This window comes from Mesorhizobium sp. M7A.F.Ca.MR.176.00.0.0 (assembly GCF_004023165.1).
GTDB lineage: Bacteria > Pseudomonadota > Alphaproteobacteria > Rhizobiales > Rhizobiaceae > Mesorhizobium.
Genome location: NZ_RZTC01000026.1, coordinates 1 through 54649, shown reverse-complemented (window position 1 = coordinate 54649; position 54649 = coordinate 1). Strand labels below are relative to the sequence as shown.

62 protein-coding genes and 1 tRNA gene (1 of these 63 cut by a window edge) are annotated in these 54649 nt (G+C 62.6%); 25 read left to right on the top strand and 38 right to left on the bottom strand.

The features are described from left to right. On the bottom strand, positions 1–1575 hold the 5' portion of the coding sequence (locus EOB59_RS11575; RefSeq protein WP_127810693.1) for an exopolysaccharide transport family protein. Its footprint begins 696 nt before the window's first position; 1575 of the gene's 2271 nt are visible here — the first part of the coding sequence; it begins with the start codon at positions 1573–1575; its stop codon lies off the left edge, out of view. Positions 1576–1835: 260 nt separating this feature from the next. On the opposite strand from EOB59_RS11575, the gene EOB59_RS11570 reads away from it, so the two are divergent. The 5 genes from EOB59_RS11570 (at position 1836) to EOB59_RS11550 (ending at position 6568) form a co-directional block, all read left to right on the top strand. Next, positions 1836–2399, top strand: coding sequence for a polysaccharide biosynthesis/export family protein (locus EOB59_RS11570; protein WP_128288401.1), 564 nt, complete (start codon positions 1836–1838; stop codon positions 2397–2399). Between the two features lie 10 nt (positions 2400–2409). After that, positions 2410–3540: a glycosyltransferase family 4 protein gene (locus tag EOB59_RS11565; protein ID WP_127810694.1), complete on the top strand. Its 1131-nt coding sequence runs from the start codon at positions 2410–2412 to the stop codon at positions 3538–3540. Positions 3541–3634: 94 nt separating this feature from the next. Further along, a complete protein-coding gene (locus EOB59_RS11560; RefSeq protein WP_127267065.1) occupies positions 3635–5170 on the top strand; it encodes an undecaprenyl-phosphate glucose phosphotransferase in 1536 nt (511 codons plus the stop codon). After that, positions 5167–6435, top strand: coding sequence for an O-antigen ligase family protein (locus tag EOB59_RS11555; RefSeq protein ID WP_127397444.1), 1269 nt, complete (start codon positions 5167–5169; stop codon positions 6433–6435). Before EOB59_RS11560 ends, EOB59_RS11555 begins: the two co-directional genes overlap by 4 nt. 56 nt (positions 6436–6491) lie before the next feature. Further along, positions 6492–6568, top strand: a tRNA-Pro gene (locus EOB59_RS11550). 116 nt (positions 6569–6684) lie between these two features. Here EOB59_RS11550 and EOB59_RS11545 read toward each other — a convergent pair. Both EOB59_RS11545 and EOB59_RS11540 read right to left on the bottom strand, forming a co-directional pair. After that, on the bottom strand, positions 6685–7146 hold the full coding sequence (locus tag EOB59_RS11545; RefSeq protein WP_127810695.1) for a YbaK/EbsC family protein: 462 nt from the start codon (positions 7144–7146) through the stop codon (positions 6685–6687). 187 nt (positions 7147–7333) lie between these two features. Then, a complete protein-coding gene (locus EOB59_RS11540; protein ID WP_128288400.1) occupies positions 7334–7618 on the bottom strand; it encodes a helix-turn-helix transcriptional regulator in 285 nt (94 codons plus the stop codon). A 284-nt stretch (positions 7619–7902) separates the two neighbouring features. Between EOB59_RS11540 and EOB59_RS11535 the strand changes: the two genes are divergently transcribed. After that, on the top strand, positions 7903–8517 hold the full coding sequence (locus EOB59_RS11535) for a hypothetical protein (protein WP_128288399.1): 615 nt from the start codon (positions 7903–7905) through the stop codon (positions 8515–8517). A gap of 200 nt (positions 8518–8717) precedes the next feature. Further along, positions 8718–8909, top strand: coding sequence for a hypothetical protein (locus EOB59_RS35265; protein WP_164781747.1), 192 nt, complete (start codon positions 8718–8720; stop codon positions 8907–8909). Between the two features lie 334 nt (positions 8910–9243). On the opposite strand, the gene EOB59_RS11525 is transcribed toward EOB59_RS35265, so the two are convergent. The 7 genes from EOB59_RS11525 to EOB59_RS11495 form a co-directional block, all read right to left on the bottom strand. Then, positions 9244–9546 (bottom strand): hypothetical protein, encoded by a 303-nt coding sequence (locus EOB59_RS11525; protein ID WP_127270978.1) that lies wholly within the window; start codon positions 9544–9546, stop codon positions 9244–9246. A gap of 93 nt (positions 9547–9639) precedes the next feature. Continuing rightward, on the bottom strand, positions 9640–10179 hold the full coding sequence (locus tag EOB59_RS11520; protein ID WP_128288398.1) for a MerR family transcriptional regulator: 540 nt from the start codon (positions 10177–10179) through the stop codon (positions 9640–9642). A 125-nt stretch (positions 10180–10304) separates the two neighbouring features. Then, entirely contained in the window at positions 10305–10628 is a 324-nt protein-coding gene (locus tag EOB59_RS11515) for an integration host factor subunit alpha (protein WP_013532231.1), read from the bottom strand. A gap of 103 nt (positions 10629–10731) precedes the next feature. Further along, the gene (locus tag EOB59_RS11510) at positions 10732–11703 is read right to left on the bottom strand and encodes a beta-ketoacyl-ACP synthase III (RefSeq protein WP_127320649.1); all 972 of its coding nucleotides are present in this window, start codon (positions 11701–11703) and stop codon (positions 10732–10734) included. Positions 11704–11712: 9 nt separating this feature from the next. Continuing rightward, positions 11713–12783, bottom strand: a complete 1071-nt coding sequence (plsX, locus tag EOB59_RS11505; protein WP_128288397.1) for a phosphate acyltransferase PlsX — start codon at positions 12781–12783, stop codon at positions 11713–11715. A 113-nt stretch (positions 12784–12896) separates the two neighbouring features. After that, on the bottom strand, positions 12897–13445 hold the full coding sequence (locus tag EOB59_RS11500; RefSeq protein WP_128288396.1) for a DUF177 domain-containing protein: 549 nt from the start codon (positions 13443–13445) through the stop codon (positions 12897–12899). Beyond that, positions 13442–13990 (bottom strand): ubiquinol-cytochrome C chaperone family protein, encoded by a 549-nt coding sequence (locus tag EOB59_RS11495; RefSeq protein WP_128288395.1) that lies wholly within the window; start codon positions 13988–13990, stop codon positions 13442–13444. Before EOB59_RS11495 ends, EOB59_RS11500 begins: the two co-directional genes overlap by 4 nt. A 114-nt stretch (positions 13991–14104) precedes the next feature. Here EOB59_RS11495 and EOB59_RS11490 point away from each other — a divergent pair, with 114 nt between their 5' ends. Next, positions 14105–14617, top strand: a complete 513-nt coding sequence (locus EOB59_RS11490) for an outer membrane protein assembly factor BamE (protein ID WP_127267855.1) — start codon at positions 14105–14107, stop codon at positions 14615–14617. Between the two features lie 279 nt (positions 14618–14896). On the opposite strand, the gene EOB59_RS11485 is transcribed toward EOB59_RS11490, so the two are convergent. Next, positions 14897–17038 (bottom strand): sodium-translocating pyrophosphatase, encoded by a 2142-nt coding sequence (locus tag EOB59_RS11485; RefSeq protein WP_127381998.1) that lies wholly within the window; start codon positions 17036–17038, stop codon positions 14897–14899. Between the two features lie 357 nt (positions 17039–17395). On the opposite strand from EOB59_RS11485, the gene EOB59_RS11480 reads away from it, so the two are divergent. Next, positions 17396–17596: a type II toxin-antitoxin system HicB family antitoxin gene (locus tag EOB59_RS11480; protein ID WP_127329711.1), complete on the top strand. Its 201-nt coding sequence runs from the start codon at positions 17396–17398 to the stop codon at positions 17594–17596. Continuing rightward, the gene (locus EOB59_RS36180) at positions 17593–17787 is read left to right on the top strand and encodes a hypothetical protein (RefSeq protein WP_245486599.1); all 195 of its coding nucleotides are present in this window, start codon (positions 17593–17595) and stop codon (positions 17785–17787) included. Before EOB59_RS11480 ends, EOB59_RS36180 begins: the two co-directional genes overlap by 4 nt. Before the next feature lie 43 nt (positions 17788–17830). On the opposite strand, the gene EOB59_RS11470 is transcribed toward EOB59_RS36180, so the two are convergent. From EOB59_RS11470 to EOB59_RS11380, 18 genes are all read right to left on the bottom strand, one after another. Beyond that, entirely contained in the window at positions 17831–18580 is a 750-nt protein-coding gene (locus EOB59_RS11470) for an ABC transporter permease (RefSeq protein WP_128288394.1), read from the bottom strand. Beyond that, positions 18577–19515 (bottom strand): ABC transporter ATP-binding protein, encoded by a 939-nt coding sequence (locus EOB59_RS11465; protein WP_127267858.1) that lies wholly within the window; start codon positions 19513–19515, stop codon positions 18577–18579. The genes EOB59_RS11470 and EOB59_RS11465 overlap by 4 nt, the downstream gene beginning before the upstream one ends. Continuing rightward, the gene (locus EOB59_RS11460; RefSeq protein WP_128288393.1) at positions 19512–20675 is read right to left on the bottom strand and encodes an ABC transporter permease; all 1164 of its coding nucleotides are present in this window, start codon (positions 20673–20675) and stop codon (positions 19512–19514) included. The genes EOB59_RS11465 and EOB59_RS11460 overlap by 4 nt, the downstream gene beginning before the upstream one ends. Before the next feature lie 55 nt (positions 20676–20730). Next, positions 20731–21642 (bottom strand): ABC transporter substrate-binding protein, encoded by a 912-nt coding sequence (locus EOB59_RS11455; RefSeq protein WP_127397086.1) that lies wholly within the window; start codon positions 21640–21642, stop codon positions 20731–20733. Between the two features lie 177 nt (positions 21643–21819). Continuing rightward, positions 21820–23037, bottom strand: a complete 1218-nt coding sequence (locus EOB59_RS11450; protein ID WP_127397085.1) for an MFS transporter — start codon at positions 23035–23037, stop codon at positions 21820–21822. Continuing rightward, positions 23034–23534 (bottom strand): transcription antitermination factor NusB, encoded by a 501-nt coding sequence (gene nusB, locus EOB59_RS11445; RefSeq protein WP_127322245.1) that lies wholly within the window; start codon positions 23532–23534, stop codon positions 23034–23036. The genes EOB59_RS11450 and nusB overlap by 4 nt, the downstream gene beginning before the upstream one ends. Continuing rightward, the gene (gene ribH / locus EOB59_RS11440) at positions 23531–24025 is read right to left on the bottom strand and encodes a 6,7-dimethyl-8-ribityllumazine synthase (RefSeq protein WP_127810701.1); all 495 of its coding nucleotides are present in this window, start codon (positions 24023–24025) and stop codon (positions 23531–23533) included. Before ribH ends, nusB begins: the two co-directional genes overlap by 4 nt. A 256-nt stretch (positions 24026–24281) precedes the next feature. After that, entirely contained in the window at positions 24282–24899 is a 618-nt protein-coding gene (locus EOB59_RS11430) for a riboflavin synthase (RefSeq protein WP_127810702.1), read from the bottom strand. Positions 24900–24911: 12 nt separating this feature from the next. Beyond that, complete coding sequence (ribD, locus tag EOB59_RS11425) at positions 24912–26027, bottom strand: bifunctional diaminohydroxyphosphoribosylaminopyrimidine deaminase/5-amino-6-(5-phosphoribosylamino)uracil reductase RibD (protein WP_127810703.1); 1116 nt, start codon at positions 26025–26027, stop codon at positions 24912–24914. A gap of 2 nt (positions 26028–26029) precedes the next feature. Beyond that, positions 26030–26509, bottom strand: a complete 480-nt coding sequence (gene nrdR, locus EOB59_RS11420) for a transcriptional regulator NrdR (RefSeq protein ID WP_023810227.1) — start codon at positions 26507–26509, stop codon at positions 26030–26032. Between the two features lie 157 nt (positions 26510–26666). Next, positions 26667–27317: a hypothetical protein gene (locus EOB59_RS11415; protein ID WP_127810704.1), complete on the bottom strand. Its 651-nt coding sequence runs from the start codon at positions 27315–27317 to the stop codon at positions 26667–26669. 76 nt (positions 27318–27393) lie between these two features. Continuing rightward, entirely contained in the window at positions 27394–28707 is a 1314-nt protein-coding gene (glyA, locus tag EOB59_RS11410) for a serine hydroxymethyltransferase (protein ID WP_013532252.1), read from the bottom strand. Positions 28708–28886: 179 nt separating this feature from the next. Next, on the bottom strand, positions 28887–30533 hold the full coding sequence (locus tag EOB59_RS11405; protein WP_128288392.1) for a Na+/H+ antiporter: 1647 nt from the start codon (positions 30531–30533) through the stop codon (positions 28887–28889). A 141-nt stretch (positions 30534–30674) separates the two neighbouring features. Next, the gene (locus EOB59_RS11400) at positions 30675–31928 is read right to left on the bottom strand and encodes a L,D-transpeptidase family protein (protein WP_127329923.1); all 1254 of its coding nucleotides are present in this window, start codon (positions 31926–31928) and stop codon (positions 30675–30677) included. Positions 31929–32296: 368 nt separating this feature from the next. Further along, complete coding sequence (locus tag EOB59_RS11395) at positions 32297–32707, bottom strand: hypothetical protein (protein WP_245486598.1); 411 nt, start codon at positions 32705–32707, stop codon at positions 32297–32299. Positions 32708–32880: 173 nt separating this feature from the next. Continuing rightward, positions 32881–33396, bottom strand: coding sequence for a winged helix DNA-binding protein (locus tag EOB59_RS11390; protein WP_008875359.1), 516 nt, complete (start codon positions 33394–33396; stop codon positions 32881–32883). Positions 33397–33634: 238 nt separating this feature from the next. Further along, positions 33635–34057 (bottom strand): DUF6163 family protein, encoded by a 423-nt coding sequence (locus tag EOB59_RS11385; RefSeq protein ID WP_127272646.1) that lies wholly within the window; start codon positions 34055–34057, stop codon positions 33635–33637. Continuing rightward, positions 34054–35097 carry an enoyl-CoA hydratase/isomerase family protein gene (locus EOB59_RS11380; RefSeq protein WP_128288391.1) on the bottom strand — a complete coding sequence of 348 codons (1044 nt, stop codon included), beginning with the start codon at positions 35095–35097 and terminating at the stop codon, positions 34054–34056. Before EOB59_RS11380 ends, EOB59_RS11385 begins: the two co-directional genes overlap by 4 nt. A gap of 196 nt (positions 35098–35293) precedes the next feature. Here EOB59_RS11380 and EOB59_RS11375 point away from each other — a divergent pair, with 196 nt between their 5' ends. The 5 genes from EOB59_RS11375 (at position 35294) to EOB59_RS11355 (ending at position 38817) form a co-directional block, all read left to right on the top strand. Next, positions 35294–36121, top strand: a complete 828-nt coding sequence (locus EOB59_RS11375; protein WP_128288390.1) for a DUF2066 domain-containing protein — start codon at positions 35294–35296, stop codon at positions 36119–36121. A gap of 88 nt (positions 36122–36209) precedes the next feature. Continuing rightward, on the top strand, positions 36210–37247 hold the full coding sequence (hemB, locus tag EOB59_RS11370; RefSeq protein WP_127272719.1) for a porphobilinogen synthase: 1038 nt from the start codon (positions 36210–36212) through the stop codon (positions 37245–37247). A gap of 40 nt (positions 37248–37287) precedes the next feature. Then, entirely contained in the window at positions 37288–37584 is a 297-nt protein-coding gene (locus tag EOB59_RS11365) for a nucleotidyltransferase domain-containing protein (protein ID WP_127270472.1), read from the top strand. After that, complete coding sequence (locus EOB59_RS11360; RefSeq protein ID WP_348639509.1) at positions 37565–37933, top strand: HepT-like ribonuclease domain-containing protein; 369 nt, start codon at positions 37565–37567, stop codon at positions 37931–37933. The genes EOB59_RS11365 and EOB59_RS11360 overlap by 20 nt, the downstream gene beginning before the upstream one ends. 236 nt (positions 37934–38169) lie before the next feature. Further along, entirely contained in the window at positions 38170–38817 is a 648-nt protein-coding gene (locus EOB59_RS11355; protein ID WP_127270469.1) for a dihydrofolate reductase family protein, read from the top strand. 48 nt (positions 38818–38865) lie between these two features. On the opposite strand, the gene ppk2 is transcribed toward EOB59_RS11355, so the two are convergent. After that, a complete protein-coding gene (gene ppk2 / locus EOB59_RS11350; protein WP_127270468.1) occupies positions 38866–39786 on the bottom strand; it encodes a polyphosphate kinase 2 in 921 nt (306 codons plus the stop codon). A 275-nt stretch (positions 39787–40061) separates the two neighbouring features. On the opposite strand from ppk2, the gene EOB59_RS11345 reads away from it, so the two are divergent. Together EOB59_RS11345 and EOB59_RS11340 are read left to right on the top strand one after the other, a co-directional pair. Beyond that, positions 40062–41105 (top strand): aldo/keto reductase, encoded by a 1044-nt coding sequence (locus EOB59_RS11345; RefSeq protein ID WP_128288389.1) that lies wholly within the window; start codon positions 40062–40064, stop codon positions 41103–41105. Positions 41106–41281: 176 nt separating this feature from the next. Then, the gene (locus EOB59_RS11340) at positions 41282–41434 is read left to right on the top strand and encodes a hypothetical protein (RefSeq protein ID WP_013532262.1); all 153 of its coding nucleotides are present in this window, start codon (positions 41282–41284) and stop codon (positions 41432–41434) included. Positions 41435–41500: 66 nt separating this feature from the next. Here the strand turns inward: EOB59_RS11340 and EOB59_RS11335 are convergent, their stop codons facing one another. Both EOB59_RS11335 and EOB59_RS11330 read right to left on the bottom strand, forming a co-directional pair. Next, complete coding sequence (locus EOB59_RS11335) at positions 41501–41734, bottom strand: DUF982 domain-containing protein (RefSeq protein WP_244506945.1); 234 nt, start codon at positions 41732–41734, stop codon at positions 41501–41503. A 112-nt stretch (positions 41735–41846) separates the two neighbouring features. Further along, complete coding sequence (locus EOB59_RS11330; RefSeq protein ID WP_127383002.1) at positions 41847–42512, bottom strand: GntR family transcriptional regulator; 666 nt, start codon at positions 42510–42512, stop codon at positions 41847–41849. A 180-nt stretch (positions 42513–42692) separates the two neighbouring features. On the opposite strand from EOB59_RS11330, the gene EOB59_RS11325 reads away from it, so the two are divergent. Together EOB59_RS11325 and EOB59_RS11320 are read left to right on the top strand one after the other, a co-directional pair. After that, on the top strand, positions 42693–43955 hold the full coding sequence (locus EOB59_RS11325) for a multidrug efflux MFS transporter (RefSeq protein WP_128288388.1): 1263 nt from the start codon (positions 42693–42695) through the stop codon (positions 43953–43955). 41 nt (positions 43956–43996) lie between these two features. Then, positions 43997–44371: a DUF423 domain-containing protein gene (locus tag EOB59_RS11320; protein WP_128288387.1), complete on the top strand. Its 375-nt coding sequence runs from the start codon at positions 43997–43999 to the stop codon at positions 44369–44371. Between the two features lie 40 nt (positions 44372–44411). Here EOB59_RS11320 and EOB59_RS11315 read toward each other — a convergent pair whose 3' ends face one another. Together EOB59_RS11315 and EOB59_RS11310 are read right to left on the bottom strand one after the other, a co-directional pair. Next, positions 44412–44582, bottom strand: coding sequence for a hypothetical protein (locus tag EOB59_RS11315; protein ID WP_128288386.1), 171 nt, complete (start codon positions 44580–44582; stop codon positions 44412–44414). A gap of 62 nt (positions 44583–44644) precedes the next feature. After that, positions 44645–44797 (bottom strand): hypothetical protein, encoded by a 153-nt coding sequence (locus EOB59_RS11310; RefSeq protein WP_164895629.1) that lies wholly within the window; start codon positions 44795–44797, stop codon positions 44645–44647. A gap of 146 nt (positions 44798–44943) precedes the next feature. On the opposite strand from EOB59_RS11310, the gene EOB59_RS11305 reads away from it, so the two are divergent. Then, positions 44944–46023 carry a substrate-binding domain-containing protein gene (locus EOB59_RS11305; RefSeq protein ID WP_128288385.1) on the top strand — a complete coding sequence of 360 codons (1080 nt, stop codon included), beginning with the start codon at positions 44944–44946 and terminating at the stop codon, positions 46021–46023. Between the two features lie 2 nt (positions 46024–46025). On the opposite strand, the gene EOB59_RS11300 is transcribed toward EOB59_RS11305, so the two are convergent. Further along, positions 46026–47282, bottom strand: a complete 1257-nt coding sequence (locus tag EOB59_RS11300) for an OpgC family protein (protein WP_128288384.1) — start codon at positions 47280–47282, stop codon at positions 46026–46028. Between EOB59_RS11300 and EOB59_RS35260 the strand changes: the two genes are divergently transcribed. Both EOB59_RS35260 and EOB59_RS11295 read left to right on the top strand, forming a co-directional pair. Continuing rightward, positions 47275–47439, top strand: coding sequence for a hypothetical protein (locus EOB59_RS35260; RefSeq protein ID WP_164895630.1), 165 nt, complete (start codon positions 47275–47277; stop codon positions 47437–47439). The genes EOB59_RS11300 and EOB59_RS35260 overlap by 8 nt on opposite strands. A 45-nt stretch (positions 47440–47484) precedes the next feature. After that, on the top strand, positions 47485–48153 hold the full coding sequence (locus EOB59_RS11295; protein ID WP_128288383.1) for an alpha/beta hydrolase: 669 nt from the start codon (positions 47485–47487) through the stop codon (positions 48151–48153). A 26-nt stretch (positions 48154–48179) separates the two neighbouring features. Here EOB59_RS11295 and sthA read toward each other — a convergent pair whose 3' ends face one another. Beyond that, positions 48180–49568, bottom strand: coding sequence for a Si-specific NAD(P)(+) transhydrogenase (gene sthA, locus EOB59_RS11290; RefSeq protein ID WP_128288382.1), 1389 nt, complete (start codon positions 49566–49568; stop codon positions 48180–48182). 208 nt (positions 49569–49776) lie between these two features. Between sthA and EOB59_RS11285 the strand changes: the two genes are divergently transcribed. The 3 genes from EOB59_RS11285 to EOB59_RS11275 all read left to right on the top strand — a co-directional run bounded on the left by EOB59_RS11285 (position 49777) and on the right by EOB59_RS11275 (position 52177). Continuing rightward, positions 49777–50247: an RDD family protein gene (locus EOB59_RS11285; protein ID WP_127322646.1), complete on the top strand. Its 471-nt coding sequence runs from the start codon at positions 49777–49779 to the stop codon at positions 50245–50247. Between the two features lie 140 nt (positions 50248–50387). Beyond that, entirely contained in the window at positions 50388–51152 is a 765-nt protein-coding gene (locus tag EOB59_RS11280) for an arginyltransferase (protein WP_023810205.1), read from the top strand. 128 nt (positions 51153–51280) lie between these two features. Next, positions 51281–52177: a DMT family transporter gene (locus tag EOB59_RS11275; RefSeq protein WP_128288381.1), complete on the top strand. Its 897-nt coding sequence runs from the start codon at positions 51281–51283 to the stop codon at positions 52175–52177. Between the two features lie 88 nt (positions 52178–52265). Here EOB59_RS11275 and EOB59_RS11270 read toward each other — a convergent pair whose 3' ends face one another. Then, positions 52266–53039 (bottom strand): aminoglycoside adenylyltransferase domain-containing protein, encoded by a 774-nt coding sequence (locus tag EOB59_RS11270; protein ID WP_128288380.1) that lies wholly within the window; start codon positions 53037–53039, stop codon positions 52266–52268. A gap of 165 nt (positions 53040–53204) precedes the next feature. Further along, positions 53205–54419 (bottom strand): AI-2E family transporter, encoded by a 1215-nt coding sequence (locus EOB59_RS11265; protein WP_128288379.1) that lies wholly within the window; start codon positions 54417–54419, stop codon positions 53205–53207. Positions 54420–54649: the final 230 nt, after the last annotated feature.

The window sequence follows — 54649 nt, the reverse complement described above, 5'->3', positions numbered from 1 at the left end:
CATTCCGGCGGCATAGGGCTCCGCATCTGTTTCATCCGCACGTTCAGGCAGCTCCTGGCCAACCAAGGGGTCCTGCAGGACGGCAGGCTCGTGGCGGACAAATGGCTTGGCGACCGGCGCCTGCGCCACCTGGGGCATCGCGACCTCATCGATCCGTTCGAAACGGGAACCGCTCGCCGGCCGCATCGCGCGGCCTGAAAACAACTCCCGCAGAAGCGTCACGATCGCCATGATCAGCAGCGATGCGGCGAAAGCCGCGCCGACGATCGGCCCGACCTTCGGGAAATAGGCCTCGGAGGGAACCGAAGCCTTCGAGGCGATCCGCGCGTCGACCGGCAGATAGTTGCGATCCTGGCGCGAAGCGGCTTCGCGGTAGTTGGTCAGGTACAGCTCGAGTTGCTGTCGCTTGGCGGTCGCGTCGCGCTGCAGTGCGTCGAGATCGACCTGTTGTTCGCCGGCCTGCGCCGAAGCGGCTTTCAATGTGTTGACGTCTGCGACAAGCTGGTTCTCGCGGGCCTTTGCCGTCTCGGCCTGCATCAACAGGCCTTTCATGATCTTCTGGGCCTCGCTGCGGATCTGTGCGTCGAGATCGGACAGTTGCGATTTCAGCGCGCGAATGCGCGGATGGTTGCCTAGCAGTGTCGTCGACAGATCGGCGATGTTGGAGCGCAATTCGACCTGTCGCTCACGCAAGCGCTGGATCAGGTCCGACGACAGAACCTCCGGCACAGCATCCAGCGAACCGCCATTCTGCAGCGCCCTGCGCACGCCGTCGGCGGTCGCTTCGGCCGCGGCGCGGTTGGCGCGCACTTTCGACAGTTCGCTCGACAGTTCCGAAAGCTGCTGGGTGGCCAGCACCGAATTGTTGCCACCCATCAAAAGATCGGACTGGGCGCGATAGGCGGCGACCTTCGCCTCGGCATCCTTGACCTGCCGCTGCAGGTCGGCGATCTCGGGCGCCAGGAAGTCTGCCGCGGCGCTGTTCGATTCGAGCTTGGCCGCCCCTTGCCCCGCTATATAGGCGGCGGCGATGGCGTCCGGTACGGCGGCCGCGAGCTTGGGATCTTCCGATGAGAATTCGATGGCAATGATGCGGGTCTTCTCGACGCCATAGACGTTGAGCTTCTCGTGCATTTTCTTGAGCACGCGCTCTTCCGTCGGAATTTCCATCGGGTCGCTTTTCAGGCCGACCAGGACCAGAGCGCGGCTCAGCGCCGACATGTCGAGCGCTTCATTGAACTCGGGCAGTTTTTCCAGACCAAGCTTTTGCGAGACCTGCTTGAGGATTTCGTTGGAGGAAATGATCTGGACCTGGGTGGCGACGCCCTGTTCGTCGAGGATAGGCTTGTCGGTGTCGTTGTTGTTGCTGGCCGGCCGCGTGTAGATGGATTCGCGCGGCGCGATCTCCACCTGCGTCTCGGCCTTGTAGTGCCGGGTTGCCAGCGAGGCGAAAGCAAAGGCCAGCCCGGTTGCCAACAGGACGACGAGGACTATACGCAGCCAGTTCCTCGCCAGGCTGGCGAAGAGCTGCCTGAGATCGACATCGACATCTGCGGCCGCGGACTGAACGGACATGCATCCCTACTCCGATACTGGGTCAGCACGCACCGTAAACAACTATGGTAACTCAGCCGTTAAGATCGTGGTAAGTTTCCGTTAGGGTTTACTGGCGGGCGGCAAACAAAACCGCCAAGAATCACAAAAACTCTTGCCGATGCGCCACGCGTCGGCCGCTCCCTTTACCGGCCATTAACCCTAACAGGATGATAACGGGCCTCGATCCCTGATGTTTGCTGCGACGCCGCAGCGGCCCAGTCGAAGGTACTTGTCCGGTCATGAAAAGCACTGCTTCCCTGTTTCGCGCGCTGCTTGCCGTATCGATGCTGGCTGGCTGTTCCAGCTACCGGCCGACGCCGGCCGCCTTCCATGAGGTGCTCGATCAGCCCTACCGTCTTGGCGCCGGCGACCGCGTCCGCGTGACCGTGTTCGAGCAGGACGGGCTGACCAACACCTACAGTGTCGATCAATCCGGCTATCTCTCCTTCCCGCTTGTCGGCGCCATACCGGCGCGCGGCCACACCGCGCAGCAGATGGAAAAGGAGATCGCCGACAAATTGCGGCAAGGCTATCTGCGCGATCCCGACGTTTCGGTCGAGATCGACCGCTACCGGCCGATCTTCGTGATGGGCGAAGTGGGTGCCGCCGGCCAATATTCCTATGTTCCCGGCCTGACGGTGCAGAAGGCAATCGCCATTGCCGGCGGCTTCACGGCGCGCGCCAACCAGGAAAGCGTCGACATCACCCGCGACATCAACGGCAAGGTGATGACCGGCCGCGTGGTCACCTCCGACCCGCTGCTGCCGGGCGATACGGTCTACGTCCGCGAACGTCTGTTCTGACAGATACCAAGTGGCGGACAGGCTCAGGATCGTCCATTGCTTTCGCTCACCCGTCGGAGGAATTTTCCGGCATGTGCGCGACCTGGCCGAGGCGCAGGTCGCCGCCGGGCATTCGGTCGGCATCGTCTGCGATTCGACGACGGGCGGCGCGTTCGAGGAACATTTGTTCGAGCAGATGAAGGGCATGCTGGCGCTCGGCATTCATCGCACGCCGATGCAGCGCCATGTCGGTCCCGGCGACCTTGCCTCGGCTTGGCGCACATACAGGATCATCAAGGAATTGCGGCCGGACGTACTGCATGGGCACGGCGCCAAGGGTGGCGCCTATGCCCGTCTGTTCGGCTCATTGTTGCGGGTATCAAGGTCTCGCGTAGCCCGCCTTTATTCGCCGCATGGCGGCTCGCTCCACTATGACGAGAGCACGGTCATCGGAAAGCTGTTCTTCGCGCTCGAGCGATTCATGGCTCGCTTCACCGACTATCTGCTGTTTGTCTCGGACTATGAGCGGCGGACCTATCGCCACAAGGTTGGCGAGCCTCCCATTCCCAACACCCTCGTCTATAACGGCCTGCGCGCCACTGAATTCGAGCCGGTGATCACCGAGCCCGACGCAGCCGACCTGCTTTATATCGGCATGATGCGCGACCTGAAGGGACCGGATATCTTCATCGACGCATTGGCCCTTGCCGGCCCACGGTTCGGCCGCGCGCTGACCGCGGTGATGGTCGGCGACGGCGACGACCTTCTGCGTTACCACGGGCAAGTGAAACGCCTCGGGCTCGAGCGCCATGTCCGCTTTCTGCCGCCGATGCCGGCCAGGGAGGCCTTTGCCCTTGCCGCGCTTATCATCGTTCCCTCGCGCGCCGAAGCCATGCCCTATATCGTCCTGGAAACGCTTGCCGCGGGAAAGCCGATGATCGCAACCGCGGTCGGCGGCATCCCGGAGATATTCGACACCGGTTCCCCTGCCCTGATCCGACCTGACCCGATCGAGCTCGCCGACAGGATGAGCCAGGCGCTGGCCGACCCGGTCGCCTATCGCGACCTGATGCCCGATAGCGCCAACCTCAAGGCACGCTTCGGCGCCGATGTGATGGCCGCCGACATCGAGAAGGCCTATTTCGCAGCGCTCGACAGGTAGGCACAGGGCCAAGCCGTTCCAAAGCCATACGTTGTTTCAAGGGTTTCTTAGCTCTCTTTTGCTATGACCGTGGGGAAGTTTGCGGAAAGCCCTCATGAACGAGATCGACCCCGCGCGCCGCTTTTCAGCAGAGGCGGTGCGTAAATTCGACGGCCCGGCCGATGGCGACACGCCAAGCGGCATGAACGATGTCGCCCGCCAGGTCGCCTCGCAGTACCGGCGCGATACGATGTCACCGATCATGGTCAGCGGTGTCCTGCGCATGGTCGAATTCGGCTTGCTGTTCCTGTCCGGGCTCGCCGTCTATTTCCACTATGTCGGTTTCTTCAATTATCTCGCCTGGCAATATCCGGTGACGATCGCAGCCGGCTCGTTCCTCGCCGTGGTGCTGCTCGACGTCACCGACTGCTACCAGATCGTCGCCCTGATGCGGCCCATCGCCAATTTCGGCCGCGTGCTGCTGGTCTGGGCCGGCACATTCGCCCTGATGGCGCTGACGGCATTCGTCATGAAGATGTCGCAGGACTATTCGCGCCTATTGTTCGGCAGTTGGTTCGTCATCGGCTTCGTTCTCATCTTCGGCCTCAGGCTGGTGATGTCGAAGCTGATCCGGGCCTGGGCGCGCGATGGCCGCATGGAGCGGCGCGCCGTCATCGTCGGCGGCGGCAAGGCGGCGGAAATCCTGATCCGCTCGGTCGAAAAGCAGCCCTACAACGATATCCGCATCTGCGGCATCTTCGACGATCGCGGCGACAAGCGCTCGCCGCCCATCGTCGCCGGCTACCCCAAGCTCGGCACCATTTCGGAACTGATCGAGTTCGCCCGCATCGCCCGCATCGACATGCTGATCGTATCGCTGCCGCTGACCGCCGAATCGCGCGTTCTGCAGCTGCTGAAGAAGCTGTGGGTGCTGCCGGTCGACATCCGGCTATCGGCACATTCCAACGCGCTGCAATTTCGCCCGCGCGCCTATTCCTACATCGGCGCGGTGCCGATGCTCGACATCTTCGACAAGCCGATCAACGACTGGGATTCGGTCGCCAAACGCGCCTTCGACATCGTCTTCAGCCTGATCGGCATCGTCGTGTTCTCGCCGGTCATGCTGGCGACCGCCATCGCCATCAAGCTCGACAGCAAGGGTCCGGTGCTGTTCCATCAGAAGCGGCACGGCTTCAACAACGAGATCATCGAGGTCTACAAGTTCCGCTCGATGTATACGGACAAGGCCGACCCGACCGCCAAGCAGACGGTGACCAAGAACGATCCTCGCGTCACCCGCGTCGGCCGCTTCATCCGCAAGACCTCGATAGACGAGCTGCCGCAGTTCTTCAACTCGCTGCTCGGTTCGCTGTCGCTGGTCGGCCCGCGTCCGCATGCCATCGCCGCGCAGTCGCACAACCTGCTCTACAACGAGGTGGTCGACGGCTATTTCGCCCGCCACAAGGTCAAGCCCGGCGTCACCGGCTGGGCGCAGATCAATGGCTGGCGCGGCGAGATGGACACCAACGAGAAGATCCGCATGCGGACCGAGTATGATCTCTACTACATCGAGAACTGGTCGCTGCTGTTCGATTTGCGGATCCTGTTCCTGACGCCGCTCCGGCTGCTCAATACGGAAAACGCCTATTGAGTGCAATCAGCCATGATCTGCCGCGCGCGGCGGTCAACGCCAAGCTGGTCGCGCTGATTTCGTCGGGCGCGGTCTTCCTCGGCATTCTGCTGTCGGGCTTCGTCATCAGCGAGCCGGCGCCCTATGAGCTCTACATGGCCGGCCTGATCGCCATCTGGGCGCTTTTCGGCCTGAGGATTTCCCGCGCGGCCACGCCGCTGCTGGTGCTACTGGTGATGATGAACATCGGCGGCATGATCTCCATGACGCAGATGGCGGACCTCGCCAACACGCCGCTCTATCTCGCCGTGTCGCTGTTTCTCGCCTTCAGCGCGGTGTTCTTCGCATCGATCACCGCCGTACAACCGAGCCTATACCGGCTGATCTTCATTGCCTATGTGGTCTCGGCCGTGGCCACCTCGCTGCTTGGCATTGCAGGCTATTTCCATGCCTTTCCGGGCGCGGAGATGTTCACCAAATACGATCGCGCCGCCGGCGCCTTCCAGGACCCGAACGTGTTCGGCCCGTTCCTGGTGCTGCCCGGCATCTATCTACTCTATCTGCTTTTGACCGGACCGGCGACACGCATGCCGCTGCTGGCGGTGCCGCTGCTGATCATCACCGCCGGCATCTTCTTCTCCTTCTCGCGCGGCGCCTGGGGCATGTTCACCGTCTCGGCCGTCCTGCTCACCGGCTGCCTGTTCCTGCAGAGCGCCAGCGGCAAGTTCCGGCTGCGTGTGGTGGTGATGACGATTGCAGCACTGGCGCTGCTGGTCATCGCCATCATCGTCATCCTGCAGCTGCCCGGCGTGTCGGAGATGTTCTCCAACCGTGCCCAGCTCGAACAGAGCTACGACACCGCCCGCCTCGGCCGCTTCGCCCGCTACGGGATCGGCTTCCAGATGGCGATGGAGCATCCGTTCGGCATCGGCCCGCTGGTCTTCGGCACGATCTTCGGCGAAGACACCCACGACATCTGGCTGAAGATGCTGATGGATTATGGCTGGCTCGGCTTCGTGTCGTTCCTGGCGCTCGTCTTATGGACGATAGCAGCCGGCTTCCGCATCCTGCTGCGCGACCGGCCGTGGCAGCCCTATCTCCTGTGTGCCTATGTCGCCTTCATCGGCAATATCGGGCTCGGCACCTTCATCGACATCGACCACTGGCGCCATGTCTACCTGCTGCTCGGCCTGATCTGGGGCGCCATCGCGCTGGAATACAGGCACCAACGGCTGTTGCGGCCTGCCTTGCAGGGCTCGCCGGCACCGGCAATCGCAGCGGTATAAAAGTCGCGGAATTCGGTTGACCCGCACGGGGTTATCACGATACATCGCGACCGGTCCGGAGTGTAGCGCAGCCCGGTAGCGCACTTGACTGGGGGTCAAGGGGTCGTCGGTTCGAATCCGGCCACTCCGACCAATTCAAAGCAGGACTTTCCCCCGAAGTCCGCCCCTCCAGATGCCCCGGTCAGCCCGGCCAAATCTCGGATCGGGGCACCATGTCCTGTGCGCTTGAGCTCCGGCTTGGTGCTAATGCTACCTCTGGCACACATCCACCCACTCAGCGCCGGTAATCTCAACCATGCGCTGCGGCGCAATCCGCACCGCGGCGTTGGTGGCGCCTGCCGCAGGCACCACCTCTTCAAACTCGCGCAGCGATACGTCGAAATAGACCGGCAGCGGCGCCGGCAGGCCGAACGGGCAGACGCCGCCGACCGGATGGCTGGTCGCTTCGACAACTTCGGCGGCGTCGAGCATGCGCGGCTTGCCGCCGAACTGGTCCTTGAACTTACGGTTGTCCAGCCTGGCGATGCCGCTGGTCACCACCAGCATGGCGCGGTCGCCGACGCGCAGGCAGATCGTCTTGGCGATCTGGGCCGGCAGCACGCCATGCGCCTCGGCCGCCAACATCACCGTCGCCGAGCTCGCCTGCGTGACGATGACGTCGATGTCGGGCGCGTGGGCGGCGAAGAAGGCACGAACGGATTCCAGGCTCATATCGAAAACCCATGGCTCAAAAAGCTTGATGGACGGCAGATTGCGGTTCGGCAGCCGGGGGCCGCCGCGCGTATAAGCACGTGCGATAGACGGATCGGCAAGCCCCAGGCTGAAGCAGACGCTGCGGCAGGTACAAAGAAACCCGCCAAGGAGCCTTGGCGGGTTCTCTGGAATGCGTGGTGCGGATCTACGCCAGCGATCGGCCTTGCGCCGCCGGCGTCGGCGCAGCCGGGGTGATCAGAGCCTCCTGGGGAAGGTGAAGCGCGGACACAATACGACGCAGCTTCGACGGGTCGGTCACTCTGCCGCTTTCGATATCCTCAATCTCGTCCACCGCCAGGCCGCATGTCAGGGAGAGCTCTTCCACGCTGTAACCGCGGGTCTCCCGCATCGCTCTGAGGGTATTGTAATCTGGCCCGCTTCCGTTGGTTGCCGGTTCGGAGTGGGCTTCGCTTTTCGCATTATGGGGCATTGGCAACTCCATGACTGAAAGAGTTTGATCAAATGAGGAGTGTTGCCTGAGACGGTCGGGAAGATGCCCTCTCGCCGGCGATTTGCCAAGAGCCAAAAGGGCCGTCACGGGATCGTGAACCAGGTGCCTGGCGCGGCCCTCTCGCGCACACGTCGCGATCAAGTTGTTTTGAAGGTCCGATCAGCCTTTTGCCGGCAGTTTCGCCGCGCTCGTTCGTTATCTCCGGGTCGCTGGCGTGAAACCATCCGGTTCCAGCCGGCTCGTTCCCGGAAGGATTTTTTGCAATGAACCTGAAGACAGTCATGGTCGTGCTCGGCACGATTTCCAGCCTTTCCGTCGCCGGCGCGGGCGCCGCCCAGGCCGCAGACGCGCTGCGTGTGCGCGGCACGGTGGTCAGTTTCGAGCCCACGCTGCTCACCGTGAAAACGCGCCAGGGCGATACCGATGCGATCGAGCTCAAGGCTGGCTGGAAGATCTCGGGCGTCGCCAACGCCTCGGCAAAGGATATCAAGCAGGGCGATTTCCTCGGCATTGCCTCTGTTTCGAAAGCGGATGGCGGCAGCGGCGCCCTGGAGGTGGTGGTCTTTCCGGCCGCGCTGAAAGGCACTGGCGAGGGCGACCGTCCCTGGGACCTGCAGCCAAACAGCCGGATGACCAACGGCACCGTCGCCGACGTTACCGATATAAGCGGGCGATCCGTCACCCTGACCTATGACAATGGCAAGACCAAGAAGATCTCGATCCCCGACACCACGCCCGTCGTGACCTTCGCGCCGGCGACGCCTACCAACCTCAAGCCGGGTGCGACGGTCTTCGTCACCGCTAAGCGGGGCAGCGACGGCGCGCTGAGCGCCAGCCGCGTCGTGGTCGGAACCAACGGCGTCGTGCCACCGATGTAGTCGAACAGGCGGCCCAATGGCCGTCTCTCTCGATCTTGCCGTGCATGGTGGCGGGAGGCTGGATTGGGCAGAAACAGTCCAGAAACAAAATTCTACAATCGGGAAATACTGACGAAAAAATTCAGGCGCGTAATTCCATTCGCGGCGGCCGGGCTATCGCCTCGATCCATATGCGCCCGCGAAACAAAAGGAAACCATCCATGAAGAAGTCCCTCCTCTCGGCCCTCGGGCTTGCAGTTGCATTGGCTTTCACGGTGCCCGTCATCGGCGCGACGAGCGCGGATGCGGCCCCGATGGCCAAGCATCATCGTCACCACCATCATCACCGCCACCATGTCCGCCACCACCATCATCACCGCCACCACCACCATGTGATCGGAAACAAGGCCTAAGCACCGCAGACTGCCACCGAGAAGACCGGCCTTGGCTTCCTGTCCAAGGCCGGCTACTCCGCCCCGCGAGGCTCGATCTCGGACTGGATCAACAATTCACGCAAATCCACGCCGCGACGTCGTCGTCTATCCCGGCGCTGGTATGGCACCACGACCAATCCGGCATTCGCCAGCGAAATCGAGCGGCTCTGGCGGCTCGACCAATCGCATTGCGCCGGCGGCACAGAGGTGCGAGGCGCCTCCAGCGACAACAGACATAGCCGACCGCAAGGAAAACGACGGGGGCGAGCCGTCACTTCTCCTGCTCGTATCCCCGGGATTTGGGTTCTAGAATTCAGCGCCGGCTGAACAGCAGACTGGCGACAAGACCGAGCACCACAAGGCCCACCGCCGCGGCAGCCGCCGGATGGTCGCGGGCCGACCTCTCGATCACCCTGCCCTGTTTACGGATTGCCGGCATGGCGTCGCGCAGGCGCCCGGCGAGATCGGAATAGGTGTCCAGCGCGGCATCGCGACCGTCCTCGTAATACGCGCCGCCTCGCCTTGCCACGGCCCTCTTCAAGCTGGCCAGTTCCTTGGTAAGAGCCGCGACCTGCCTGTCGAGATCGATGTCGGAGAGGGTCGAAAATGATGCCATTGGTATGTTTCCTTCACTTGCAGAAGGAAGCGTAACGCCTCACCGGAAGACGGGTTCCGGCTTTCGAACTATCGATGTCGCGTCGGGCCGCGGTCAGCGCACCTGGTCAAGCAGGCGCTTGCATTCCAGGAGGTCGAACAGCGCCTCCTGCAGCAAGGCCCTGTTGTCGCGCGAGAGTCTCGATGCATCCGGCTGCACCGGACCGTCCTCGTCGCTCTTGCCCAGGCCGAAAAAGCGGCGGCTGGGCTTCACCCGCGGCTGGCCAACCAGTTCGTCGTCCATGCCGCGCGGCTGAGCCGCCGGCGTCAGCGGCACTTGGTCAGCCTGCTTTCGCTGCGAGATCGCCTCTACGGCGGCCATGTCGCCATTGCCGATGGCAACCAGGAAATGGTTGCCGTTCTCGCGCAACAGCTTCTGCACGCCCTTGATTGTGTAGCCCTGGTCGTAGAGCATGTGGCGGATGCCCTTGATCAGCTCGACATCCTGCGGCCGGTAGTAACGACGGCCGCCGCCGCGCTTCATCGGCTTGATCTGGTTGAAACGCGTTTCCCAGAAGCGCAGCACATGCTGCGGCAGATCGAGATCTTCGGCGACCTCGCTGATGGTACGAAAGGCGTCGGGGCTCTTGTCCATGGGCGAATCCTCACGCTGGACGATGATCCGGCCTACCTGCCGAATCGGGGCTTATTTCAGCGGTTTATGAAGCAATATTCAAGCCCGGCGTCATGGCGGCGACGGTTTTCAACCGCGCAGTAGGACTACTTGCCGCTTTTGGCCTTGCCGCTCTGATGGGAGCGCAAGATACGGCTCTTCAGCACATTCGACGACTTGAAGGTCATCACCCGACGCGGCAGGATCGGCACTTCCTCGCCGGTCTTGGGATTGCGGCCGATGCGTTCGTTCTTGGAGCGGACGTGGAATGTCGCGAAGGACGACAGCTTCACCGTTTCGCCGCGCACGATGGCTTCGCAGATTTCATCCAGCACCGCTTCGACGAGTTCGGCCGATTCAGTGCGCGACAGGCCGACCTTCCGGTAAACTGCCTCGGCAAGGTCGGCGCGCGTAAGTGTCTTTCCCCCCATGCGACCGTCCCATCAGCTCAAAACATAAAATTCGGCACAACAACGGCAGAGCCTAAGTAATTGATCCGTCAAGGTCAAGGACCGAAACTGGACCGTTCAGCACTTACCAGCGAACCAGGACAGCGCCCCAGGTGAAGCCGCCACCCATCGCTTCCAGGAGGACGAGATCGCCCTTCTTGATGCGGCCGTCGGCGACGGCCACCGACAGCGCCAACGGCACGGAAGCAGCCGAGGTGTTACCGTGCAAATCGACCGTAACCACCACCTTTTGCTCAGCTATCCCGAGCTTCTTGGCGGAAGCGTCAATAATTCGTTTATTGGCCTGGTGGGGCACGAACCAGTCGAGATCATCGGCCGAGATACCGGCTTGCGCGAACGTCGCCTCGATGACATCGGTGATCATGCCGACCGCGTGCTTGAAGACTTCGCGGCCCTCCATCCGGAGGTGGCCGACCGTACCCGTGGTCGACGGCCCGCCGTCGACGAAAAGCTTGTCCTTGTGCGTGCCGTCGGAGCGCAGGCTGGCCGCCAGAACGCCATGGTCGGCGATCGCGCCCGTCCCCTCGCCTGCTTCCAGGATCATGGCACCGGCGCCGTCGCCGAACAGCACACAGGTCGAGCGGTCGCTCCAGTCGAGGATGCGCGAGAATGTTTCCGAACCGATCACCAGGACACGCTTGGCCAGGCCGCCGCGGATGTAGAGATCGGCGGTGGTCACGGCATAGACGAAGCCCGAACAGACCGCCTGCAGGTCGAAGGCAAAGCCGTGATGCATGCCGAGCCGGTTCTGGATCTCGACGGCAGTGGCCGGGAACGTGTTGTTGGGCGTCGAGGTCGCCAGCACGATCAGATCGATGTCGGCGGGCGTGAGGCCCGCATTGGCAAGTGCGGCACGTGCCGCTGCTTCCCCCAGCGAAGCCGTGGTCTCGTCGTCACCAGCGATATGGCGCTGGCGAATACCGGTACGCTGGGCGATCCACTCGTCGGAGGTCTCGACCATGCCTTCGAAATCGGCATTCTTCATGATTCGGCGGGGCAGCGCGGCGCCCGTGCCGCGCACGACTGATCTGATCAAAGTTCTTTCCTATTCCTTTGCGTCGGTGACGACGTCGGATTTCCTAGATGACAGGGCACGCGGGTTGCGCGCATGAAACAGGTCCAGATCGGCCTCGATGCGGTCGAGGAGGTTGTTGCGGACCATGTCATAGCCGAGTTCGATCGCGGCGGCGAACCCGTCAGAATCAGCACCGCCATGGCTTTTGACGACGATGCCGCTCAACCCCAGGAAAACGCCGCCGTTGGAGCGGCCGACATCCATCTTTTCGCGCAGGCGATCGAAGGCGCCCTTGGCGAAGATGTAGCCGATCCTGGCCATCAGAGTCCGGCTCATCGCCGCGCGCAGATAGCCACCGATCTGGCGCACCGTGCCTTCCGCCGTCTTCAGCGCGATGTTGCCGGCAAAGCCTTCGGTGACGACGACGTCGACCACGCCCTTGCCGATATCGTCACCCTCGACGAAACCGTGATAGTTCATCGAGGCCATGTTGGCTTCGCGCAGCATGCGCCCGGCCTCCTTGACCTCTTCCTGGCCCTTGATCTCCTCGACGCCGACATTGAGCAGGCCGACGCTGGGCCGGGCTAGGCCGAAGACCGAGCGCGCCATGCCGGTGCCGAGAATGGCAAAATCAATGAGCTGTTGCGCATCGGCCCCAATGGTCGCGCCGACGTCCAGCACCACGCTTTCGCCGCGCAATGTCGGCCAAAGGGCTGCAATCGCCGGGCGATCGATGGTGGCCATGGTGCGCAGGCAAAATTTCGACATCGCCATCAGCGCGCCGGTGTTGCCGGCGGAAATGCAGGCGTCGGCCGTGCCGGCCTTGACCGCTTCGACGGCCTTCCACATCGATGACTTCCAGCGGCCGTGGCGCAGCGCCTGGCTCGGCTTGTCGTCCATCCTGACCGCAACTTCGCAATGGAAGAATTCGCTGATCTCGGCGAGCTTGGGAAATTTGGCAAGTTCGGGGCGCACGACTTCCTCACGCCCGAAGATGACGAAGCGGACGTCGGGACGACGGGTCGCGACCGTCATGAGCGCTGGTATGACCACGGCTGGTCCGTGATCGCCGCCCATGGCATCGATGGAAATCCTGATCACGCGGTATTTATCTCACGGTTAGGCGGCAGGTCGCTTGAGCGACCGCGAAGGTTCGGCGAAAATAACGGTTTTGGGCTGCCGCACAACCGACTTTTCCGTCGCGGGCGAGCTTTTCAGGATTTTCCCAGCAAGGATCGCAGTTTTTGCTGAAATTCATTCTCCGCCGGTTCGGTCTCGCTGCCGGCATTGAGCGATGCGCCCTGCTTACGCGGATAGGGGTCGATGGCGAGCCCGAAATACTGTTCGGCGAGTGCCCCGACATCGATCGTGTCACCGGAAAATGTCTCTGGACGGTCAGGGCCTTCCGCATCGAGCAGGATCTCGCCGCCACCATCGAAGCCCTGCCGTCCGAGCTTGGAATCCTCGGGCAGCAGCAGCGCTTCGACCGGTTCGTCGATATGCGCTTCGACAGGCTCGAGCGTGACGATGCAGGCCTGAGTGATGTCGGCCTCGACGCGGCCGCTGATCTTCACGCCATTGCGCTTCCACGACGCCACCAGAAGCTCGGCGCGATAGGATTCGACCGAAATCAGCCCGTGCTCCTCGGCCAGTGCCGCACGCTGTGCGGCATCGGCCTCGATAACCAGCGGCAGGCCATTCTGCGGCAGGCGCGTAATGTTGGCGCGGAAGGAGACCGGGCTTTGCGGGTCAACATGCTTCATTGTTCAACCTCCTTGGCGGCGGGAAAGGTCAGCGTGCCGGAGACAATCGATTCGGATGGCTGCGCGGCCAGATGACTGCGCGCGTCGGTAACATAGTTGGCCAGCAGCGATGCTTCCGCCCAGGCGCCCGCGTCGGGCCGGACATTGCGGGCAAGAGCCGCGGTCAGCCCTTCATGGTCGTTTCTTTCCAGGGCATCGTCATAGGCAGCGGTTCGGCCATAAAACATCTTTGCCAGCTTTTTCATGCGTTTGGGCACGCCAACGTCGCCAATGCCCAATTCCCGCAACGAATGGTCGACGTCAAGGAAGAACTCGTCGATCAGCACCTGGGCGACCTCCTGCGCCGCACCGCTCTCCCCGCGCAACCTGTGCTGGAACAGGAACATGTGCAGCGACAGCATCTCGAAACGGCCAAGCGGCGTATCTGGCACATTCCAGTGGGAATAAAACACAGTCTGCCGCGCCGCCGCCACGATTTGTGCGTAAAGCGCCTCGGTGATAGCGCGGTTGGCGTAGCGTTCGCGGCCAAAAAAGCGCTGGAACATTGGGGATGGTCTCCTGGGGACCGTTTGTTGAAGTGGGCTTGTTGCATCGGCAAGCAAGCTGGTTTACCGGTTTCGCGGCCCAGCGCAAGTTGCGGCCAGCTAATGGAGTTGTTGTTGCGCGCGCTGAATTTCAAGTCGACCTTCTCGTCCAGGCCCGCCGGCGCGATCTCGCTGCTGATGATCGTTTCGGCACTGTCCGCCTGCCACACCTCCAAGATGATGGGCGATCTCAGCCCGAGCGAGACGCTGACGCAAGGTTACGTCATAGACCAGCAGGCAATCGACCTGGTGCCGGTCGGTTCGAGCCGCGAGCAGGTGCTTCTGGCGCTCGGCACGCCGTCGACGACCGCGACCTTCGACAACGAGGCATTCTATTACATTTCGCAGACGCGCAAGCGCTACGTCGCCTTCGACAAGCCACGGCTCATTGACCAGCATGTGCTGGCTGTCTATTTCGGCGCCGATGGCCGTGTCACCCAGATCGCCAATTACGGGAAGAAGGATGGCAAGATGTTCGACTTCATCTCGCGCACCACACCGACCGGCGGCAAGGACCAGAACTTCCTCAGCCAGGTCATCAACGGTGCCAGCAAGCTGGCGCCCGGCATTCCCGGCGGCGGCGTCTAATTCCCTTCGGCTTCCATTCCCGGAAGCCTCGTCATCTCAGGCGACCAAAAACCCGCGGGAGCGATCCTGCGGGTTTTTGTTATGGGTCACCAGTCGGGCACGGCCACTGGCATGCTGCAGTGGCCACCACTGAAAACACGACGCTGGGTCCGGCATAAGGTGCCAGCGCACGCATTGCGAAGACCGGGCGAAAGCGAGCGCTGAAGGATAGTTTGGCTTTGCCTCAACAAAAAACCCGCGGGATCGCTCCCGCGGGTTTTTTTCGGGCTGAAGCCTTGATCAGCCGTGCGCGAGCACCGCCAGCAGCAAGAGCGCGACGATGTTGGTGATCTTGATCGCCGGGTTGACGGCCGGGCCAGCGGTGTCCTTGTAGGGATCGCCGACCGTGTCGCCGGTCACCGAAGCCTTGTGCGCCTCGGAACCCTTGAGATGCTTGACGCCGTCCTTGTCGACAAAGCCGTCTTCGAAGGACTTCTTGGCGTTGTCCCAGGCACCGCCACCAGAGGTCATCGAGATGGCGACGAACAGGCCGTTGACGATGACGCCGAGCAACGAGGCACCCAGCGCTGCAAAGGCGGACGCCTTCGAGCCCGAGATCAACAGCACGCCGAAATAGACCACGAGCGGTGCCAGCACCGGCAGCAGCGACGGGATGATCATCTCGCGGATCGCCGCCTTGGTCAGCAGATCGACCGCGCGTGCGTAGTTCGGCTTCGAGGTGCCGGCCATGATGCCCGGATCCTCGCGGAACTGCTTGCGCACTTCCTCGACGATGGCGCCCGCCGCGCGGCCGACGGCCGTCATGGCGATGCCGCCGAACAGATATGGGATCAAGCCGCCGAAGATCAGGCCGGCGACGACGTAGGGGTTGGAGAGATCGAAGGAGATCTCGCCCATGCCCTGGAAGTAGGGATATTTGTCGCCATTGGCGGCAAAGAACTTCAGGTCGTTCGAGTAGGCGGCAAACAGCACCAGTGCGCCGAGACCGGCCGAGCCGATGGCGTAGCCCTTGGTCACCGCCTTGGTGGTGTTGCCGACCGCGTCGAGCGCGTCGGTGGAGTGGCGCACTTCCTTGGGCAGGCCGGCCATTTCGGCAATGCCGCCGGCATTGTCGGTGACCGGGCCGAAGGCGTCGAGCGCAACGATCATGCCGGCAAGACCGAGCATCGTCGTGACCGCGATCGCCGTACCGAAGAGGCCGGCAAGCTGATAGGTCGAGATGATGCCGCCGACGATGACGATCGCCGGCAGCGCCGTCGATTCCAGCGAGACCGCAAGGCCCTGGATGACGTTGGTGCCGTGACCGGTGACCGACGCCTGAGCGATGGAGTTGACCGGGCGCTTGTTGGTGCCGGTGTAGTACTCGGTGATGACGACGATGAGACCGGTCACCACGAGGCCGATCAGGCCGCATATGAACAGGTTCTTGCCGGTGATGACCATGCCGGCGACTGTGCCGATCTCGCCCCAGCCGAGCGTCACCTGTGTGGCGACGCCGAGGCCGACGATGGACAGCAGGCCGGTGACGATCAGGCCCTTGTAGAGCGCGCCCATGATCGAGCCGTTGGAACCGAGCTTGACGAAGAAGGTGCCGACGATCGAGGTCAGGATGCAGGCGCCGCAGATGGCGAGCGGATAAAGCATGGCCGCACCCAGCACGGCGGTGCCGCCAAAGAAGATGGCAGCCAGAACCATGGTGGCGACGACGGTCACCGCATAGGTTTCGAACAGGTCAGCGGCCATGCCGGCGCAGTCGCCGACATTGTCGCCGACATTGTCGGCGATGGTGGCCGGGTTGCGCGGATCATCTTCGGGAATGCCGGCTTCGACCTTGCCGACGAGATCGCCGCCGACGTCGGCGCCCTTGGTGAAGATGCCGCCACCGAGACGAGCGAAGATCGAGATCAGCGATGCGCCGAAACCGAGCGAGACCAGCGAGTCGATGACGATGCGGTCATTGGGCTGGAGGCCCATGAAGTGGGTCAGGATGAGGTAGTAGATCGACACGCCGAGCAGGGCCAGGCCAGCAACCAGCATGCCGGTGATGGCGCCCGATTTGAACGCGATGTCGAGGCCGGCAGCGAGGCTGTTCGATGCGGCCTGCGCCGTACGAACGTTGGCGCGAACGGAGACATGCATGCCGATGAAGCCGGCGGCGCCCGAAAGCACCGCACCGATCAGGAAGCCGATCGCGGCGGTGATGGACAGCAGCCACCAGGCGAGCACGAGGACGACGACGCCAACGATGGCGATGGTGGTGTATTGACGCGCCAGATAGGCTTGTGCGCCCTCGCGGATAGCCGCGGAGATTTCCTGCATGCGTGCATTGCCTTGATCGGCCGCAAGGACCGAACGTGTCGCCCAGATGGCGTAAAGGATTGAAAGCAGGCCGCAGGCGATGACGGCGGAAATAATTGTCATTGCCGGATTTTCCTCGATTGATGGCCCAAAAGAACCCCTCCCTGGGCCGTTGAGACAAAGACCGGATTCCGCGCACGGAATCCGCCTCTTCGCATCGGTGTATGCGAAACAGGGCTGCGAACGTCAAGATATTGTTCGGTTTTTGCCCGGCTTTCGCCTAAATGGTTTAGACGGCGGCGTGCTTGGCAATGATGTCGCCTGATTAGATCGATTGAAATGACGCTGCGGCACTGAGCTGTCAGCTCCTCCCACCCGATCCGCTAGCGACGTGGAGCGTGAACGCGTCCGCCGGCGCCTATGCTTCTTTGCAAAGACCTGTAGGGTAGCCTATCTTCAGGATGGAACCGGAGCTAGCCTATGAATTTCAAAGCTATTATCCACGAAGCCGACGAAGGCGGGTTCTGGGCAGAGGTGCCGGCAATTCCGGGCTGCGCGACCCAGGGCGAAACCATGGAAGAACTTGTCCAGAATTTGCGTGAAGCGATCGAAGGCTGCCTCTCAGTAGAGCCGCTGTCATTCACGTCGGAGCCTGGGCGGATCGTGGAAATCGCTGTTTGAAGTCCATTTCCGGCAAGGAATTTGCGCGTGCCGTCGAACGGCAAGGCTGGAAGCTTTTGCGCATCGCCGGAAGCTTTTGCGCATCGCCGGAAGCCACCACATCTATGGCAAGCAGGGAAGCATTGTTCGGCTTTCAATCCCTATTCATGCCAATAAACCGCTCAAAACCGGACTTCTACGACATCTCCTAGCGCTCGCTGAAATGAACGAGCGCGATATCTGAGATACTGTCGACTATTCGGCCTCTCTGCCCATGCGGCGCGCCGTGTAGCGCTCGATCGCCGACAGACCGTCATAGATCAGCACGGCAAGCGCTGCCACAATCAGGCCGCCTTGCAGGATGAAGGCGAGATTGTTGGACAACAGCCCGGCGATGATCACTTCGCCCAGCGTTTTGGCTGCCACGGTCGAACCGATGGTCGCGGTGGCAAGACTGATCACCACCGACAGCCTGATGCCGCCGAGAATGATCGGGGCGCTGAGCGGCAGCTCGACCTTGGTGAGCCTTTGCCAACCGGTCATGCCGGCGCCGCGCGCCGCCTCGACGACATTGGCCGGCAGCGTCGTCAGGCCGGTCAGTGCATTCTCGAAAATCGGCAGCAGGCCATAGAGAAACAGGGCGATCAGTGTCGGCTTCTCGCCGAAGCCGACGGCCGGTACGGCAAGCGCCAGCACCGCCACCGGCGGAAAGGTCTGACCGATGTTGACGAGGCTGCGCGATAGCGGCAGGAATTCAACACCGACCGGCCTGGTGACCAGGACGGCAAGCGCCACCGCAACGATGGTTGCCGCCACGGTGGCGATCAGAACCGTGCGTAAGTGCAGCAGGGTCAGCGTCAGCAGACTGCCCTGGTTGTAGATCACCGGCGCGTTGTTTTCGGTCAGCGGCTTCAGCAGCGGCACGAACCACCCGGGATTGGTGACGAAGGCGACAAGCAGCACCACCAATGCTAGCCTGAGCAGCGATGGAAGCCAGGCCTTCATGCCGGCCTCGCCGCACGCTTCACCAGCCCTTCGACGGTCACGCGGCCAAGCGGCTTGCCGTCGGCGCCTTTGACCGGCAGCGCCGGCCGGCCCGACCACAACAATTCGGCCAGCGCGTCGCGCTGGCTCGCATCGCCGGGGATCGCCTCACCTTCGGCGGAGCCCTTCTCCACGGCATCGCGGACCCGGCCGAGCGACAGCAACCGGAACGGCCTTTCGCTGGCGCCAACCAGGGTCTCGACGAAGGCGCTTGCCGGCTTTGCCAGGATCTCGGCCGGCTTGGCGTATTGCACCAGCTTGCCGGCATCCATGACCGCGATCTTGTCGCCCATATGCACGGCCTCTTCCATGTCGTGGGTGACGAGGATGATGGTGGTGCCGAAGCGCTTCTGGATCGCCAGCAGATCTTCCTGCGCCTTGGTGCGGATGATCGGGTCGAGGGCGCCGAACGGTTCGTCCATCAACAGCACGTTGGGTTCGGCGGCGAGTGCGCGGGCAACACCGACGCGCTGCTGCTGGCCGCCGGACAGTTCGTGCGGGTAGCGAGGCCCGAAGGCTTCGGGATCGAGCTGATAGAGCGTCATCAACTCGTCGACCCGGGCCTTGATACGGTCCTTGTCCCAGCCAAGCAGCACCGGCACGGTGGCAATGTTCTGTGCCACCGTGCGATGCGGAAACAGGCCGTGGCCCTGGATAGCGTAGCCGATGCTGCGGCGCAGCTCGTAGCCGGGCAGCGAACGATTGTCGGCGCCGTCGAGCTTGATGATGCCCGAAGTCGGCTCGACCAGCCGGTTGATCATGCGCAGCAGCGTCGTCTTGCCGGAACCGGACGTGCCGACAATGACGGCGATGGTGCGCGGCTCGATGACCATCGACACGTCATCGACCACGGTCGTCGCGTCATAGCGCTTGGTGATGCCTTCGATCTCGATCATGCCGTTTCAACCCTGCGCCTGGTGGCGGTCATTTCGATCACCGCATCGAGGATGATGGCGGCGGCAAAGGCGAGCGCGACCGTTGGCACCGCGCCAAGCAGCACAAGGTCCATCGCCGTCTGGCCCACACCCTGGAAGACGAACACGCCGAAACCGCCGCCGCCGATCAGCGCGGCAATGGTGGCGAGGCCGATGTTCTGCACCAAGACGATGCGGATGCCGGTGAGGATGACAGGAAAAGCCAGCGGAAACTCGACGCCGAACAGGCGCTGCCTGTCGGTCATGCCCATGCCGCGCGCGGCGTCGTTGGCGGCGCGCGGCACGCCGGCGAGACCGACCACGGTGTTGGCCACTACCGGCAGCAGCGAGTAAAGGAACAGCGCCACAAAAGCCGGTGCGGTGCCGATGCCGCGAATGCCGAGCGCGGCAGCTCCCGGCACATGCGTGGCAACCCAGCCGAGCGGCGCGATCAAAAGGCCGAACAGCGCGATCGAGGGAATGGTCTGGATGATGTTGAGCACGTTGAGAACGCCGGCGCGCAGACTTTCGACACGATGGCAGAGAATGCCGAGTGGCAGGCCGACGACCATCGCCGCAAGCAGCGACCCTAGCGCCAGCGTTACATGCTTGGAGCCCTCTACCCAGAAACTGCCGGCGCGGTTGAAATATTCCTTCAGGATCGACAGATTGTCCCAGCTTCCCGAAATCAACAGCAGCCCGATCGCCAAAGCCGCGACCACAAGCACGCCAACCCGCGCCAATGGCGACAGGTTCAGCCTTGTCAGCACGTCGGCGAGCAAAAGCGTGAAGGCAAAGATCAGAATCCAGAAACCGGAGGCTGGCGAAACTCTGGCGAAGGTGTTGCCCGCCGGCGTGAGAAATGTTCCGGCGACACCGATCAGCAGCGCAAGCGCGGCAAGCGCCATCACGCTGGCGGCAAGGCGCAGCACAAGTGGTGTCTTGAACAGCGCAATGAGTGCTGCGGCGACAATGATGGCGAGCAGCAGCGTTCCGGTCGTTGCCGGCAGCGCATCGAGAATCGAGCGCGCCTGGCCGGGGACGATGCGGTTGGCACGGAACGTGGCAAAGGGGGCGGCGAAGGCCGCATATGCTGATATCGCGGCGATGACCACGCCGAGCTTGTCGAAGCGGCTGTTCACGCTCTGCCCCGTCAGTCGATCCGGCGCGCCACGAAAGCGACGCGCCGGAATCCTCCTACTTCAGGAAGCCGTTCTTCTTCAGGAAGTCCTCGGCGACGCCCTTGACCGGCTCGCCGCCGACCTGCACGCGACCGTTCAGCTCCTGCAGCGTGACGAGGTCGAGCTTGGCGAAGACCGGCTTCAGCAGCGTCTCGATCTCGGGATGCTCCTTCAGCACCGCTTCGCGGATGATCGGCGCCGGCTGGTAGACCGGCTGCACGCCCTTGTCGTCGTCGAGCACGACGAGCCCGGACGGTGCGATGCCGCCATCGGTGCCGTAGACCATGGCCGCATTGGCGCCGTTGGTCTGGTTGGCGGCCGCGGCAATGGTTGCCGCCGTGTCGCCGCCCGAGAGCGTGATCAGCTGGTCCGGCTTCAGCGTGAAGCCATAGGTGGTCTGGAAGGCCGGCAGTGCAGCCGCCGAATTGACGAACTCGGCGGAAGCCGCCAGCACCACCTGTCCGCCGCCCGCGACATATTTGCCGAAATCGGTGAGCGTGGCGAGCTTGTTGGTTTCGACGACTTCCTTGCGCAGCGCGATCGCCCAGGTGTTGTTGGCGGGCGACGGCGACAGCCAGACGATCTTGTTGGCGTCGTAGTCGAGCTTCTTGGCCGTTTCATAGGCCTTGGCGGCGTCTTTCCAGACCGGGTCGTCGGCCTTTTCGAAGAAGAAAGCGGCGTTGCCGGTATATTCGGGATAGATGTCGATCTCGCCGGCGGTGATCGCCTTGCGCACCACCGGCGTGCCACCGAGCTGGATACGGTCCGATGTCTTGATGTTGTTGGCGTTGAGCACGAGCTGGATGATGTTACCGAGCACGCCGCCCTCTGTGTCGATCTTGGAAGAGACAACCACCTGAGCATTGGCGGAAGCCACCGTGATGCCGAGCGCCAATGCCGCGCCGGCCAGAAACTTGACTGAAAACATTGTGAAACCCCTTGCTATGAACCGAAACGCGGTGACCGCATATGAGCATGGCTTCAACGGCCAGTCGGGGCACACGGTTTCATAACAGTAGGTACAGACGCAATATTTTTGTTCCGAAGCGGTAAATTCGGCCGACATCGTGCTGACAGCGCCGTGTCAGGTGAAACGGCGGATGGATCAGGCTTCAGCTTTGCGCAAGCTCGTCAGCTTGAGCGCGCCGAGCGCCACGAAGCACAGGACGGTGACCGGAAAGACTATCCAGTTCAGCATCTCCCAGCCCCAGGCGTTGTAGACCATGCCCGACATCAGCGAGGCGCAGGCGACGGAGCCGAACAGGACGAAGTCGTGGAAGCCTTGCACCTTGCCCTTTTCCGACGGCCGGTAGGTGGCGGCAACCATCGCGGTCGCGCCGATGAAGCCGAAGTTCCAGCCAAGGCCCAGCAGGATCAGCGACGTCCAGAACTGCCACAGCGCCAGGCCGGACAGAGCGACAATGGCGCAGCCGATGAGCAGGATCAGGCCGGTGGCCACAATGCGTTCGGCGCCGAAGCGATGGATCAGCGAGCCGGTGAAGAAGCTTGGCGCGAACATCGCCATGACGTGCCAGGAGATGCCGAGCGTCGCGTCGTTTTCCGAAAGGCCGCAACCGACCATGGCCAGCGGTGCGCCCGTCATGACGAAGCTCATCAGCGCATAGCTGCCGACCGCGCAGAAAAGCGCGGCGACGAAACGCGGCTGCGTGATGATTTCAGCCAGTGGTCTGGCGTCGCTGTCGGCGATCTCCACCTTGCCGGATGCTTTCGCCGGCAGCCGCAGGAACGACAGGATGATGGCGCCGACGGCGGCCAGCGGCAGGATGGAGATGAACGAACCGGCAAACATGACCGGCGCAAGCAATTCGCGGGTGAAGATGACGATCTGCGGCCCGAGGATGGCGGTGACGACGCCGCCGGCCAGCACGAAGGAGATGGCGCGCGCCTTGAATTCAGGCGGTGCGTTGTCGGCGGCGGCAAAGCGGAACTGCTGGACGAAGGCGCCGCCGACACCGATCGTGAGCAAGCCGAAGGCAAACAGCCAGAAGCCGCCCTGAAAAAGCGCCAAGGAGGCGATCAGGCCACCAAGCGCCGTGACGATCGTGCCGGTCATGAAGCCGCTTCGCTGGCCCATGCTGCGGACGATGGCCGCTGCAGGCAGCGCGCCGAGCGCCACGCCGATGTTGAAGCCGGTGATCGGCGCTGTCGCCAATGACTTGTCGGGACCAAGCAGATATTGCCCGGCCAGCGCGCCCACGGAGATGGCGATGGGGGCCGCCGAGCCGATGATCGCCTGCGAGGCGGCGAGGATCAGCGCGGTGCGGCGCGCCTCCTGACCGGTCTCGAGGGCGATCGCCGTCATGATGCGTCCTTGCCGCGCCCCTCGCCACGCACCCGGCGAGACACACGGTCGAGCACGGCATTGACCAGCTTCGGCTCGTCTTCCTCGTAGAAGGCCTTGGCGATGTCGACATATTCGGAGACGATGACGGCGACGGGGACATCCTCGCGCTTCATCAGTTCGTAGACGCCGGCGCGCAGGATGGCGCGCAGCGTCGAATCCAGCCGCGACAGGGGCCAGTCCTCGGTCAGCGCCTGGCGGATGATCGGATCGATGGTCTTCTGGTTCTCGACGACACCCGCCAGGATGGCGCGAAACCATTGCGCATCGGCCTCGCGATAGAGCGCGCCGTCAACTTCCTTGCCGAGACGAAAGGCCTCATATTCGGCGGTGATCTCGAAGACACCGCTGCCGGCGACATCCATCTGATAGAGCGCCTGCACGGCGGCCAGACGGGCAGCGCCGCGCTTGTTGGCGTGGCGCACCGTGGGCTGGCCGGGCGAAGCGGGTTCGCTCACGATCGCGCTCCCAATTGTTCCTTGAGGGCAATCATGGTCAGCGCCGCACGCGCGGCAAAGCCGCCCTTGTCGCCTTCCGAGCGCTTGGCGCGAGTCCAGGCCTGGGCGTCATTCTCGGTGGTGAGGATGCCGTTGCCGATGCAGACAGAGTCCTGCACGCTCAAATCCATGAGCGCTCGGCTGGATTCATTGGCGACAATGTCGAAATGATAGGTGTCGCCGCGGACGACGGTGCCGAGCGCGACAAAGCCGTCATAATGTGTGCCGCCTTCCGTTGCGCCGTCCAGTGCAAAGGTGATCACCGCGGGGATCTCGAGCGAACCTGGAACGGTGATGACATCATAAGTCGCGCCCGCTTCATCGAGCGCGCTTGTCGCGCCATCGAGCAGCGCGTCAGCAAGGTCGTCATGAAAGCGCGCTTCGACAATGAGCAGATGCGCCTTCGCCTTCGGACGAATGAAGGCTTTGCCGTGTTGGGATGTACCAGCCATAAAAGTCTCCGGGGAGTTGCCGGTGACTTAGGCCGAAGCCGGGTTCATCGCAAGCGAAGATGTTGCGCACGCCCGGTTTGCCGACCTATTCAGGTTCACCAACCTCGTTTTTGAGATGGCCGTCGAGGCTCTCAACCCAAGCCAGCACGGCCTGATGATCAATCACACGACCAGCGTCCACATCGGCCAGAGCCTCGAGCGTCCGTCGCCGGTATTCCCCCTTCCGGTACAGCCGAGATCCGTCTATTCCTGACCATCAAAGCCCCTCTTTCGTCGCCTCCACCAGCCGCGCCGCGTAGCGGGCCATGGTGTCGATCTCGAGATTGACGCGGTCACCGACCTTGCGCTCACCCCAAGTGGTCACGGTCAGCGAATGGTGGATCAAAAGCACGTCGAAGCGCGCGCCTTCGACCTTGTTGACGGTGAGCGAGGTGCCGTCGAGCGCGACCGATCCCTTGGGCGCAATGAACTTCGCCAGGTCGCGCGGCGCCTCCAGCGTGAAGCGCACCGCGTCGCCCTCATCCTTGCGCTCGACGATTTCGGCCATGCCGTCGACATGGCCCGAAACGATGTGGCCGCCGAGTTCGTCGCCGATCTTCAGCGCCCGCTCGAGATTGACTTTGGTGCCGGATTTCCAGCCCGAGGCCGTGGTCAGCCGCAAGGCTTCCTCCCATGCTTCAACCTCGAACCAGCGCGCATTCGAGCCGCTGTCGGGCAAGGCCGTCACCGTCAGGCAGACGCCGCCGCAGGAGATCGAGGCGCCGATGGCGATGGTCTGCGGGTCATAGGCTGTGTCGATGCGCAGCCCCACCCCTTCCCTGAGCGGCTTGACGGAAGCGACAGTGCCGACATCGGTGACAATTCCGGTAAACATCGGTGTTGATCCCTAGAGGTCTCTTATCCACTCGGCGTAGCTGTCTTCGCCGAAACGCATGTCGCGCAGCTTGCGAAATCCTGCCGGGATATGGTCGGCGTCGATTGGCGATGCAATGCCGTCGTCGCCGATCGCTTCCGGCCCCTGGAACAGCACAATGCGGTCGACCAGCCCATCGGCCAGGAAGGCGCTCGCCACCCTGGCGCCGCCCTCGACCAGCACGCTGGCCATGCCGAGCGCGGCCAGATCCTCGAGTAGTTCCGGCAAGGCTACGCCGCCCTCGTGCGTTTCCGTGCCGATGAAGCGGACGCCGGCGCGTTCGAGTGCTGCGCGCCGCAGCGGATCGGCCTCCAGGCAGGCGGCGACATAGAGCGGCACCCGGTCGACGCCCGAAACCAGCTTCGAGGCCTCCGGCAACCGGATCTGGCGGTCGAGCACGATGCGGGCAGGCGAACGGTTCTCCAGCCCCGGCAAACGCACCGTCAGGGCCGGATCGTCCTCAAGGGCCGTGCCGATACCAACCAGTATGCCATCCGCCTCGGCCCGCATCAGATACACTTCGCGGCGCGCGATATCTCCGGTGATCGACACCTGCCCACCGCCTTCCCTGCCGATCTTTCCGTCGCTGGAAAGCGCAAGCTTGAGAACCACTTCTGGGCGTTTTCTCAACGAACGAATCAAATAGCCGGCCATCTGCTCGGAGGCTTGCTCGGCCAACACCTTCTCGACCACCTCGACACCGGCGGCACGCAGGATCGCGTAGCCCTTGCCGGACACGCGCGAATCGGGATCGCTGGCCGCACCGACGACGCGCGCGACACCGGCATTGACCAGCGCATTGGCGCAAGGCGGCGTGCGGCCGTGATGGGCGCAAGGCTCCAGCGTGACGTAAGCGGTGGCGCCGCGCGCGAGCTCGCCGGCCTCGGCCAGGGCCTCGGTCTCGGCATGCGGGCGGCCGCCGACAGCGGTGACGCCGGTGCCGACGATCATCGGACCGTTGCCGTCATCGCGTACGATCAGCGTGCCGACGGACGGGTTGGTCGCGGTGCGCCCGGCATTTTTTCGCGACAGTCTGAGTGCCGCCGCCATGAAGCGGCGATCAAGGGCGGCCTGTTCGCTTGCAGTCATGCTCAGCTGGCTTCCTCTTCACCCTTGATTTCGTCGCCCTTGAGCTCGCCCAGCAATTCATGGAAATCCTTGGCCTCGCGAAAATTGCGGTAGACCGAGGCAAAGCGGACATAGGCGACGTCGTCGAGCGACTTCAGCGCTTCCATGACCAGCCGGCCGACTTCTCCCGAAGCAACCTCCGTCTCGCCGGAACTTTCGAGTTGGCGCACGATGCCGGTCACCGCGCGGTCGATGCGCTCGGGATCGACATTGCGCTTGCGCACGGCGATCTCCACGGAGCGCAGCAACTTGTCGCGGTCGAAGGGCACTTTGCGGCCCGATTTCTTGACCACGACGAGGTCGCGCAACTGCACGCGCTCGAAGGTGGTGAAGCGACCGCCGCAATCGGGGCAGACACGCCGCCTGCGGATCGCCGCGCCATCCTCTGCGGGGCGCGAATCCTTCACCTGCGTATCTTCTGACTGGCAATAGGGACAGCGCATGGAGAAGCCTTTGGTTGGCGAATCTGGTGAAGCGAAAGGCTTAGAGGTTTTTGCAGCGATGGCAAAGTGTCGCCAACAGCCCCTTGCGCTTCAGAGATAGCGAGGCGCAAGCAGGATTGCCAGCCTCGCCAGGCAGCCGCACCGCGTACCGATGTTTTCAGGGAGCTACGTCGGCGGTCGGGAATCCGCACGATGCACCGAGGCTGCGATAGGCCTTGGTGAAGCCATCCATGGATATGCTTCCAACAGGTGCGTCGCCAAAGGAGACATCAAGTACCGATGCCCGGCGCATGGCGCGCAGGAGCGCCAGGCTGATCTTGGCCTGATTGTCCACGGTCCAGCTGAGCCGGCCGTTGACGGCGCCATCGGAATGGAGTTTGGCGGCGACACGGCCCTTGTCATCGCCGAAGGTGGCGGCAATCGACTTGCCGGCCGGCAGACCCTTGTTGTCGACGGCGATGGTTATGGAGGGGTAGGCATCCGGCGGCAGTGCATCGCCGTTCGTGATGACGAGCGTCAAGGTACCGGGCACGCCGCCCGCGCCGATAAAGGCGGTCGAGGCAGCGCAGGTCTTGCGCAGATCCTCACCGGTGTCGACCTCGTCGACCAGGGTCGACCATCTGCCGAACGTTTCGAGCTTGGGTGCCGCCTGGGCGGGCGCCGCCGGCTCGGCCTGAGGTGCGGGTTGCGCGGGCGCGGGTTGAGCAGAGGCGGTTTGCGCCAAGGCGACGCCGGGGAAAGGCACGGCGATCAAAGCGGCCAGAGCGCCAACGGCACCAAGGTTGGCGAAACGAAACGGTCGCATCATCAAGGCTCCTGCCGGTCGCCCCGGCCTGCTGAAACGACGCTTGTCGTTGCAGCAGGCGGTAAGCCTTCCTATCGCCTCAGCCGAGATAGGGATAGAGCGGGAAGCGATCGGTCAGCGCCACGACCTTGGCCTTGACCGCAGCTTCGACAGCGGCATTGCCCTCGTCGGAATTCGCAACCTTGAGACCGTCCAGCACTTCGGCGATCAGCTTGCCGATCTCGCGGAATTCGGCCTGGCCGAAGCCGCGCGTGGTGCCGGCCGGGGTGCCGAGACGCACGCCCGAGGTGACGAAAGGCTTTTCCGGGTCGAACGGGATGCCGTTCTTGTTGCAGGTGATGTTGGCGCGGCCAAGCGCCGCCTCGGCGCGCTTGCCGGTGGCGTTCTTGGGCCTGAGGTCGACCAGCATGAGATGGTTGTCGGTGCCGCCGGAGACGATGTCGAGACCGGTCTCCTTGAGGCTGGAGGCCAACGCCTTGGCGTTGGCGGCAACGCTCTCGGCATAAACCTTGAAGCTTGGCTTCAGCGCTTCGCCGAAAGCGACAGCCTTGGCAGCGATGACATGCATCAGCGGGCCGCCCTGCAAGCCGGGGAACACCGCCGAATTCATCTTCTTGGCGATGTCCTCGTCATTGCACAGGATCATGCCGCCGCGCGGGCCGCGCAGCGATTTGTGCGTCGTGGTGGTCACGACATGGGCATGCGGCAGCGGCGACGGATGCACGCCGCCGGCGACGAGGCCGGCGATGTGCGCCATGTCGACCATAAGATAGGCGCCGACCGCGTCGGCGATCTCGCGAAAACGCTTCCAGTCCCAGACGCGCGAATAGGCGGTGCCGCCGGCAAGGATCAGCTTCGGCTTGGTCTCATGCGCGGTCTTCTCGATGGCGTCCATGTCGAGCAGATGGTCGTCCTGGCGCACGCCATAGGACACGACCTTGAACCATTTGCCGCTCATGTTGACCGGCGAACCGTGGGTCAGATGGCCGCCGGAATTGAGGTCGAGGCCCATGAACGTGTCGCCCGGCTGCAAAAGCGCCAGGAACACGGCCTGGTTCATCTGGCTGCCGGAATTCGGCTGGACGTTGGCGAAGTTGCAGCCGAACAGCTTCTTGGCGCGCTCGATGGCCAGTTCCTCGGCCACGTCGACGAACTGGCAGCCGCCATAGTAGCGTTTACCCGGATAGCCCTCGGCGTACTTGTTGGTCATGATCGAGCCCTGCGCTTCAAGCACGGCGCGGGAAACAATGTTTTCCGAGGCGATCAGCTCGATCTCGTGGCGCTGGCGACCGAGTTCGTTGCGGATGGCGCCGAAAATCTCCGGATCGGCATCGGCCAGCGTGGTTTCGAAGAAGGATTCGAATTTGTTCGACACTGCCGCTGCTGTTGCCATGGCCTGAAATCCTCGAGGTTCGGGGGCAATTTTTGATTTATGCATGTCGTTGTCCCAAAACCGCTGCACACTTTTGGGCGACATGCATTTGCCGCGCCATTAACACAGTTGTTTTCGCCCCGCCACGTTTGCGGCGCGAAATTTGCTGGCCGGATTGCGCCAGCCTGGCCCGCGGGTCGTTATTTCCGAGCCTTCCGGCCTTTCAGCAAGGCCTCGGTGAGCGTGATCTCGGTAAACAGCGCTTGCGACGTATGGTCGTTGATCTCGCCGCTGCGAAACATGGCGCGCACGGCCTCGCGCTCGGCTTCGATGCCCGCAAATCTCAATTCGAGCTCCAGCCTTCCGGCTTCGCGCGCCTCGGCGCGGGCCTCATCGGCTTCGTCCGAGGCGGCGATGCGGCGCCGGTAGCCGGCGACGATGCTGTCGGCAGCGGCAAGCCTGGTGCCGGGCACCTCGCCTCCCTCATCATCGGCGGCTCCGGCAATGCTCTCGATGCGCGCGATTGCCGCCTTGGCGGCGCCGACGCGCGCCAGGCGCTCCTCGGCGGCGCCGGCATCCTCACCGGGCTCGACCAGCCCCCTGGCGATCGTCGGCAGAGCGAGGCTGGCGATGACCAGCGAGCAGATGATGACGCCGGCGGCCAGGAAAATGACCAGGTCGCGCGCCGGAAACGGCGAGCCGTCCGGCATGGCGAGCGGCAGTGACAGGATGCCGGCCAGCGTAATGGCGCCGCGCACACCGGCCACCGAACCGGCGAGCCGCACGCGCAGCCCGAACGGCTCCACCTTGCGCTTGCCCAGACGCGCAGCGATGCCGGCGGCGATATCGCCCACCCAGATCCACAGGAAGCGCAACGCGATCAGGCACAGCGTCAGCGCGATGACGGTCGCGATCGGCTGGATGATCGGGTGCAGGCTCATGAGTTCCGGCGGCACATGGCGGATGATGTCGGGAAGCTGCAGGCCGAGCACGATGAAGAGAGCGCCGTTGAAAACGAAGGAGAGCGTCGTCCACAGCGACATCGTCTGCATGCGCGCAGAGACGCCGAGGAAGCGAAACACGCCGGAGCCGCCGGTGAGCAGGCCCGCGGTGACAGCCGCCAGAATGCCGGAAGCTCCGACATGCTCGGCGCCGAGATAGGCGATGAAGGGCAGCAGGACCATCACCAGCACCTGCGCTTCGGCCGGCACGCCGCCGATCCGGTTGAGCAATTGCAGCAGCTTGGCGGCAACGAACAGCGCCGCCACGCCGATCAGGATGCCGATCGCCACAGCATAGAGAAAACTGAGCGAAGCCGCCGCAAGGGAAAAGCTGCCGGTCAGCACCGCCGCGACGGCAAAGCGGAACATGACCAGCCCGGACGCATCGTTGAGCAGCGACTCGCCTTCCAGAATGTGCATCAGCCGCGCCGGGACGACATTCCTGTCGACGATCGAGGACACCGCCACCGCGTCGGTCGGCGACAGCACCGCGGCTAGCGCAAAAGCAACCACCAGAGGGATGCTCGGCACCAGCCAATGCAAGGCGTAGCCGAAGCCGACGATGGTGAAGAAGACCAGCCCTATGGCCAGATCCAGGATCGGTCGGCGCAGCGCCATCAGTTCACGCTTCGGCGCGCCATAGGCATCGCCGAACAGCAGCGGCGGGATGAACACCAGCAGGAACAGTTCCGGATTGATCTCGACATGGATGCCGCGCACCGGCCACGCAAGCGCGGCACCGATCGCAATCTGCAGCACCGGCAACGGCACCCGTACCAGGCGAACCAGAGCGCCGGAAAGCGCCACGAAGACGAGCACGACCAGAATGAAGACGGCGACTTCCATGGTCCGGTTCCAGGCTTTCCGCCGACCATGCGCAAAGCCGGCCGATCCGTCCAGCCGCCCGTCCTGTGAAAAACGCCGCGGCACCCAATCAATGAAAAAGGCCGCCCTGAGAGGCGGCCTTTTTAGCTAGGAATCAAATGTTTACAGCGCGGACGTGATCTGCAGTTCGTTGTTGCCATCAAGCGCGTAGACGTCGTCGCGGAACTGCACGACGCCCGGACCGGTCGACCAGGCCGAGAGATAGAGGAAGTGGACCGGCACCGGATTGGTGACCTGGATCGGCGTGTTTTCACCGGTCTTGATCGCCGCCTCGAAATGCTGGCGATCCCAGCCGGGCGTGTCGCGCAGGATCCAGGTGACGAGGTCGCGCACATTCTGCACGCGCACGCAGCCCGAGGAATCGAAACGCAGCATCTTGCCGAACAGGCTCTGCTGCGGTGTATCGTGCATGTAGACGCCGTCAGGGCTCGGGAAATTGATCTTCACCGAGGCCATGGCGTTTTCCGAGCCGGGATCCTGGCGGAAACGGTACTTGGCGGCGTCGTCGGTCGACCAGTCCACATTCATCGGATCGACTTCGCTGCCATCCGGCGCGAACAGGCGGATGTGGCTATCCTTCAGATAATCGGGATTCTTTCGCATCAGCGGAATGATGTCCTTGCGGACGATCGAGACCGGCGCGTTCCAGTATGGATTGACGATGATCTCGTTGATCTTGGAATTGACGATCGGCGTCTGCCGGTCGATCTTGCCGACGATCGCGGTGTGGCGAAGCACGACGCGGTCGTTCTCGACCGCTTCGACCTGCGCTGCCGGAATGTCGACCAGCACGTAGCGGCTGCCCAGCGTGCCGGCCTTCTCGCGCAGCCGCTGCAGATTGGTCTGCAACTGGCCGAGCCGGATCTGCGCCGAAACGTTCATTGCAGCATAGGTGTATTTGCCGAGCGCACCATCGGCAGGCAGGCCATGGCGCAGCTGGAAACGCTTGACCGCCGAGTCGACATAGGAATCGAAGGCCGTCGAAATGCCGGCACTCTGCGACAGATCGCCGGAAACCATCAGCCGCTTGCGCAACGGCACCACATCCGGGTCATCGACGCCGAGCTGCAGCTTCTTGGTCGCGGGAACATCGACCCAGCCACCCTGCCCGACAATGTTCTGGTATTGCCCGACCGCCTGTTCCGTGAAGGCGACGGTCTGCGGGCTGAAGATCGGCAGCGTCGAGGCCACCTTGCCGCCCTCGCTGGCGCGGGCATCGAACTGGTCGTCCCAATTGCCGCGCGCTGAGGATTTCAGGATGTCACCGATCACATCCTGCGCATTGGCGCCGCCGGCGACCACTGCGGCTGCGAGCGCGGAGGCTCCGGAGAGGAAAAAACGACGGCTGGTTCTCATGGACGTTCCAGACATTTGTAGCAGTTCGATCACTTGCTGCGTTGATCACCGGGCGATCTCGCCCGCACTGTAAAATTGGCAATCTTAACAATTAGCCAACCATGCTTCGTATCACCTTGGTGTGACAGCGCCCAGGCGCGATACGGATTGCGGGTGAACGCATGGTCTTCACACCAGCATCACTGCCACTCTCGGTTCCACTGGAATATGGCGGCAACGTGGCCTAGCGCACGAATCCGACTGGCCGGCATTCCGAAAAGAACGGACCGATGCTTTTGGGTATCGGGGTCGGCGCCGTCGCCGAGCTATCGCCTATGGGGTCGACTGCCGCGCGGCAAGGCGCGCAGCCAGCCGCGAACGAGACTGGCTCAGGGCTTCGGACCCGGAGCCTCCAACTCGGAACATCGTTGCAGCACTTGGTTCTCAGGGTAACGCAATATCTTGCTGTCATCGAGTTTGAGCAGCAGCGCCCGCCTCTTTTCCACACTGTCGGTATCGTCCGAGCAAGTCAGGTCCAAAATGACGGCGTCCAGGCCTTTGATCTTCTGGACTTTGTCGATTGTGCAGCCGACTTCCCACATTTCCACCGACTTATCGGTGAACATCACTCTGGAGTCATTGCCGTCGCACGGGCTGCTGCCTTCCATGGCGAAGGCATCCTTCCACCATTCCTCGGCGAAAGCCGTTTCTGACGCAAGCAGTAGCGCCGCCGCGACAAAACAGATCTTGAAACGCCTGCTTCGACCCATCATGCCCCCTTGTGCGGCGACATTAGGCATTGTGGAAGCGAAAGCAAAGCGTGGCCCACGGGGTTGCGGTCAGCTGACAAACAGATGAACTCAAGTCGCCGTCAGTCGCTGGAAAAAGGCCGATGCCTCTCGGCACCGGCCCTGACTGAAGGTCGATATTTCGGCCGCGTTTCTGTGGCGCGGGCCGGATCCGATGCGGCGCCTTACATCCGGTAGGCGATAGTGTCGTTCCAGAAGCGGTCGAGCCGCTGCAAAGCACGGTTCATCTGCTTGAACTCGTCGGTGTTGATGCCGCCGACCTGCTCGATCGAGCCGACATGACGCTCGTAGAGGCCGGCAACGACCTCCGCCACCTCGTTGCCCTTCGGCGTCAGCGAGACACGGACCGAACGGCGGTCGATGCGCGAGCGCTGGTGATTGATGAAGCCGAGATCGACCAGCTTCTTCAGATTGTAGGAGACGTTCGAGCCGAGATAGTAGCCACGCGAGCGCAACTCGCCGGCGGTCAGCTCGGAATTGCCGATATTGAACAGCAGCAGCGCCTGGATGGCATTGATGTCGGAACGGCCGTTGCGGTCGAATTCGTCCTTGATCACATCAAGCAGGCGGCGGTGCAGCCGCTCAACAAGCTGCAGCGATTCCATGTACAGGGAACGGATAGCCTCGCGGCGATCGTCGGATACGTTGGCGGTCTTCGCCGCCGGACGCGAATTGATCATTGTCTTTGCCTCTTGTTTGTCGCCCTGGTGATTTTTTGTTTTTCACCTTGATCGCGACACTATCGAATACTCATAAAATTCGACTTAAACGCTAGGGCTAACAAGAGCTTACCGGTAAGGGGTTTCGGAAGAGGCTTAACGAACGGTCACCCGAGCAAGGATAATTAACCTAAAGATTTCGGCAACGATTGCGGGGCTCATTCGAGGCGACAGCGGGGCCGCCAATGGGTTCAACGGCTTAGTGGCGGACCGGGCGCTTCTGCAGGTAGATGACGACACGGAAGACGATGTAGAGCAGCGCCACCGCCGCATGCGAGGCGACAATCAGCAAGCGGTGGCCGAATAGCTCGGGAAAGCCGGCATACATGACCGTCTCGGTCACCGCGCAGATGAACCAGATCACCGGCCCCCAGGACGCCAGCATCCACAGGCCGGCAGCGGCAAAGGGAAAGAACACGGCGAGCACCACCGCAGCCACCTGCCAGTGCACGGGCATCAGGTCGAACCGCCACAGCGTACCCGGATAAAAGCCGATCAACCTGATCCAGTAGAGAATGCCGAACAGCAGGCAATAGCCCGATATGACGCGCTGGAACCAGGCGAAGATCACCTCCACCCCGGAGGGCTGCAGCACGACGCGCCTCGAGGTCACCTCGCTCATATCAAGAGTTCCCGTTCGCCGAGCGGAGCGAAATAGGCATCGACATCCGCTTCGCTGACCGCAGCGAGGCTTGCCGGCCGCCATTGCGGCTTCGAGCCCTTGTCGATGATCGCGGCGCGGATGCCTTCGTAGAAATCATGGCCGGCGAGCATCCGGTTGAGGATGCGGAACTCCATCTTCATGCAGGCTTCCATGGACAGCGTCAGTCCGGCGCTGATCTGCCGCCAGGCGACGCGCAGGCTGGTCGGCGAGCGGGTGCGGATCGTCGACAGTGTCTTTGCCGCGAACTCGTCGGCGTCGGCCGCACGCTCGAGGCTGTCGATGACGCGGTTCAGGGACGGTTGCGAAAAATGGCGGACAATCGCCTCCAGCGTCGGCCTGTCGGTTTCGCGCCTTGCCTGCACGAAGAAGCCGCGCAGCACCGATTCCGGATCGCCGGTCAGCGCCAGGCGGTCGAGGAAGCCAGCCTGGTCCTCGGCCTTGATGGTGTGGGTGGCCAGCCCCGACCACAGCGCATCGCCATAGCGGATGCGATTGCCGGTCAGCGCCAGATACATGCCGAAGGAGCCGCCGAGATCAGGCAGCAGGTGGCTGGCGCCAACATCCGGAAAAAAGCCGATGCCGACCTCCGGCATGGCAAATTGGGCATTCTCGGTCATCACCCGGTGCGAGCCATGGAAGGAGATACCGACACCACCACCCATGACGATACCGTCGATCAGGGCGACATAAGGTTTCCTAAAACTGTTGATGCGGGCATTGAGCCGATATTCATCGGCGAAGAACTCGACCGGCGGTTTTCCCGCCCGGCCTGTCTCATAGACATGCAGGATATCGCCGCCGGCCGAAAAGGCCCTGCCCTCTGCCTTGACGACGATGACGTCGATGCCCTGGTCGGCTTCCCAGGCGGAAAGGGCAGCGTCGAGCGCCCTGATCATGCCGTGCGTCAAGGCATTGAGCGCCTGCGGCCGCGTCAAGGTGACGACGCCGGCCCGGCCCAGATGTTCGAAGCGGATCTCGTCGCCTCCGCCAAAATCCATCGTGAAGAATCCCTCCCCCGGCCGCCGGGACTGAAGTGCTAAAGCGTGGCGCATGGGTGCGTCAATGGCGAGCACACCGGTGCAAGCTCTGGCCCGGACCAGGAGCCAGTGCTAAAAATCGAACTGCAATATTGGAAAACTGGATAGAGTTCATAGCAGCGCAGCTCTGGCGGGGCTTCGAACGGGACGATTGTTCATGACTCGATTTTCGCACCTTGCGCGGATGGCAATTGGCCTGAGCATCGGCTTGGCTGTTCACCCGGTCACGGCGGCGACTTTGGAAGACCTCTACAATTCGCAGACCATCGTCAACGGCAAATACGAGAAGAACCGCCAGTCCGGCTTCAAGCGCTGTCTCGATGCGGTTCTGGTGCGGGTTTCCGGCGATCAGCGCCTTCCGGCAAAACCTGAAATGACGGCATTGCGCGACAAGGCCGGCAGCTTCGTCGCTGGCTTCCACTACCGCGACCGCATGGAAGGCATTCCCAACCATGACGACCAGGGCACGTACGATCGGCCTCACAATCTCTACTGCCAGTACGGGCCGGCTGAAATCGACCCAGTGCTGGCTTCGCTCGGCAGCAGGCCGTGGCTGGCCGAGCGGCCGCGGCTGGCGGTGTTTTTGGTGACCGAGCGCGGAACAATGCATTACGCGCTCGATGCCGACGACGACCGTGGCATGCCGATGCGCGAATCGTTCGGCAATGCCGCCGTACCGCTGGCCATGCAGGTGGCTTTTCCCACGGCGGCGCAGCTGTCGCGGGCTGGATTGGACGATCAGGCGCTTCGCAATGCCGAGATGACGAAGCTCGACACACTGGCGAAGAAGACCGGCGCCGACCAGGCGCTTTCCGGCAGTCTCGTCTGGAGCGACAAGGAACTGGGCTGGATCGCCGACTGGCGGCTGGCCGCGGCCGGCAAGACCTACATCTGGCAGGTGCGCGGCGTCAATTTCGACGAAGCTTTCCGCGTCGCCATCAGGGGCGCGGCACAGATTCTGTCAGGCAATGGGCAACCCGAATAGACCTCGACCGCGTCGCTGGCACAATCGTGCCGCATTGGTCAGCAGCGGGAGCTCGTGGTAAAAGCCTGCCCGAACGAGAGTATTGGCGATGAACAAATTCACCCCCGCAAAGCCCGCCGGCGCGCGCGGCGTCGACGAGATCACCGGCAGCCGCCGTCTGCGCCGCATGCGCAAGGCCGACTGGTCGCGCCGTCTCGTGCAGGAGAACCGGCTCACGGTCGACGACCTGATCTGGCCGATCTTCGTCGTCGAGGGCAAGGGTGTCCGCGAGCCGATCGCCGCCATGCCCGGCGTCTTCCGCCTGTCGATCGATCTCGCCGTCAAGGAGGCCGAGCGCGCGGCAAAACTCGGCATTCCGGCACTCGCCACCTTCCCCAATGTGGACATCTCGCTGCGCGACCAGACCGGCTCGCACATCCTCGATCCCGACAATGTCATCAACCGCGCCACCCGTGCGATCAAGGATGCGGTGCCGCAGATCGGCATCATCACCGACGCCGCGCTCGACCCGTTCACCAGCCACGGCCATGACGGCATCCTGCGCGACGGCATCATCGTCAACGACGAGACGGTGGAACAGGTGACCGCCGCTGCCGTCATCCAGGCGGCCGCCGGTGCCGACATCATCGCGCCGTCCGACATGATGGACGGCCGCATCGGCGCCATCCGGGACGCGCTTGACGCCAATGGTTTTCAGGATGTGGCGATCATGTCCTATGCGACCAAATTCGCCTCGGCCTTCTACGGTCCCTATCGCGAGGCGGTGGGCACCGCCGGTCTGCTCAAGGGCGACAAGAAGACCTATTACATCGACCATGCCAATTCCGACGAGGCGGTGCGAGAGGCCGAACAGGACATCGCCGAGGGCGCCGACATGCTGATGGTCAAGCCCGGCCTGCCCTATCTCGACATCATCCGGCGGCTGAAGGACGAGTTCCAGATGCCGACCTTCGCCTACCAGGTGTCGGGCGAATATTCGATGATCAAGGCGGCAGGCGCCAATGGCTGGATCGACGGCGAGAAGGCAATGCTGGAATCGCTGCTCGCCTTCAAGCGCGCCGGGTGCGACGGCATCTTGACCTATTTCGCACCCGAAGTGGCGGAGATGCTGAAGGGGGGCCGCTAGGTAGCTTTGGAATTTTAACGCAATCCGCTAGAATGAATTCATGAGCAGGAATGAGGTCATAAAGCGGTTGCAGAGAAATGCAGATGCCATCAAGGGCATGGGCGCGACTTCGCTTTATCTGTTCGGATCGATTTTACGGGGCGACGCAGGGCCTGACAGCGATCTCGACCTCTTCATCGATTATGATCCTGCAAGACGCTTTTCGCTGATTGATCTGGTCGGCATCAAGCAATTTCTTGAGGAGAAGATGTCAGCGGAGATCGATATCACCACCCGCGACAGCCTCAATCCCATGTTGAAGGCCGACATCGAACAATCTGCTGTGCGCATATTTTGATGGCAGTGCGCCGGATCGAACCGATTCTAGCCGAAATCATGGAGGCCCTGGACGGCATCTTGCTGCCGCCGCGGGCAAGACGCTGGATGACTTTAATAGCGACTGGCTGCTCCGACATGGCATCGAGCGCGGGATCGAAATCATTTCCGAAGCTGCCCGCCACATTCCCGATGATTTGGCAGCCCTTGCTCCCGAGATTCCATGGAAACAAGTTCGTGGGATAGGCAACGTTTTGCGTCACGAATATCACAAAACCTCCGGTGCGATAGTATGGGCGGTGGTGACCGACAGCCTGCCGCCACTGCGTCTTGCTGTCGAACGTATGCTCGAAGCGTCGCAGCGCCGATAGTTGTGGCTGACACTTGCGGCAGCATCCTGTTCGCGTCGCAAGGAAGGAACCGCGATATTTCTCTCGTCATAAGCAATTGCATGGCAACGGAACATTTGCTCGCGTCGAGACTGCCGGATCTTTCTGCTCTGCACGTGCGGTGCGGCAAAGTTCTTTGAAAATACCGGTTGCAATTCACAATCAGCTTGCTACAAACAACTGCTTGCAAAATACAATCGGTTATCGAGGAGGCTCGCATGTCCAAACTTCGCGTCAACGCTTTCACCCTGTCGCTCGACGGCTATGGCGCCGGTCCCGATCAGGATCTGCAAAATCCTCTCGGCGTCGGTGGGGAATCCTTGCACAAGTGGTTTGTCGACACCTGCACCTTCCGCGAGAAGGTGCTCGGACAAGATGGCGGCACCACCGACGTCAACGAGGCGTTCGCGGCGCGCAGCTTCGAGAATGTCGGCGCCTGGATCCTCGGCCGCAACATGTTCGGGCCGATCCGCGGCGAGTGGCCTGACGACAGCTGGAAGGGCTGGTGGGGCGACAACCCGCCCTATCATGTGCCGGTTTTCGTGCTCACCCATCACAAGCGGGAACCGATCACGATGGAGGGCGGCACGACTTTCCACTTCGTCACTGACGGTATCCATTCAGCTCTTGAACAGGCTAAGGCTGCCGCTGGCGGCAAGGACGTGCGGGTCGGCGGCGGCGTCGCCACCATCCGGCAATATCTGCAGGAAAAACTGATCGACGAGATGCATCTGGCGATCGCGCCGGTGCTGCTCGGCTCGGGCGAGAACCTTTTCGCCGGCCTCGATATGCTCAAGCTGGGCTATATCTGCAGCGAGCAGGTGGCGACGCCGCTTGCCACGCACGTCACCATCAAGCGGGCGTAGTTACAGCTTTTTCTCCCCGTCACTATACGGGGAGAAGGGAGCGATCCATCAATACTTCTCCGGCACGTAGAGCTCGCGCGGCAGCACCTGGCGCTCGTATTCGGGGTTGAAGACGCGCTCCGGCAAAGTGATCTCCTCGTGCGGCACTTCCTCGTAAGGCAGCTGCTTGAGCAGATGGTCGATGCAGTTCAGCCGCGCGCGCTTCTTGTCGTTGCCCTCGACGATGAACCAAGGCGCTTCCGGGATGTTGGTGCGGGCGAAGGTCTCTTCCTTGGCCTTGGTGTACTGCTCCCAGCGCACACGCGACTGCAGATCCATCGGCGACAGTTTCCACTGCTTCATTGGATCATGGATGCGCATCAGGAAGCGCATCTGCTGTTCCTCGTCGGTGATCGAGAACCAGTATTTGACCACGGTGATGCCCGAGCGGACCAGCATGCGCTCGAACTCCGGCACGTCGTGGAAGAATTCTTCGACCTGATCGGGCTGGGCAAAGCCCATCACCCGCTCGACGCCCGAGCGGTTGTACCATGAGCGGTCGAACAGCACGATCTCGCCGCCGGCCGGCAGATGCGGGACATAGCGCTGGAAATACCATTGCGACTTTTCGCGCTCGGTCGGTGCCGGCAGTGCCACGACGCGGCAGATGCGCGGGTTGAGCCGCTGGGTGATGCGCTTGATGACACCGCCCTTGCCGGCCGAATCGCGTCCCTCGAAGATCACCACCAGCTTCTTCTTGTGGTAGGCGACCCAGGACTGCAGCTTGATCAATTCGGACTGCAGGGTGATCAGGTCGCGAAAATATTGCATGCGATCGATCGAAGGCGGATGCGAGTTCTTGTAGATCTTGGCGATCTCCATCGACAGCGCCGGCTCCGACATTTCGAGCTCATAGTCTTCGTCGAGCGTGTCGGCGAGTTCGGCTTCAAGCCAATCCCGGGCCGGAGAATTCTGTTTTAGCTCGGTCATTATCGGCTGCTCCACTTGCAAGCTCTGTCGATTCAGGTCCGGCGCCCCAAACTCCGGCTTACAGCCCGGAACGGCAACGCCTGAGCCGACTTCAATATAGGCCTGCAATGACGGTTTTATTGCAGCCTGACCTGATCGCCACCACTGCAAAACCCGCGAGGCATGATCGATCCGCCGCCCTGGCATCGAGACATACCGCGCAAATTGTCATACAAATAGCATCCACATTGGGGCGCCCTTCCCAACCTCTTCTCAATGCAATCGCGAGGACCGACATGGAATACCGCACTCTCGGCCGTTCCGGCCTGAAAGTATCGACGCTGACCATGGGGACCATGACGTTCGGCGGCGCCGGCGCATTTTCGGCTGTCGGCAAGACAGACCTGGACGAGGCGCGCCGGATGATCGATCTCTGCATCGACGCCGGCATCAATGTCATTGACACCGCCAATGTCTATTCGAATGGCATTTCGGAAGAAATCATCGGCGAAGCGCTCGGCGGCAAGCGCAAGGGTGACGTGCTGATCGCCTCCAAGGCACGGATGCGGATCGGCAAAGGCCCGAACGATGAAGGCCTGTCACGCCATCACCTGATCCGCGAATGCGAGAAAAGCCTGAAGCGACTCAGGACCGACGTCATCGACATCTATTTCCTGCACGAATGGGATGGCGTGACACCGCTGGAGGAAACCATCGGCGCGCTCGACACGCTGGTTGCCCAAGGCAAGATCCGCTATGTCGGCTGCTCCAACTATTCCGGCTGGCAGGTGATGAAGGCGCTCGGCATCAGTGACAGCCATCATCAGCCGCGCTTCGTCACGCAACAGATCCATTACACGCTGGAAGCGCGCGAGGCGGAGTACGAGTTGCTGCCGATTTCCGTCGACCAGGGGTTGGGCGTTCTGGTCTGGAGCCCGCTCGCCGGCGGATTGCTGTCCGGCAAATACCGCCGCGACAGCCCCACCGCCCGCCAGCTTGCCGGCTGGTCCGAACCGCCGATCCGCGACGAGGACCGGCTGTGGCGGATCGTCGACGTGCTTGTCGAGATCGGCACGCAGCGCGGCGTGTCGGCAGCGCAGGTGACGCTGGCCTGGCTGCTTGGCCGGCCGGCCGTCAGTTCGCTGGTGATCGGCGGCAGGACGGAAACGCAGTTCCGGGACAACATCGCGGCGGCAAGCCTGGTGCTTTCCGGCGAGGAGCGCGAGCGCCTCGACGCGGTCAGCCGGCCGCCCTTGCTCTATCCCTACTGGCACCAGCAGCTGACGGCAAAGGACCGTTTTGGTGCTGCAGATCTGGTGATTGACCGAAGCGGCATCTGATCGGCAAATCGATGGCGATAGGTATTGGCCGCCGCAATGATGGACCTGGCCCCTTCATTGCGACGCGCATCTTGCAAGCCTGGCCATCATCGACGCACTATCGCTTCAGCTGTTGTGTTTGACGGCTAATGCTCCTAGGCAGGACCAGAGCCGCGAGGCAGTGAAAAGGAGCCAATATGGCGCGACCACCAAACTACGATCAGGAACGCAAGGAACGCGACCGCCAGAAGGCGGCCAAGAAGGCCGAGAAGCTGGCAGCCAAGGTTGCAGCGCGGGAACGTTCGAAGCCCGAAGACGAGACTGAAGCCGAAACCGAAACGGCAAAGTGACGGCAAACGGCCCGCAGATGCGGGCCGTGCCTCAATCCAGATTGCCGCCCCAAATGTCGGCTTGTGTCAGGCGGGCGCCTTGTCGCTGACGAACACGTCCACTTCGCGTGCTGCCGCGATGAAGGCACGCCTGGCGTTCATCGCCGGCTTGTCGCCGGCGAGTGCGTCATGGCAGGCCTGCAGGGCCGCGCGATGCTTGGGGCTGCGCTTGCCGGGCCAGCTGTTGAGGAGGTAGTCGGAAGCCTCACGCGCCGTGCGCAAGAGCTGAGTGCTTCCCGCCGCGACTGACTTCACAGTCACAGGTGTTTCAAATCGGTTGTTTTCCATGGCCGCTCCTTACGCCATCGGCGTCTGCGAAGCGAGGCGAAAGTGCGCATACGTCCAGACGCCGCTTTGCGCCCTTCATCCACCTTTAAGCAGCAACGACGGCAAAGCCTCTGGCGCGAAGACCGCGCCGATCGTTGGCGAGCGACGTCACCAGCCGGTCGCGGCTGCCGACGATGTGGTCTGACAGCAGGCGCGCGGCTTCATCGGCGTCGCCAAGGCGTGCCGACGCCAGTATGGCGCGATGTTCGGCCCAGGCGCGGCTGAGGGCCGCTTCGTCGCGAACCTCCAGCCAGCGCGCCCGCGACAGGCGCGTCATGGCATCGCGCACCGCCCGGAACAGGAATTCATTGCCCGACAGACGCGCCAGTTCGATGTGAAAATCCATGCCGACGCGATGCCATTCCTCGCGCGGCGTGTCGTTGTCGCAGGACTCGAGCATCGCCTCGATGACATCGACGGCGCTCCGGTCCGCCAGGCTGCATGTCAGGCGAAGCGCCGCAACCTCGACTGCTTCCCTGTAGACGGCGATCTGCTCGAGTTCAGCCAGATTGATCGGCGACACCGTCCAGCCACGTCCGTCCCTGCCGACCAGGCCCTCGGTCTCAAGCCGCAGAAGTGCTGCCCTGACCGGGGTTCGCGACGCGCCGAAGCGGCTCTCGATCCAGCGCTCGGTCAGCTTCTCGCCGGGGCCGATCTCGAGGCCCAGGATCATTTGCCGAAGCTGTTTTTCGACGCTCTGCATCTGCGACATTGTCGTTTCCATTTTCTGATCGTTGCTGGCGATCGTCTTGCCGGCCGCCTTTTCCGATCACGTTTGAGACGGTCGCATTGACAGCGGTCAAGCTTGCGTCCATCAGGGGCACCATCTTGGTATCCCAAATTGGTATCCGCAGCAAGCATCGATAAGAGTTGCTGGGACAGGACATATGACATGCAGCAGCAGAACACGCCCCCGGCGACCGACAGCACCTACAACATCCACTGGCGGCGCAATCTGTTCGTGTGCGTTGCCGGATCGTTTTCGACGCTTGTCGCCATGACGCTGCTTTTGCCGTTCCTGCCGCTCTATATCGAGCAGCTCGGCGCCGAGGGCCACGCCGCGATCGTGCAATGGTCGGGGATTGCCTATGGCGCGACGTTCTTCGCGGCGGCGCTGGTGGCGCCGCTCTGGGGACGTCTCGGCGACCGGTACGGCCGCAAGGTGATGCTGGTTCGCGCCAGCTTCGGCATGGCCATATGCATGTCGCTGACCGGCATGGTGCAGACGGTCTGGCAACTGGTGCTGCTGCGGCTGCTGATCGGGTTTGCCGGTGGCTATTCCTCGGGATCGACCATCCTCGTTGCCATGCAGACGCCGAAGGAACGCTCCGGCTGGGCGCTGGGCCTGCTGTCGGCCGGCATCACGGGTGGGGCTCTGGTCGGCCCACTGGTGGGCGGCGCCCTGCCGCCGCTGATCGGCATCCGCGCCACCTTTCTCCTCTCCGGCGGCGTCATCTTCCTGGCGTTCCTGGCGACCACGTTTCTGATCAAGGAGAATCCCCGGCCGAAAACAGCGGACGCCGCAGCGAAGCAGAAGCAGAAAGGCGGCTGGGCACAAATCCCGGACAAGCGGCCTGTCGTCGCCATGCTGGCGACCGGCATGCTGTTGAGCTTCGCCACCATGTCGATCGAGCCGATCATCACCGTCTATGTGCAGCAACTCATCGAGGACCAGAGCCGCGTCACGCTGATATCAGGCGTCGTCATGTCGGCGGCGGCCCTTGGCGCCATCCTGTCGGCTTCGCGCCTCGGCAAACTCGCCGACCGCGTCGGCCACTGGAACGTCATCATCGGCGCGCTAGCCGTCTCGGCACTGCTGCTGATCCCGCAGGCCTTCGTCACGCAAAGCTGGCAACTCATCGGCCTGCGTTTCCTGATGGGCCTGGCGCTGGGCGGGCTCTTGCCCTGCATCACCAGCGTGATCCGCCACAATGTTCCCGATGGGGTCGGCGGCAATGTGCTCGGCCTGTCGATTTCCGCCCAGTATGTCGGGCAGGTCGCCGGTCCCCTGCTCGGCGGCTTTGCCGGTGGCCATTTCGGCATGCGCTCGGTGTTTCTGGGCACATCCGTCTTGATGGCCGGCGGCGCGGTGTATAACTGGCTGGCGCAATCGCGCCGCGAGCAGGACATGCTCGCCAACGCCGGTAAGCCCTGACGGGGTTGGGCTTATCCCTCTGACATCACGGAGCCACGGACATGAGCACGGCCGAGCAACCTTCAGGCAATATCGGCCGTATCCTCGTCCTGGCCGGAGGCCTCTGTGGCGCCGCCGGCGTGGCGCTGTCGGCCGCGGCAGCGCATCTGGGCGGCGCCTTCGTCGGCACCGCCGCATCCTTCCTGCTGATGCATGCGCCGGTCTTCCTCGCCGCCGGATTGCTTGGCGCGAACCGGATCCTACGCATCGGCAGCCTGATCCTGCTGGTTGGGCTTTTGTTGTTCTGTGGCGATCTGCTGGCCCGCGATTTCATCGGGTCGCGGCTGTTCCCGCTGTCGGCGCCGATCGGCGGCACCTTGCTCATCGCCGGCTGGCTGGTGATCGCGGCCTCGGCGCTGGGGCGGCCACGTTCCTGACGCCTTTGAGCGCCCTGCCCCGATAACAGACCTCCGCCAATCAAACGTCGTTTGTAGTGCCGTTAGTCCTGCCGGTCTCGGGCTGGATGAGCAATTCACGATTGCGCCGCCGCAGCCTTCCCAACCGACGCCGCTCCGGCCGTTCGGAAGCCGGCGCGATGCCCCAGTAGTTGCGATAGATGTCTTCGAACAGATGGCTCACGGGATGCATGATGTGCACTCCTTTCAATACTTGAATCGATCCAATCGATGGGCGCGAAAAACCGAACCCGCTCAGCTCCGCTTGCGCTCCACAAGGAACCGCAGCTCGCGGACCCATGGACTGGCTTTGCCACGGCGCTTCTGCGTCGTGGTGTTCGACGAGATGCTCCAGTCGTTGCGATAAATGTCTTCGAACAGAAAATTGACGGGGTGCATGACAAACATCTCCCTTTCCAAGGGCTGAATCGATCCAATCAAAGGCGACTATAAATTGGATCGATTCAAACATACGCCTCACCGACCCCTTGATCAAGTCAAAATTTGAACCGATCCAACGAAAGTGTTAGATGGGATGAATTGAGGAGACGAAGATGGCGCCACTGACCTCTACAAAGACCAGGCCGATCCGGCTGGCAGACATTGCCAAAGCAGCCGGCGTCTCGCATGGCACCGCGTCCAACGTGTTCGCCCGCCCGGAAATCGTGCGCGAGGAGGTCCGCGAACGGGTCAAGGCGGCAGCCGAGGCAATGGGATATGGCGGGCCAGACCCCAAGGGCAGGCTGCTGCGCGCCGGCAAGGTCAATGCCATCGGTGTCGCGACCGCGGAACCCCTCTCCTATTTCTTCGACGACCCCTTTGCCCGGGTGATGATGGCCAGCATCTCGCAGGCCTGCGACGCGACCGGTGCGGGGATTTCGCTGGTCTCCGCAGCCAACAACGAACAGCTTGCCTGGAACATCCAGAGTGCGCTGGTCGACGGTTTCATCGTCTTCTGCGTCGATGGCGGTTCAAGGCTGGTCGAACTGGCGCGTGAACGCAAACTCCCTTTTGTCGCGCTCGATCTCGATTCGGACGACGACGACGCCGTTGCAGCGATCGGCGTCGACAACATCGCCGGGGCTGGCCTGGCCGCCCGCCACCTGACCGAACTCGGACATCGCCGCTTTGCCGTGCTTACCCTGCCCTGTGCCGACGCAGGCTTCGGCCCTACCACAAGGGAGCAGGTGGAAATGGCCCTCTACTCGGCTACGCGCGACCGCTTGCGTGGCTATTTCGCCGAACTCTCCCGGGTCGGCGTCGACGTCTCGCGCGTGCCGATCTACGAAACCGTCAATGACGAGAAGAGCGTTTGGGCCGGCCTCGACCATATTTTCGCCGGTGCCGAGACGCCGACAGCCATTCTGGCGATGTCCGACAGGATGGCGCTCCATGCGCTGGACTGGCTGCGGCAGCACGACATTGCGGTGCCGGGCGATGTTTCGGTCGTCGGCTTCGACGGTGTTCCGGAAGGGGCGATTTCCAAGCCGCCGCTGACCACGATCGTCCAGCCGATCGCCGAGATGGGCCGCCTTGCCGTCAAGGCGATCCTTGAAAATGACGGTTCGTTCAGCCGGCAATCGCTGCCGGTCCAACTCGTGGTGCGAGCCTCATCCGGCCCCTCGCCCGCCTGAGCTCAACGGCCCATTCTTGTAGCCATGGCCGGCATCGCGAAGGATGCAGCATGGACGGGCGGTGCGGCGTTGTGAGCCGGCCTGCTTTTGCCGGACCAGCCAAGGCCCGATAGCCATTCGAGATAGTAGGCGAGCGCGAACTGCATGACGATGCCGGCCGATATCAACAGGCTGTCATAGGCAAATCCGCCCGGATTGATCAGCTTCAACACTTGCGCCGCCATTGCAAGCACCGTGCCGGCAATGAAAACCGGCAGCGATCGTTTGCCCAATATGGCAAGCGGATGATCGCGTCCGGTGCGAAACAGGTTCGAGACCGCCGGGAATGCCACGATCAGGTAGCTCACCGCCAATATATGCAGCAGCCTCGGCAGCGACAGGAACGTCTTGTCGAAGCCGGTCAGCACCGGAGGCAGGCCAAACCAGGAGATATGCCCCCAAAGCGGGCTGTGCACCCAGACCAGTGCCACAGCGGTGTAGGCCAAGGCCCCGCCAACCAGCCAGCGATTGACCGGGATGGTACCGCCGCGACGCACATGCAGCGTGCCTGCCAAGCCGATGTTGAAAAGGAACTGCCACGACAGCGGGTTGAGAAACCAGAAGCCGGGCTCGGGATAGTTGGGCGGGGCAATTTGGTAAACCCCCGCGACCAGCCACAGGGCGCCGGAGGCGACCAGTGCCAAGACCGGCCGATAGCTGACAATGAGAAGGAACACCGGCGTCAGCAAGAGCAGCACCGCATAGACGGGCAGTATGTTGTTGTAGCCGAGTTGGTGGCCGAGCGTCACGATGCCGATCAGCACCTGCGGCGTATTCTTGATCAACGGCTCGATGTTGATCATCGTCAAAAGCTCCGGCCGCCTGGCAAACACCGCCGCAGCGCAGAACATGGCCATCACCCCCATGGTGGTGACGATGTGGGTGGCATAAAGCACACCGGCGCGGCGCAACATCTTCAGGGTTGCCAGCAGCCGGTTTCCGGGCTCGAATTTCCTGCCATAGGCGAGCGCGACCGAAATGCCGGAGATCAGCACGAAGACTTCCGCCGCATCGGAAAAGCCGAAATTCTTGTAGGTCAGATACTCGAAGGCGGTACCTGGCACATGGTCGACATAGATGGTCAGCAAAGCGAGAGCACGGAGCACGTCTATGCGCGTGTCGCGCTCAGTGCGATCGGGGACACGCTTATCGCGGTCCGAGACACGCGAATCGCGGTCTGGGACACGCGAATCGCGGTCCGGGGAAATCTGGGTGGTCATCGACAAAAAGGCCTCAAAGCTGGTTGTTCATGCCGGGCAATGCGCCCCCCGGCGCACCGCTTCGATTCCTCCCGAAGGAATGTTATCGGCGGAGAAACGGACTGTAATGCGCCCGGTTCAATCAACTTTCGCGGAGCTTGAAAATATTGCGTTTTGAAGCCGGCAAATTGAGCGAAACCTCATATAATCAAGAGGATGCGCGATGATCGAAGAGACCTCACAAGATGGTGCGCTGCGGCGTGATCTGGCCTTCAGCTACCGGCTTTACAGCCCGGCGGATTCAACCGGCGAATGTCTCTTCCTGCTGCATGGATCGGGTGTCGACGAGACGACATTGGTGCCGCTGGCGCGAGAGATCGCACCGCGGGCCAAGCTGATCGCGGTGCGTGGCCGCATTGTCCAGGAGGATGGTTTCCGCTGGTTCGCGCGCATCACGCCGACGCGCTTCGAACAGCACAGCATCCGCACCGAAACCGATGCCTTTGCGGGCTTCGTCGCCGACACGGCCACACACCACCATCTCGATCTCTCACGCGCGACGTTCCTCGGCTATTCGAACGGCGCCAATCTGGTTTCAAGCCTGATGCTGCTACATCCGGAGCTCGTCGAGCGCGCCGCGCTGCTGCGGCCGATGCCGGTGCTCGATCACGCGCCGGCGACGGATTTGTCAAAGGTGCGCGTCCTGATGATCGCCGGCGCCGCGGATCTCACCTATTCGCCCTTCGCCCCTGCTCTGGTGACATTGCTCAGCCAGCATGGCGCCGAGATCGACGCCCGGATTGTCCCATCAGGTCATGAATTCGGCAGCGCCGACGCCGCAATCGTCAGACAATGGCTGTCGGGATCCGCGGCGGTGGCGCAGGCAAGCTGACAGGCTCGCCGCCACGACCAGCCGGCCTACCCTCGTCCCATCCTGTTCCAGGCGTCCAGCCCTGCAATCTTGTAGGCTTCCGCGAGCGTCGGATAGTTGAAGGTGTTGTTGACGAAGAAGTCGACGGTGCCGCCGAGATTGATCACCGCCTGGCCGATGTGGATGAGCTCGGTGGCGCCCTCGCCGATGATGTGCGCGCCGAGCAGACGGCGCGTCTCGACCGAGAACAACAGTTTCAGGAAGCCGGTGTTGACGCCCATGATATGGCCGCGCGAGGTCTCGCGAAAACGTGCCACGCCGACCTCATAGGCCGCACCGCTCTCACGCACCTGTTCCTCGGACTGGCCGACCGTCGAGATTTCCGGCACCGCGTAGATGCCATAGGGAAAGGTCTCCGGTGGCGGCGGCAACGGCACGCCGAAGGCATGGCAGGCCGCCACCCTGCCCTGCTCCATCGAAGTCGAGGCCAGGCTCGGAAAGCCGATGACGTCGCCGGCGGCGTAGATGTTGGGCACGCTGGTCTGGAACGTATGCGGGTCGACCTTGATACGCCCTCTGGAGTCGGCATCGATGCCGACGACATCCAGGCCCAGGTTGCCGACATTGCCGGTGCGGCCGGCGGCGTAGAGCACGACCTCTGAACGAATGGTGCGGCCATCGGCCAGTTCCACTTCGGCGGCGTCCGGCTTGGAGCGGATTTCCTTCACCGCGCTGCCCAGCCGGATGGTCATGCCGCGATCGCGCATCTGGTGGATGAAATCGTCGACGATCTCGCGGTCGACGAAATCTAGGATGGAGTTCCGCGGCTCGACCAAGGTTACCGGCACGTCGAGCGCGGAAAAGATCGTTGCATATTCGACCCCGATGACGCCGGCGCCGATCACCGTCAGCGTGCGCGGCAAGCGGTCGAGTTCCAGCATCTCGTCACTGTCGAAGATTCGGGTCTTGTCGAAAGGCACATCGCGCGGCCGGTGCGGCCTGGTGCCGACCGCGATCAGCGCATTGGCAAAACCGACCTCGCTGTAATCGCCGGTGTCGGTGGTCAGGCTGACCTTGTTGGGGCCAAGGAATTTCACCGCAGCCCGGGCGCTCTTGACCGTGTTGCGCATGAACTGGTGCTGCAGCACCTCGACCTCATGGTCGAGCGTCTTATGCAGGCGCTCGACCAGATCGCCGACCGAGATATCCTGCTTGACCCGGTAGCCGCGCCCGTAGAAGCCGCGCTCACGCCAACCCGAAAGGTTGAGCACCGTTTCGCGCAGCGTTTTCGACGGGATGGTGCCGGTATGCACCGAGACACCGCCCAGACGCCGGCCGCGATCGACCACCAGCACCGATTTGCCGAGCTTGGCCGACTGCACCGCGGCCCGGCGACCGGAAGGGCCGCTGCCGATGACCAGCATGTCGTAGTCCATATTGCCCCGTCCCCTGCCATGTGCGCTTTTGCTGCGCCGCAGCAAGCTAATGTTATCCGCGCCGCAAATTCAACCGGTTCAGATTGCGCCTGGCGCCTTGAAGGCCGGCGCACCGCAAGAAGCCCGATCTTGATTCCGCCACAGGCCTTCACCATTTCATGGCTGAGCGGTCCGCACCCTATGTCGGACCTTGTTACGAGGAAATGACATGAACGCGCGCGTTCTCGACGGCGAAATCATCACCAGCAGGCTCGACGATGTCAGGGCCTATGACGGCGTGCGCACGAAGCGCATTCTGGCTTTCGTGATCGACTATGTCATCGTCGCGCTGCTCACCATTCCGTTTGCCATTCTGGTGTTCTTCCTCGGGCTTTTGACCCTCGGGCTTGGCTGGATGCTGTTCGGTATCCTGTTGCCGACTGTGGCCATCCTCTACATCTGGAACACGCTGGGCAGCACCGACCAGGCCACCACGGGCATGAAGATGGTGGGCATCCGGCTCGACCGGCTCGACGGCAGGCCGATCGACGGCCTCACCGCGGTCGTCCATTCGGTGCTGTTCTGGGCCGGCAACGTCATCCTGTCGCCGCTCGTCCTGCTGGTGACGCTGTTTTCCGACCGCAAGCGCACCTTGCACGATCTTTTGCTTGGCACGGTCGTCAGCCGCACGGACCGCTGAAACGGCCCTCTGAAGAGCAGTCGCAACCGATTGAGCACAAATGTGAAGGCGTCGAGTCGACCACGCTCACATAATCCTGTTGAATTTTTCGCCGTCCGCGCCAAAGGTAGAGCGATTCGAAGGAGTGTTTCCAAAGCTCGATGACGCAGCATCCGACCCAGTCGCCGCAGTTCTTCCTGACCGCGCCGTCGCCGTGCCCCTATCTCGACGGCCAGTTCGAGCGCAAGGTGTTCACGCACCTGGTTGGCGACAAGGCGGCGGAGATGAACGACCTCTTGACCCAAGGCGGCTTCCGGCGCTCGCAGAACATCGCCTACAGGCCGGCCTGCGAGACCTGCCGCGCCTGCGTTTCGGTACGCATCCTCGCCCAGGAATTCGTCGCCAGCCGCAACATGAAGCGCGTGCTGCAGCACAATTCCGATCTCGTCGGCCACATGCACAATGCCGAGCCTTCGACCGAACAATATTCCCTGTTCCGCAGCTATCTCGATGCCCGCCACCGCCGTGGCGGCATGTCCGATATGACGGTGCTCGACTATGCGATGATGGTCGAGGATACCCATGTCGACACCAAGGTGATCGAGTATCGGCGGCGTGGACCAGACACGTTCATCACCGGCAAGGGACAGGGCGAGCTGATCGCGGTGGCGCTCACCGACAAGATGGCCGACGGCCTGTCGATGGTCTATTCCTACTTCAATCCCGATTTCGAGGAACGGTCGCTCGGCACGTTCATGATCCTCGACCACATCGCCCGCGCCAGGGCGATGGGCCTGCCCCATGTCTATCTCGGCTACTGGGTCAACGGCTCGCGCAAGATGAATTATAAGATGCGCTTCATGCCGCAGGAGCATCTCGGCCCGAAGGGCTGGGAGCGCTACACCAACGAAGCGGTCGCGCGCTGATTACTCTTTCCCAAGTCCGGGCTTAAACATTTTCAATCGAGACGATGCTGGTCTTTCCGCTGATGGGGGAGAGCGTGCGATTGCGCCGGTCCGCCATCCTCTCCCGAATTCATTGTGAAAGTCGCTGCATGTCGTCTCACGATACTCACACCAAAGGACTTCTGCTCACCGCATTTGGCGGGCTGACGCTGACCGTGGACATCCCGCTGATCCGGCTCGCCCACGGCGAGGCGTGGACAATCTTGCTGCTGCGCACCGGCTGCACCTTGGCCGCGGCACTGATCATGTGGACCATCTGGCGCTCGTTCAGCAAGGATGCGCCGCAGCTGATACCTGGCTGGTCGGGCCTGATCGTTGCCGCGATCTACGGGCTCGGCGCGATTGCGTTCATCACAGGCGTCTACAACACCTCGACCGCCAACCTGGTGTTCATCCTGGCCTTCACAACCATGTTCGCCGCGCTGCTTTCATGGGTGTTCCTGAAGGAGCGGCCGCGGCCGCTGACCTTTGCGGCATTGGCCATGATGATTGTCGGCGTCGTCATCATCGTCGGCGATTCCGTCGGCACCGGATATCTGTTCGGCGACCTGATGGCGTTGTGTTCGGCCTTCCTGATCGCCTGCGCCATCACCATCTCGCGCGCCAGCGGCAAGGATATGGGCTTTACCTCACTGATCGGCGTCGTCCTGCCTTTCGGGCTGGCGGCGTTCATGGTTTCCAAGACCGGCTTTCAGGTCGAGGCGCCCTGGTGGATCATCCTCAACGGCGCCGTCATCATGCCGATAGCGTTCTTCTGCCTTGCCGCCGGGCCGAAATACATTTCGGGCCCTGAAGTGGCGATGTTCTACCTGCTCGAAACCGTGCTGGCGCCGGTCTGGGTGTGGATGATCTTTGCCGAGACACCGACTCGCAACAGCCTGATCGGCGGCGCAATCCTGATCGTCACGCTGGTCGCGCATTCGCTGTGGCAACTTCACGAGGGACGCAAGCGGCGTGGCGACCTTGCGGTGCAACATCCGGTGTAGCGCAGCTTTTCGAGATAACCGATGTTCCACTGTCACGTTGCCCTGTCCGTCGTGATCTGTGATTGCCTTTCCATGGAAGAGCAAGAGATCAAAGCTGGAGAGCGATCTGTTCGCGCATGTGCGCGGCAGTCGACTTCGTTGCCGCCTGCTTGTCTTCCCAGGAGTCGATGACTTCACCCAGATACGCCTTTCGCGCGTAGTCGAGGATCGAGGCCTCCTGCTCGGGAAGTCGCTGGCCAGCCCAGGTAGCCGCAGCATCCTTCGATACGAAGTCACCGTTTTCAGATGTTCGCCACATTCGGGCAAGCGTTAGCAGAACATTCCGCTCGTCTCCGTGCAACCCGTCCAAGAGGGCAGAAAGGCCGTTGCGCATTGCCGAGCGAATTGCACTGGCTGATACCTCGGGAAGTAGTTGGACTGCTTCGGGGCCAAATAACGGAAACGCATTCTCGCGCGCCTGTGCGAGGATGAGCGTGTTCTCGGCATCGCTTGTCGGCCCAGGGGTCTCGCCATTTTCGAAAGCATCGCGAAGCCACTCTCCATAGACCATTTCTGTCTGTGCCGGGTTGGAGTGGATGCCCTGCCCGTTGATGTCGAAGACCATAACCTCCAGGCATCTCGGCTCTGAATCGCGGCGAGGATGCCGCCCGGAAAGCCGTAGAAGCATGGCCGTAAGAGTCACGCGTTCGCGCTCCGTCATCGGCCTCGCGATTATCACAAGGAGGTCGATATCGCTCTGCGGCCGCAACTGGCTTTGTACAGCCGAACCATGCACATAAACGCCAAGCAGCGCGCCCTGTAAAATGTCGGAGATCGAGGCAACGGTGTCCCTGATCTGGTTCCCAAATTCTTGAGACTGCATCCCGCCTCGGCCTCGTCACAGCACAAGCTTGATATCTGCGGACCACCGTGGGGCAATCTTGTCACGGCCGCAAATGGCGCGATCCTGCCGTCCGTCACCACCAGTCCTCGGACGGTGGAAAGGTCAAGGTCAAGGTGCGAACGTCATAGCGCTTACTTTTCGAAATCAGGCGCTGGCCTTCTTCGCCACGACGGGTTCCGGCAGGACCTCGATTTGCGGACCGGCTTCAATTTCGGCTGGCGAGCCCGGGACGACTTCATCGGCCATTTCCACCTCGCGAAGCCATTCGCGCCAGATCGCGACCAGCAGGGCCATCAGCACCGGGCCGATGAACAGACCGAGAAACCCCATGGTCTTGACGCCGCCGATCAGGCCGAAAAAGGTCGGCAGGAAGGGCAGTTTTATCGGCCCGCCGACGAGCTTCGGGCGCAGTGTCTTGTCGACGATGAACAGTTCGACCGCGCCCCAGAGGAACAGCGCCAGCCCGGCCATCGGCGACCCGCTGGCGGCGAGGTAGATCGAGACCAGTGTGAAGGACAGTGGTGCACCGCCCGGGATCAGCGCCATGACGCCGGTCAAGGCGCCAAGCGTGACCGGCGACGGCACGCCGGCCAGCCAGTAGGCGATGCCCAGGACCAGGCCTTCGCCGATGGCGATCACGGTCATGCCGGTCACCGTCGACGAGATCGTCGCGGGCACGACGCGCGAAATCCGTTCCCATCTGGTCGGCAGGATGCGTTCGCCGAGACGATCGACCTGGCCGGCAAAATGCTCGCCGTCGCGATAGGCGAAGAACAACGCGATCATCATGAACAACAATGTCAGGAGCAAGCCGAAAGCGCTGCCGCCGGCGGCCAGCACACCGCGATAGATGCTGCCGATGTTGGCGCCGCTGACCAGCTGGATCAGTTCACCAATGCCGCCTGGATGGCCGAAATTGGTCGTCCATTGCTCGTTCAGCCACTCGCCCACGACAGGCATGGTGGCGATCCAGTGCGGCGTCACCGCGCCGTGACGGTTGGTCTCGATCGCCCAGGCGACCCATTCGCGGACCTCGTTGATCGCATAGGTGCCGGCGAGCGCGATCGGGATCACCAGGAAGGCGAGGATGAAGAGGATGGCTAAGGTCGCGGCGATGGTGCGGTTGCCACTGACCGCGACAAGCAGGCGGCGGTAAAGCGGCCAGCTGGCGAAAGCGATGACGAGCGCCGCCAGCACCGGAAACAGGAAGCCGTGGAAGAAATAGACGCCGGCGGCGACGATCAGCACCAGCAGCCAACGCGCCGCCGACAGCGGCGGAATGACGGCAGCCCTGAGCGGCGTCGACAGGCCGAACAGGCGCTGCTGCCGTTCCGGTTTCTGGATTTTTGCTTCCTTCAAACGCCTGGCTCTCCCAAACACCCCTCCTGTCTATGCACTGATATAGTGCAGCAATCGTGACGATAGTCCAAATGATTGGGGATCTCCCCCCTCGAGAGGGAGATGGCCGGCAGGCCAGAGGGGGTCGCCGCGCGTGAAGCGCTAGCATTCTCTGTTCGCAAAGCAGGAGGTCGCGTCCAGTCGTGCCGACCCCCTCTGTCGCCTTTGGCGACATCTCCCCCTCGAGGGGG

What these genes read in the sequence shown, in the direction of transcription:
- EOB59_RS11570 (WP_128288401.1), top strand. Translation starts at nt 1,836, where the DNA reads ATGAAAAGCACTGCTTCCCTGTTTCGCGCGCTGCTTGCCGTATCGATG.
- EOB59_RS11560 (WP_127267065.1), top strand. Translation starts at nt 3,635, where the DNA reads ATGAACGAGATCGACCCCGCGCGCCGCTTTTCAGCAGAGGCGGTGCGT.
- EOB59_RS11545 (WP_127810695.1), bottom strand. Translation starts at nt 7,146, where the DNA reads ATGAGCCTGGAATCCGTTCGTGCCTTCTTCGCCGCCCACGCGCCCGAC.
- EOB59_RS11540 (WP_128288400.1), bottom strand. Translation starts at nt 7,618, where the DNA reads ATGCCCCATAATGCGAAAAGCGAAGCCCACTCCGAACCGGCAACCAAC.
- EOB59_RS11535 (WP_128288399.1), top strand. Translation starts at nt 7,903, where the DNA reads ATGAACCTGAAGACAGTCATGGTCGTGCTCGGCACGATTTCCAGCCTT.
- EOB59_RS35265 (WP_164781747.1), top strand. Translation starts at nt 8,718, where the DNA reads ATGAAGAAGTCCCTCCTCTCGGCCCTCGGGCTTGCAGTTGCATTGGCT.
- EOB59_RS11525 (WP_127270978.1), bottom strand. Translation starts at nt 9,546, where the DNA reads ATGGCATCATTTTCGACCCTCTCCGACATCGATCTCGACAGGCAGGTC.
- EOB59_RS11520 (WP_128288398.1), bottom strand. Translation starts at nt 10,179, where the DNA reads ATGGACAAGAGCCCCGACGCCTTTCGTACCATCAGCGAGGTCGCCGAA.
- EOB59_RS11515 (WP_013532231.1), bottom strand. Translation starts at nt 10,628, where the DNA reads ATGGGGGGAAAGACACTTACGCGCGCCGACCTTGCCGAGGCAGTTTAC.
- EOB59_RS11500 (WP_128288396.1), bottom strand. Translation starts at nt 13,445, where the DNA reads ATGAAGCATGTTGACCCGCAAAGCCCGGTCTCCTTCCGCGCCAACATT.
- EOB59_RS11495 (WP_128288395.1), bottom strand. Translation starts at nt 13,990, where the DNA reads ATGTTCCAGCGCTTTTTTGGCCGCGAACGCTACGCCAACCGCGCTATC.
- EOB59_RS11485 (WP_127381998.1), bottom strand. Translation starts at nt 17,038, where the DNA reads ATGACAATTATTTCCGCCGTCATCGCCTGCGGCCTGCTTTCAATCCTT.
- EOB59_RS11480 (WP_127329711.1), top strand. Translation starts at nt 17,396, where the DNA reads ATGAATTTCAAAGCTATTATCCACGAAGCCGACGAAGGCGGGTTCTGG.
- EOB59_RS11470 (WP_128288394.1), bottom strand. Translation starts at nt 18,580, where the DNA reads ATGAAGGCCTGGCTTCCATCGCTGCTCAGGCTAGCATTGGTGGTGCTG.
- EOB59_RS11465 (WP_127267858.1), bottom strand. Translation starts at nt 19,515, where the DNA reads ATGATCGAGATCGAAGGCATCACCAAGCGCTATGACGCGACGACCGTG.
- EOB59_RS11455 (WP_127397086.1), bottom strand. Translation starts at nt 21,642, where the DNA reads ATGTTTTCAGTCAAGTTTCTGGCCGGCGCGGCATTGGCGCTCGGCATC.
- EOB59_RS11450 (WP_127397085.1), bottom strand. Translation starts at nt 23,037, where the DNA reads ATGACGGCGATCGCCCTCGAGACCGGTCAGGAGGCGCGCCGCACCGCG.
- ribH (WP_127810701.1), bottom strand. Translation starts at nt 24,025, where the DNA reads ATGGCTGGTACATCCCAACACGGCAAAGCCTTCATTCGTCCGAAGGCG.
- EOB59_RS11430 (WP_127810702.1), bottom strand. Translation starts at nt 24,899, where the DNA reads ATGTTTACCGGAATTGTCACCGATGTCGGCACTGTCGCTTCCGTCAAG.
- ribD (WP_127810703.1), bottom strand. Translation starts at nt 26,027, where the DNA reads ATGACTGCAAGCGAACAGGCCGCCCTTGATCGCCGCTTCATGGCGGCG.
- nrdR (WP_023810227.1), bottom strand. Translation starts at nt 26,509, where the DNA reads ATGCGCTGTCCCTATTGCCAGTCAGAAGATACGCAGGTGAAGGATTCG.
- EOB59_RS11415 (WP_127810704.1), bottom strand. Translation starts at nt 27,317, where the DNA reads ATGATGCGACCGTTTCGTTTCGCCAACCTTGGTGCCGTTGGCGCTCTG.
- glyA (WP_013532252.1), bottom strand. Translation starts at nt 28,707, where the DNA reads ATGGCAACAGCAGCGGCAGTGTCGAACAAATTCGAATCCTTCTTCGAA.
- EOB59_RS11405 (WP_128288392.1), bottom strand. Translation starts at nt 30,533, where the DNA reads ATGGAAGTCGCCGTCTTCATTCTGGTCGTGCTCGTCTTCGTGGCGCTT.
- EOB59_RS11400 (WP_127329923.1), bottom strand. Translation starts at nt 31,928, where the DNA reads ATGAGAACCAGCCGTCGTTTTTTCCTCTCCGGAGCCTCCGCGCTCGCA.
- EOB59_RS11395 (WP_245486598.1), bottom strand. Translation starts at nt 32,707, where the DNA reads ATGCCTAATGTCGCCGCACAAGGGGGCATGATGGGTCGAAGCAGGCGT.
- EOB59_RS11390 (WP_008875359.1), bottom strand. Translation starts at nt 33,396, where the DNA reads ATGATCAATTCGCGTCCGGCGGCGAAGACCGCCAACGTATCCGACGAT.
- EOB59_RS11385 (WP_127272646.1), bottom strand. Translation starts at nt 34,057, where the DNA reads ATGAGCGAGGTGACCTCGAGGCGCGTCGTGCTGCAGCCCTCCGGGGTG.
- EOB59_RS11380 (WP_128288391.1), bottom strand. Translation starts at nt 35,097, where the DNA reads ATGGATTTTGGCGGAGGCGACGAGATCCGCTTCGAACATCTGGGCCGG.
- EOB59_RS11375 (WP_128288390.1), top strand. Translation starts at nt 35,294, where the DNA reads ATGACTCGATTTTCGCACCTTGCGCGGATGGCAATTGGCCTGAGCATC.
- hemB (WP_127272719.1), top strand. Translation starts at nt 36,210, where the DNA reads ATGAACAAATTCACCCCCGCAAAGCCCGCCGGCGCGCGCGGCGTCGAC.
- EOB59_RS11365 (WP_127270472.1), top strand. Translation starts at nt 37,288, where the DNA reads ATGAGCAGGAATGAGGTCATAAAGCGGTTGCAGAGAAATGCAGATGCC.
- EOB59_RS11355 (WP_127270469.1), top strand. Translation starts at nt 38,170, where the DNA reads ATGTCCAAACTTCGCGTCAACGCTTTCACCCTGTCGCTCGACGGCTAT.
- ppk2 (WP_127270468.1), bottom strand. Translation starts at nt 39,786, where the DNA reads ATGACCGAGCTAAAACAGAATTCTCCGGCCCGGGATTGGCTTGAAGCC.
- EOB59_RS11345 (WP_128288389.1), top strand. Translation starts at nt 40,062, where the DNA reads ATGGAATACCGCACTCTCGGCCGTTCCGGCCTGAAAGTATCGACGCTG.
- EOB59_RS11340 (WP_013532262.1), top strand. Translation starts at nt 41,282, where the DNA reads ATGGCGCGACCACCAAACTACGATCAGGAACGCAAGGAACGCGACCGC.
- EOB59_RS11330 (WP_127383002.1), bottom strand. Translation starts at nt 42,512, where the DNA reads ATGTCGCAGATGCAGAGCGTCGAAAAACAGCTTCGGCAAATGATCCTG.
- EOB59_RS11325 (WP_128288388.1), top strand. Translation starts at nt 42,693, where the DNA reads ATGCAGCAGCAGAACACGCCCCCGGCGACCGACAGCACCTACAACATC.
- EOB59_RS11320 (WP_128288387.1), top strand. Translation starts at nt 43,997, where the DNA reads ATGAGCACGGCCGAGCAACCTTCAGGCAATATCGGCCGTATCCTCGTC.
- EOB59_RS11315 (WP_128288386.1), bottom strand. Translation starts at nt 44,582, where the DNA reads ATGCATCCCGTGAGCCATCTGTTCGAAGACATCTATCGCAACTACTGG.
- EOB59_RS11310 (WP_164895629.1), bottom strand. Translation starts at nt 44,797, where the DNA reads ATGTTTGTCATGCACCCCGTCAATTTTCTGTTCGAAGACATTTATCGC.
- EOB59_RS11305 (WP_128288385.1), top strand. Translation starts at nt 44,944, where the DNA reads ATGGCGCCACTGACCTCTACAAAGACCAGGCCGATCCGGCTGGCAGAC.
- EOB59_RS11300 (WP_128288384.1), bottom strand. Translation starts at nt 47,282, where the DNA reads ATGACCACCCAGATTTCCCCGGACCGCGATTCGCGTGTCCCAGACCGC.
- EOB59_RS11295 (WP_128288383.1), top strand. Translation starts at nt 47,485, where the DNA reads ATGATCGAAGAGACCTCACAAGATGGTGCGCTGCGGCGTGATCTGGCC.
- sthA (WP_128288382.1), bottom strand. Translation starts at nt 49,568, where the DNA reads ATGGACTACGACATGCTGGTCATCGGCAGCGGCCCTTCCGGTCGCCGG.
- EOB59_RS11285 (WP_127322646.1), top strand. Translation starts at nt 49,777, where the DNA reads ATGAACGCGCGCGTTCTCGACGGCGAAATCATCACCAGCAGGCTCGAC.
- EOB59_RS11280 (WP_023810205.1), top strand. Translation starts at nt 50,388, where the DNA reads ATGACGCAGCATCCGACCCAGTCGCCGCAGTTCTTCCTGACCGCGCCG.
- EOB59_RS11275 (WP_128288381.1), top strand. Translation starts at nt 51,281, where the DNA reads ATGTCGTCTCACGATACTCACACCAAAGGACTTCTGCTCACCGCATTT.
- EOB59_RS11270 (WP_128288380.1), bottom strand. Translation starts at nt 53,039, where the DNA reads ATGCAGTCTCAAGAATTTGGGAACCAGATCAGGGACACCGTTGCCTCG.